Here is a 56,758-nt window from a genome sequence, read left to right on the forward strand (position 1 = left end):
GCTCCAGCTCCAGCTGCAGGGTCTCCAGGCTCATCCCGGCCTTGGTGTTCGAGCCGTCGGTGAAGACCACGACGGTGTTGGAGCGCCCCTCGCGGTAGCCGTCCTGCAGGGAGCGGTAGGCCGCGAGGACCGTGTCGTACAGGCCGCAGACGTCGGTCGGGGCCGCCTTGGCCGCCTTCACCGCCCCGGTCAGCCGGGCGCGCTGCCCCTCGGTGAGCGCCGACACCGGCACCACCTGCTGGTAGTCCTGCCCGCCGGTGAGGCCGGACGCGTACGCCCACAGGCCGAGCTCGCTGTCGTCGGTGAACAGCCCCAGCCCGTCCGTGGCGGTCTTGCGCAGCACCTCCAGCCGCGACGGCCCGCCCTTGGCGATCGGCTTGGTCATCGACGAGGTCACGTCGACCAGCGTGAGCACCCGCGACGGGGCCGTGGTCGCGTTCCAGTAGCCGAGCACGTCGGCGATCCGCTGGGCGGAGAAGGCCTGCTCGCCGGGGGTTCGGAAGCCGAGGCCGGTGAACGTCTCGGGGGTCAGGGCGGCCCGGAACAGCTCGGCCGCGGCCAGGTTCTGCGCGGGCTTCCCGCTGACCACCGCGAACGGATAGTCCAGCGAGACCTGGGGCTCCAGCGGCAGTACGGTCAGTGCTCCCTGAGCCTGCTGCTCGCTCGTCAGCACCACCTGCCCGGCGGCGGCGTTCTTGAGCAGCGCCGCAGTGTCCTGAGCGACCGCCAGAGACCGGTACGCGCGCACCATGTCCACCAGCCGGTCCGGCTTGGTGACCAGCCCGTCGTAGATCAGCCCGGCCCCGGCCAGCGCGGCCGTGCTGCGCCGCGGGTCGACCGCGCCGATCGGCGCCTTGGCCAGCAGCGAAGCCACCTGCCCGGTGCCCACCGAGCGGAAGCCCAGCGAGGCGGCCACCGGCGCCGACGCCGCGAACACCACCGGGCTGCTGGCGATCGAGTCGGCGCGGTCCTCGAAGGCCTCCTGGTCGGCGCCGCGCACCCGGGTCAGCCAGGCGGTCGAGTCGGGGATCCACACCGTGGGCACGTCCGCGTCGGCCGGGGACGGGGTGGCCGCGGCGCCGGTCCGGGCGATCAGGGAGCCGGCCACGTCGGCCGGTTCGACCGCCTTGACCTGGACCTGGACGCAGGTGCCGCGCACCTCGGGATCGGTGGCGGCGAACCGGGTCGCCGCCGACGTCACGGCCGGCGCGATCTCGGGGGCCGCCGCGACCACGACGCGCAGGCAGGAGCGGGATCCGCCGAGCACGGCGCGTACCACGATGAAGGCGCCGGCGATGAGGACCAGCGCGGCGCCGATCGCGATCGACACCCGCAGCGACCGTCGCCGGACATCCACCGTTCACACCCCCTTGACCTGCGGTTCAGCAGGAGAGGAGGAGTGTAGATCAGGCCGTGGCCAGTGGATCATCCAGCCAGTCGGTCGGCAGCGAGGGAAGCGCAATGGCCAGTGCCAGCGCGCGGTAGGTCAGGCGCGCGGCCTCCTCGAGGTACATCGCGCGCTTGTGGGCCAGCTCGACCGAGTCGGCCGCGACGGAGCAGCCGTGCCGGGAGAGGATCACGCAGTTGGTGCCGTCCGCGCACGCGGCGGCGGCCAGGGTCCCGACGTCGGGATGCCCCGGCGGCACGAACGGCGTCGTCGCCACCCGGCGCAGGTAGAACGCATGGTCCGTGGTGGCCAGGCGGATCGGCGCGCCCACGGCGTCGAGCAGCAGGACGGTCTGCGGGTGCAGGTGCACCACCGCGTTCACGTCCGGCCGCGCACGGTAGGTCGCCAGATGGAGGGCAACCTCCGAAGACGGCGCGACCCCGGCAGAGTTGTCAAGGGTCGCGCCGTCGATGATTCGGATCCGAACGAATGAACCACGGTCGAGCCGGTCGAGCCAAGTCCCGGCCGCGGTTACCCAGCATTCGTCGGCGCCTGGCGCCCGGGCGGAAAGGTTGCCACCCGAGCCCACGACGAGTCCGGCCTGCACGACCGCCCGCCCGGCGTGGGCGAGTTGGTCGCGGAGGTCTCCGGTCGGGTAGAGCCCGGAGGCGCTACCCGACGCTGCTAGCGAGGCGCCTTCTTGGTCGCGCGCTTGCGCGGCGGCGTCAGAAGGTCGGCGATGGTGCCGATGGCGGAGGGCACGAGGCGGTAGAACGCCCACACACCCCGCTTCTCGCGCTCCAGCAGACCAGCCTCGGTCAGGATTCGCAGGTGGTGGCTCACCGTCGGCTGCGAGAGCCCGAGCGGGGCCGTCAGGTCACAAACACAGGCCTCGCCGTCCGGGGCCGACTGGATCAGGCTCAGCAGCCGGAGTCGGGCCGGGTCGGCAAGTGCCTTCAGGACGCCGGCGAGACGCTCGGCATCGGCACGGTCAATCGGCTCGCCGGCAAGCGGCGAGATCTGGGGCAGGGTCATCTCAGCCAGCGCAGTTCCCACGTATTCCATCCTTCCACCAACACCATCGACCCGCCTGCATATCCGCAGGTCCGAATCGACAATTTTTCAGCCCTGTCGGCCGAGGTCGGCCAACGAAAATGCTGAGCGATAGCTCAGCCCAGCGGCGCGAACCGCCTTTTCCGCGCCTCTATCGACGATAACGGCGCAACCCACCACATCGGCGCCCGCCTCTCGCAACGCGTCGACCGCAGTGAGCACACTTCCACCTGTAGTGGAGGTGTCCTCGACGGCGAGGACGCGCCGGCCGGCGACGTCGGGCCCCTCAACCCGGCGTTGCAGACCATGAGCCTTGTCACTCTTGCGGACGACGAACGCGTCGAGCGGTCGTCCCCCACGGGCAGCCGCCGCATGCAGCATCGCGGTGGCCACCGGGTCCGCGCCGAGGGTCAGCCCTCCCACGGCGTCGAACTCCCAGTCGTCGACGAGATCGAGGAGCACCCGGCCGACCAACGGTGCACCAGCATGGTGCAGCGTCAAACGACGGAGGTCCACGTACCAGTCGGCAACTTGTCCGGACGACAGCGTGACTCGTCCGTTGACCACGGCGAGGTCACGTACGAGTTTCAGCAGGTCGTCACGGTCGGTCATGTCCGAAGCGTACGCGCTAAACCTGCGCGGTGAATCGATGACCCGCACTCTCGCCGAAATTAATGGCCGTCAAGGGGACAAGGGTGAATACGAAGGTGATCGCAGCGATCACCGCGAGTGACACGAGAGACGCCCGTGACGGCGGATGACGATCCCCCGATGAGCGGACGAGGAACCCGAATCTTGCTCTCATTAGATCGTTGCAATGCTCGATGCACGCCTCTGACCAGCGCGAACACCCGAACGTACGGGGCCCGTCCAACCAGACGCCGCTGGGAGCGCTGCCAATCGGCCCATCAGCCGTTCGTACGTGATCACAATCATGTTCGATACACAGCAAATTCAATGCTTGTCTTCAGGCACATATCGACGCCCGGCGGTGCCGAGATGGGCGTTAGCGCTCTTCATGCCCGATGCGTCCCCGCGCGTCCCGGGCGATGCGGTGCAGCAGCCGGCGCGGCGCGTGGCGCATCCCGAACACGCCGAGCCGGTTCTTCCAGCCCGGCACGCTGAGCATCCGGCCCCGCCGCAGGTCTTTGAGCGCCGCCCGCACCACGGCGCCGGCGTCCATCCAGAGCCAGTCCGGCATGTTCGAGGTGTCGATCCCGGCCGCGTCATGAAACTCGGTCCGGGTGTACCCCGGGCAGAGCGCCAGCACCCGCACGCCCGTCCCGTGCACCAGCTGGGCCTGCGACTCGCTGAAGCTGGTGACCCAGGCCTTGCTCGCCGGGTACGTCGAGCCCGGCATCAGCGCCGCGAAGCCCGCCGCCGACGAGACGTTGACGATGTCGCCCCGGCCCCGCTCGACCATGCCGGGCAGCGCGGCCAGCGTCAGGCGCATGACGGCGTGCACGTTGAGCCGCAGCAGCTCCTCCTCCAGCTCCGGCGTGGAGCGCAGGAAGGAGCGGTTGAGCGACCGCCCGGCGTTGTTCACGAGCAGGTCGATCGGGCGGTCCGCGGCGGACAGCCGGGCCGCGACGGCGTCACAGCCGGCGGCGGTGGCCAGGTCGGCGGCGAGCGGCTCGACCGGCACCGGCAGTTCGGCGGCGAGGGCCCGCAGGCGCTCCTCGCGGCGGCCGACGAGCACGAGCCCGTATCCCTCGGCGGCGAGCTCGCGCGCGAACGCGGCGCCGAGGCCCGCGGTGGCGCCGGTGACAAGAGCGGTCGGTGGCATCGCGGCAGGCTAACCGACGAGGGGACCGGGTCGCCCCGATCCCCTCGCGAACAAGGTCAGCCGTTCGACGGCGGGTACCCGCCGGGGCCGGAGCCCGGGAACGGCGGGTCCTGCGGCGGCGGGTAACCCGGGCCGGCGCCCGGCACCGGGGGCTCCCACTGCTGCTGGGCCTTGCGGAAGTACGGGTGCGAGGAGGGCAGGGCGAGCAGGACGATCGGCAGCGCGATCGCGATCACCAGCAGGATGCCGAGGATCGTGGTCACCGGCTCGTACCAGCCGGGGACGTCCGCGTACACGATCTCCTTGTAGCGGTCCCACGTCGGCAGCGACGAGTTGCTGCTGCGGGCCGCTTCCCACAGCGACGACTGGAACAGCGCCGAGCCGAGGGCGAACACCCCGCAGCACAGCGCCAGACCGCCGACCACCCAGGTCAGCACCCGCGCGACCTGGTTGCCGCGGCCGACGAGATAGCCGAGCAGCACGAGGACCACGATGATGATGAACCCGAAGATGACGGTGATCGTCGAGCCGATCCCGACCGCCGAGGTCGAGCTCATCTGGACGCCGGCCTCTTCGTAGACCCGCTTGGTGCCGTCGGCGATCTTGTTGGCGTAGAGGAGCTGGAGGACAACGCTGATCACTTCCAGCCCGGCGGCCGCGAACAGCAGCGTCGAGGCGAGGCTGACGGTCGAGGGCCGGGCCCGGGCCGCAGGTGGCACTGCGAATGACATCGAACGGATCTCCTCCCAGGAAATGTCTGGAAATCACCGTATCGATGCCGCGCTAATCCCGCAGCCGCTCTTCCGCGTAGCGGGCCACCGTGGTGCTGCCCATGATGCAGCCCTGGAACGTCTTGACCTCGCCGTTCTGCCCGCGCAGCCGCTCCCAGGCCGAGCGGCCGGCGGCCGCGTCGGCGTGGGTGAGTAGCTCGGCGGCGTAGACCTTGCCGGCCGGGGTGGCCTTGTCGAGCAGGGCCTCCAGCCGGGGCCGCAGCTCGTGGCCGTCCCGGCGCAGCGCCTCCTCGACGGCGAAGTACGCCTTCGTGGCCGGCAGGAGGGCGCCGGCGATGCCGACGCCACCGAATGCGAGCGTGTCAGCGGCGGCCAGGAGTTTGAGCTCCTCGTCGTACGCCTGCTTCTTCCACAGCATGTGCGGCACCCTCCCCGAGGTCGGACTAGCCGGCGGTCACCGTGAGCGTCTTCTTGTCGTCGGACAGGTCGACCACCACGCGGTCCCCGTCCCTGATCCCGCCGGCCAGGAGCGCCTTGGCGAGCTGGTCACCGATCGACGTCTGGATCTGGCGGCGCAGCGGGCGGGCGCCGTACACGGAGTCATACCCAAGACTGGCCAGCCAGTCACGTGCCGGGTCCGAGACGTCCAGCGTGAGCCGCCGGTGGGCCAGCCGCCGGCCCAGCGCATCGAGCTGAATCTCCACGATGGCACGCAGGTCGGCCGGGGACAACGCGTTGAACACGACCATGTCGTCGAGCCGGTTGACGAACTCCGGCTTGAAGTGCCCCCGCACGGCGGCGATGACCGCGTCGCGGCGCTGCTCCGGGTTGAGCGTCGGGTCGTCGGCGAGCACCTCCGAGCCGAGGTTCGAGGTCAGGATCAGGATCGCGTTGCGGAAGTCGACCGTGCGGCCCTGCCCGTCGGTGAGCCGGCCGTCGTCGAGCACGGCCAGCAGCACGTCGAACACGTCCGGGTGGGCCTTCTCGACCTCGTCCAGCAGCACGACGGTGTACGGCCGGCGGCGCACCGCCTCGGTGAGCTGGCCGCCCTCCTCGTAGCCGACGTAGCCGGGCGGGGCGCCGACGAGCCGGGCGACGGTGTGCTTCTCGCTGTACTCGCTCATGTCGATGCGCACCATGGCGCGCTCGTCGTCGAAGAGGAACTCGGCCAGGGCCTTGGCCAGCTCGGTCTTGCCGACGCCGGTCGGGCCCAGGAACAGGAAGCTGCCGGTCGGGCGGTCGGGGTCGGCGATGCCGGCCCGGGCGCGGCGCACCGCGTCGGAGACGGCCTGGATCGCCTCGTCCTGCCCGATCACCCGGCTGTGCAGCGACTCCTCCATACGCAGCAGCTTGGCCGTCTCGCCCTCCATGAGCCGGCCGGCCGGGATGCCCGTCCAGGCGGCGACCACGGCGGCGATGTCGTCGGCCGAGACCTCCTCCTTGAGCATCGCGCCCGCCGACTGCAGGGCGGTGAGCTCGCGCTCGGCCTGCTCGAGCTCCTTCTGCAGGCCCGGGATCGCGGCGTAGCGCAGCTCGGAGACCTTCTCCAGGTCGTTGTCGCGCTCGGCCCGCTCGGCCTCGCCGCGCAGCTGCTCCAGCTGCTCCTTGGTGTTGGAGATCTTCTGGATGTGCGCCTTCTCGTTCTGCCAGCGGTCGGTCAGCGCGCTCAGCGACTCGCGCTTGTCGGCGAGCTCGGCGCGCAGCCGGGAGAGCCGCTCGGCCGAGGCCGCGTCCGGCTCCTTGGCCAGCGCCATCTCCTCGATCTCGAGCCGGCGCACGCTGCGCTCGACCTCGTCCACCTCGGTCGGCCGCGAGTCGATCTCCATGCGCAGCCGGGACGCGGCCTCGTCGACGAGGTCGATGGCCTTGTCCGGCAGGAAGCGGTCGGTGATGTACCGGTCCGACAGCGCCGCCGCCGCGACCAGGGCCGCGTCGGTGATCCGGACGCCGTGGTGGACCTCGTAGCGCTCCTTGAGCCCGCGCAGGATGCCGATGGTGTCCTCGGTCGACGGCTCGCCGACCACGACGGGCTGGAAGCGCCGCTCCAGCGCGGGGTCCTTCTCGATGTGTTCGCGGTACTCGTCCAGCGTCGTCGCGCCCACCATGCGCAGCTCGCCGCGGGCCAGCATCGGCTTGAGCATGTTGCCGGCGTCCATCGAGCCCTCGCCCTTGCCGGCCCCGACCACCGTGTGCAGCTCGTCGAGGAACGTGATGACCTGCCCGTTGGAGCCCTTGATCTCCTCCAGCACGGACTTGAGCCGCTCCTCGAACTGGCCGCGGTACTGCGCGCCGGCCACCATCGCGCCGAGGTCCAGGCTCACCAGCCGCTTGTCGCGCAGGGACTCCGGGACGTCGCCGGCCACGATCCGCTGGGCCAGGCCCTCGACGATCGCGGTCTTGCCGACGCCGGGCTCGCCGATGAGCACGGGGTTGTTCTTGGTACGCCGCGACAGCACCTGAATCACGCGCCGGATCTCGGCATCCCGGCCGATCACCGGGTCGATCTTGCCGTCGCGGGCGGACTGGGTCAGGTCGACGCCGTACTTCTCCAGCGCCTGGAAGGTCTGCTCCGGGTCGGCCGTGGTCACCTTGCGGTCGCCCCCGCGGATCTGCGGGAACGCGGCGACCAGGGTCTGCTCGGTGGCCCCGGCGTCCTTCAGCAGCGTGGCGACCGCGCCGCCGACGCGGGCCAGGCCGGCCAGCAGGTGCTCGGTCGAGGTGTACTCGTCGCCGAGGGGCCGGGCGATCTGCTCGGCGGCGGCGATGGCGTTGGCGAACTCGCGGGCGACGTTGGGCTCCACGACGCTCGAACCGCGGGCGCTGGGCAGCCGCTCGACGGCATGCAGGGCGGCGCGGCGCACGTCGGCGGGGTTGGCACCCACGGCGCGCAGCAGCCCGGCGGCGGTCGACCCGCCCGTGTCCAGCAGCGCCAGGAGCAGGTGCCAGGGTTCAACGGTCGCGTGTCCGCGCTGGCTCGCCGCGTCCACGGCGGCCTTGATGACCTCGCGACTCTTGGTGGTCAGGCGTTCGGCGTTCATCGGTTGGCCTCAGACTCCTCGTTCCAGGTGGTCCTTCTTGAGGTACGACACCCACGAGGTTGAGTCTATTCCACTCAAGTCTGAATTGCCGAGCGTCGCGCAACTACCGCGACGACACACCCACGTGCGCCCAGTCACACCCGTCCGCGCCGGCCGAGCAGAGCCAGACGTCGCCGGAGAGCTGTGCGGGGTAACCGAGAATCGTGTCGGCATCCAGGCGCCGCAGCTGGAAGATCAGCCGGGCGCCGGGGTCGCGGACCCGCTGCTGCTCGTCGACGAGCCAGACGCCCTGCCCACTGGCCACGAGCAGCTTGCCGCCGGGCAGCACCTCGGCGTTGAAGACCTGGGAGACCTCCCGCATCGCGGTCGACTCGACCCAGCCGGAGCCCGAGCGGTGCGCCGCGTACTGCGGCCCGACCAGCCACACGTCGGCCCCGTCGGGCGAGACCACGGGCCGGACGGTGGCGCTGGGCTGGGGCGCCGTCGCGCTGCCCTGCGCCTTCCAGGTGCGGCCCCGGTCGCCGCTGCTCCAGACGCTGATCGCGGTGCCGCCGGCGGGCGAGGCGCCGGCCGCGGCGGGCCCGCGGGCGGTCAGCCAGAGCGTGCCGTCGGCGGCCGCGGCCAGGCCGGTCCACTCGTGCTGGCCGGCCGGGCGGGTGGGCAGCGGGGTGCGGTTGCCGTCGTCGCCCACCACCCACGGCTGGGCGTCGGCGCAGGTGTTGGTGCGCGCGTCCTGGCAGCCGACGGAGTACTGCGGGTCGGCCAGGTTGAGCTCGACCGGCGGCGGGTCGAGGGGGCGGCGCTGGAACGTGCGGCCGGTGTCGCGGGAGACGAAGTACCCGTCGGGGGCGGCCTTGATGATCAGCACGTTGCCGCGGCCGAGGCGCATGTCGACGTCGATCGCGTCGTCGAAGGGCAGCTTGCGCTCGACCCAGCTGTAGCCGCCGTCGAGGGTGAGCACCAGCCCGGCCTTGCACGCGCCGCCCGCCACACACGACGTGAACAGGGCGTATCCGGTGCCGCCGTCGGCGAACTCGACCCCGCGGGGCGAGGTGCCCTTCGGGACCGGCACGACGTTCTGCCGGTCGAGCGGGTTGGCGCTGGGGTAGGCGGTGGGCACGTCCTCGTAGGAGACGTCGTCGGCCGGGGGCTTCTCCGGCTCGGCCGTGCTGCTCGGCGCGCATGAGCCCGCGCTCAGCGTCGCGACCAGTGCGGCGGCGAGTGCGACGGCCAGAACCGGGCGCCGTTTCACCAGCGCCAGCGCAAGAACCTGCGTTGGTAGCGGACGCGGACGCTGCTGCTGCGCACCTCGCCGCCGATGCGGAACACGATCCCGGAGCCGGCCGCGGCGTCGTAGGCGGCGGGCACCTTCTGCTTCAGGGAGCTGGAGTGCGGGGCGATGCTGTCGATGTCGGCGGTCGCGCCGCGGGGCAGCACCAGGTCGATGGAGCTGGACCGGGCCTCGAGCCGCACCTCGACGAGCTGGCTGGTGAACTGGGCCTCGGTGAAGTCGAGCTTGACCGAGCCGGCCCGGGTGCTGATGAGCAGCAGCCGGGGCACCGTCCAGCGGCCGACCCGCTTGAGGCTGGATGCGCGGTTGCGGATCTCCAGCTGGTCGGGGGCGGCGATCGGGCCCTTCTGCGGCAGATCCCCGACGTAGGGCTCGATCTCGCCGAACGTGCGGGAGCGAAGCACGCCGTCGACGCGCTCCTCGAACTCCGCCAACGTCAGCCGGCCCTCGGCCACCGCCGAGTTGAGCTGGGCGACCACGAGCTCACGCTCGGCGTCGGAGATGCGCATGTCCGGCCGGTCCGTGCTCACGCCGACACTCTAATCCCCGGCGGCGGCCAAAGACATCCGCGAGTCGTTCAGCTGATCCGGCGGGGCTGGCGGACCAGGCCGCCCTCACACCAGTCGTGGTAGTCGAACAGGTCGGGCCGGGCCAGCAGCATCCGGACGTTGTGCGCCCAGGCGGTGAGCAGCTCGTCGCCCTGGTCCTCGGCCTGCTCGGTGAACTTCTTGAGCCGGCGCTTGGGGTGGGCCCGGAAGTGCGTGCGGATGCCGTCGGCGGCGTAGATGTACAGACAATGCAGCGCGAACCGGCGCGCCGGGCAGGCCGGGTCCATCGCCAGCTCGAACAGGGTGCCGATCAGCCGGTCGCCGGCCACCAGCAGATCCCAGTCGGGGGGCATCGTCGACAGCAGCGATGCGTCGGGGTGATAGGCCCACGCGCGCAGTTCAGCTGCGGTAGGGTCCACGGGGTTCTCGAAACCCCGGAATCCGGCCTGTGTCACGCTCACCGTCAGCTCCCATGGCCCGCCGGGGTCCTGGTTTGGCGACAACTTAGCCCGCCATCAGGCGACATGGGAAGAGCCCGATTGCGCGCTCACCGTCGGTGCACCCCCATATAGATGGATTTGTCAGCCCATGGGGGAGCAAAAACGAGGGGCGCCCCGCAAAATGCGAGACGCCCCTCGAGGTGACCACACCCCTTGCGCAGGACCGCTCCGGTCAGCCTCCGGAACGAGCCGCACCATTCCCTGACGATGTGGTGCCCGCGGTCCGCCGGGTCCAAACGTCGGTCAGGAGTTCTTGACCGGCCGCCATACGACGAGTGCGGTCTGGTGCTGGTTGGACGGGACCAGATCGCGCCGCGGGAAGCCCGCCGCCTCGATCTGGGCCAGCCGGTGCCGCGTCCGGACGAGCTCGGCCTCCAGGTCGGCCACCCGCTGCCGCAGGTCGCCCACCATGCCCTCCAGCTCGATGATCCGCTTGATGCCGGCGAGGTTGACGCCCTCCTCCTGGCTGAGGCGCTGCACCTCGCGCAGCAGGGCGACGTCGCGCTCGCTGTAGCGGCGCCCGCCGCCGGCCGTCCGGCCGGGCTGCACCAGACCCATGCGGTCGTACTGCCGCAGGGTCTGCGGGTGCATCCCGGCCAGGCGGGCCGCGATCGAGATGATCAGGACCTTGGCGTCGGAGACCGCCTCGAAGCTGATGAAGACCGCGTGCTCGGTGGTCTCGTCATCGTTGTTCATAACTGCTGCGCTCCCGTGCGATCGCGTCGAGCCGCTCGCGAGGAGCCGGCGGCGCCGCAGCCGCATAGTCGGACAGAGCCTGCCGCGCCTTCTCGGACAGCTCGGCCGGCACGTGGACGTCGATCGTGACCAGCAGGTCACCGACGTTGCCGTCGCGCCGGGCGACGCCCTTGCCGCGCACCCGCAGCGTCCGCCCGCTCGGCGTGCCCGGGGGCACCCGCAGCGTCACGGTCGAGTCGAGCGTCGGCACGCGCAGGTCGGCCCCGAGAGCCGCCTCCGCGAACGTCACCGGCACCGTCAGCGTCAGGTCGTCGCCGGACCGGCCGAAGACCGGGTCGGGCCGGACCTTGATGAGCACGAACAGGTCGCCGGGCGAACCGCCCCGGCTGCCCGGCTCGCCGCGGCCGGCCAGCCGGATGCGCTGACCGTCGGCCACACCGGCCGGGATGCGCACGTTGATCGTGCGGGTCTTGGTGACCCCGCCGGTCCCGTGGCACTCCGGGCACTTCTCGTCGACGATGGTGCCCACGCCCTGGCACTCGCGGCAGGGCTCGGTGAAGCTGAACGAGCCCTGGTTGCTGCTCACGACCCCCATGCCGCGGCACTTCGGGCACGTCCGCGGGGACGTGCCGGGCGCCGCGCCGTTGCCGTGGCAGGTCTCGCAGGTGCCTGGCGTGCGCAGGGTGATGGGCAGCGTCGCCCCCTGCACCGCGTCGGCGAAGTTGAGCACGACCTCGGTTTCGACATCCCGCCCCCGGCTGCGCCGGCCTGTGGCCGGTTGAGCCCCGCCTCCCGAGAAGATCGAGCTGAACAGGTCCGAGAAACCGGCGCCGCCGAAGCGCCGGTCACCGCCGCCCGGCCCCGCCGGTCCGCCCGCGGCGGTCCCGGCGTTGCCGAACAGGTCGGTGAAGTCGAACCCGGGGCCGCCCGCGCCCGCCGGGCCACCGGCCCGGGCGTTGCGGCGGAACTGGCCCGCGCCGAACAGCGACCGCATCTCGTCGTATTCCTTGCGCCGAGCCGGGTCGGAGAGCACGTCATACGCCTCCGACACCGCCTTGAACCGCTCCTCGGCCGCCGCGTTGTTCGGGTTGCGGTCGGGGTGCAGCTCACGCGCGAGCTTGCGGTACGCCTTCTTGATCTCGTCGGTGGGAGCGGACTTGGTGACGCCCAGAACCGCGTAGAAATCCTTTTCCAACCAGTCCTTCGAACTCATTGCGCCACCTCCTCCAGGCGTTCGTCTACTCCGGGTCGGCGACTGCGACCAGCGCCGGACGCAGTAGCCGCTCGCCGAGGAGGTAGCCCCGCCGCATCACGTCGATGCAGGTCGGCTCGGTCACCTCGGCCGAGGTCAGATGGGCCACCGCCTCGTGGCGGGTCGGGTCGAACGGGTCGCCCTTGGCCCCGAAGACGGTCAGCCCGAACTTGGTCAGCGCGGCGATGAGCTGCTCGGCCACCGTTCCGAACGGCCCGACCAGGTCGCCGTGGTCGCGCGCCCGGTCCAGGTCGTCGAGGATCGGCAGCAGGGCGCCGAGCACGTTGGCGCTGGCCTGCTCGACCACCAGCGCCCGGTCGCGGTCGACCCGCTTGCGGTAGTTGGCGTATTCCGCGGTGACCCGCTGCAGGTCCCGCGTGCGCTCGTCGAGCTCGGTGCGCAGGGCGGCCAGCTCCGCGCCCAGCCCGTGCTGGTGCGCGTCGTCGGTGGTGCCCTGCGCGGCGGCCTGGTTCGGTGCGTCCTCTTCAGCACTGTGCTGTGGAGCGTGCACCGTGAACTCCTCGTCCACGATCTCGCCCTCCACCGGCTTCTCCTCCTCCGGCTCCCCCGCGGCCCCCGCCGTCACGGTCTCGTCGACCGTGACGGCGTCGGCCTCGGGCGCCTCCGGCGCGGCCGGCTCTTTGGCATCCGTCACTTCTTGTTGTCCTCGTCGATGATCTCGGCGTCGACGACGTCCTCGGGGCCGTTGCCGCCGGGCTGGGCGCCGCCCGTGGCACCCGGACCGCCGGTCGCGCCGCCCGTGGCGCCGGCCGCGTCACCCGCGGCCTGCTGGCGCTGCTGCTCGTACAGCGCGCTGCCGGCCTGCTGCGAGACCTGGGCCAGCTTCTCGTGGGCCGCCTTGATCCGCTCGGTGTCGTTGCCGCCGAGCGCGCTGCGCAGGTCGCCGAGGGCCTCGTTCATCTGGTCCTTGGCCTCGGCCGGGATCTTGTCGCCGCTCTCGGCCAGGAACTTCTCGGTCTGCCACTGCAGGGCCTCGGCCAGGTTGCGGGTCTCGGCCTCCTCGCGGCGGCGCTTGTCCTCGTCCGCGTGGTCCTGCGCGTCGCGCATCATCCGCTCGATGTCGTCCTTCGGCAGCGCCGAGCCGCCGGTGATCGTCATCGACTGCTCCTTGCCCGTGCCCAGGTCCTTGGCGGACACGTGCACGATGCCGTTGGCGTCGATGTCGAAGGTGACCTCGATCTGCGGCACGCCGCGCGGCGCCGGCGGGATGCCGGTCAGCTCGAAGGTTCCGAGGCGCTTGTTGTACGCCGCCATCTCCCGCTCGCCCTGGAAGACCTGGATGAGCACGGAGGGCTGGTTGTCATCCGCGGTCGTGTAGACCTCGGAGCGCTTGGTCGGGATGGTCGTGTTGCGCTCGACCAGCTTGTGCATGATGCCGCCCTTGGTCTCGATGCCCAGCGAGAGCGGGGTGACATCGAGCAGCAGGACGTCCTTGACCTCGCCCTTGAGCACGCCGGCCTGCAGGGCGGCGCCGACGGCGACGACCTCGTCCGGGTTCACGCCCTTGTTCGGGTCGCGGCCGGTGAGCTGCTTGACCAGTTCCGTCACGGCCGGCATACGGGTCGAACCGCCGACGAGGATGACGTGGTCGAGCTTGTTGACGTTGATGCCGGCGTCCTTGATCGCCGACTCGAACGGCACCTTGGTCCGGTCGAGCAGGTCCTGCGTCATCCGCTGGAACTCGGCGCGCGACAGCTGGGTGTCCAGGTGCAGCGGGCCGTCGGGGCCGGCGGTGATGTAGGGCAGGTTGATCGACGTCGTGGTGGCCGCGGACAGCTCGATCTTGGCCTTCTCGGCCGCCTCGCGCAGTCGCTGCATGGCCATCTTGTCGGCCGACAGGTCGATGCCGTGCTGGCCCCGGAAGGTCTTGACCAGGTGGTCGATGACCCGCTCGTCCCAGTCGTCGCCGCCGAGGTGGTTGTCGCCGGAGGTCGACTTGACCTCCACGACGCCCTCGGCGAGCTCCAGGACGGAGACGTCGAAGGTGCCGCCGCCGAGGTCGAAGACCAGGACGGTCTGCTCCTTCGGGCCCTTGTCCAGGCCGTAGGCCAGGGCCGCGGCGGTGGGCTCGTTGACGATCCGCAGCACGTTGAACCCGGCGATCTCGCCGGCCTCCTTGGTGGCGGTCCGCTGGGAGTCGTTGAAGTATGCCGGCACGGTGATGACCGCGTCGGTGATCTGCTCGCCCAGGTAGGCCTCGGCGTCGCGCTTGAGCTTCATGAGCACCCGCGCGGAGATCTCCTGCGGGGTGTACTTCTTGCCGTCGATGTCGATGGCCCAGTTGGTGCCCATCTCACGCTTGACGGAGCGGATGGTCCGGTCCGGGTTGGTGACGGCCTGGCGCTTGGCGACCTCACCGACGAGCACCTCGCCGTTGCGGGCGAAGGCGACGATGGAGGGCGTCGTGCGCGCACCTTCGGCGTTGGCGATGACGCTGGGCTCGCCGCCCTCCAGGACACTGACCACCGAGTTGGTGGTTCCTAGGTCGATGCCGACCGCACGTGCCATAGCTGCTTGACCTCCATGCGGCAGTCGACGTGATCCGCCGGCTGCGAAGTTGAGTGACTGTCACTCAATAGTGCCACGCGATGCTCGATCGTCAAGTGGAACCTTGAGTCTGCTAGACGCAACTACGGACGGCTCCGGGTGATTCCCGGAATGTGATTGCGCTTCATGGCATCGATGCGGGCGTCCATTGCATGGCGCTGACGAGCCGCATCATGGACGATTTACCCGTGACCACACAGGGCGAGTCGGTGTCCGCCCGGTCGACGGGCCCGACCCCTTCGTCGGATGACCCATCGTCCGGTCGTCCACCGCGCCCGCGTGACGCAGACGACACCCAAGGCGACTCCCTGCAGGAGCGTCTGGTCGAGCTGCGCGACACCGTGCGCGCGACCAGGTTCGCCCTGCCGCTGCCCAGCGCCGAGCGGGCGGGCACGGTGGCCGCCGGCATGGTCGCCCAGCTCGACGACTACCTGCTGCCGCGGCTGGAGCGGCTCGACGCCCCGCTGCTCGTGGTCGTCGGCGGCTCCACCGGGGCCGGCAAGTCCACGCTGGTCAACAGCCTGGTCCGGACCCCGATCAGCCCGGCCGGGGTGCTGCGCCCGACCACCCGCGCCCCCGTGCTGGTCTGCCACCCGGCCGACATGTCCTGGTTCTCGCGGGCCAACCTGCTGCCGTCGCTCTCCCGTACCAGCGGCCCGAGCGGCGACCCGCGCTCGCTCCAGGTCGTCTCGGCGCAGGCGTTGACCCCCGGCCTGGCCCTGCTGGACGCGCCCGACATCGACTCGGTCGTCGACGCCAACCGCCAGCTCGCCGGCCAGCTGCTGGCCGCGGCCGACCTGTGGCTCTTCGTCACCACGGCGGCCCGCTACGCCGACGCCGTGCCCTGGAACCTGCTGCACACCGCGCGCAACCGGGGCACCGCGGTCGCCCTGGTGCTCGACCGGGTGCCCGGCGGCGGGGCGGCGGGGGAGATCGCCCCGCACCTGACGCAGATGCTGGAGGAGCACAACCTGGGCGGGGTACCGCTCTTCGTGCTCCCCGAGACCCGCCTGGACAGCCAGGGCCTGCTCGGCGAGGCGCAGATCGGCCAGCTGCAGGAGTGGCTGGGCCGGCTGGCCCGCGACGCCGAGGCCCGCGCCGCGGTGGTGCGCCAGACGGTCGGCGGCGCCATCGACGCCCTCACGGTCGACGTGGTGATCCTCGCCGCCGCGGCCGAGGACCAGGTCGCCGCGGCCGGCACGCTGCGCGAGGCGGTGCACGTGGCCTACCGCGCCGCCACCGAGTCGGTCGAGCACGGCATCCACGACGGGGCACTGCTGCGCGGCGAGGTGCTGGCCCGCTGGCAGGAGCTGGTCGGGACCGGCGACATCATGCGCGCCCTGCAGGCCCGCGTGGGCAAGCTGCGCGACCGGGCGATCGCCGCGATCACCGGGCGGCCGGCCCCGGGCGAGCAGTTCCAGGAGGCCCTCGGCTCGGGCCTGGCCGTGCTGCTCAAGGCGGCCGCGACCGACGCCGCCGAGCGGGCCGGGACGGCGTGGAAGGCCCACCCGGCCGGGGCCGCGCTGCTGGAGGCCGCGCCGGGGCTGGTGCGCCCGTCCGAGGACATCGACGAGCGGATCGACCGGCTGGTGCGCGACTGGCAGCGCTCGGTGCTCGACCTGGTGCGCACCGAGGCGGGGGACAAGCGCGTGGTCGCCAAGGCCAGCGCCTACGCCGTGAACGCGACCGGCCTGCTGGTCATGGTGAGCGTCTTCGCCGCGACCGCGTTCATCCCGACCGGGGCCGAGATCGCGGTGGCGGGCGGTACGACCATCGCGGCCCAGAAGGTGCTGGAGGCGATCTTCGGCGACCAGGCCGTGCGCACGCTGGCCGAGCGGGCCCGGCAGAATCTCGGCGAGCGGGTCGCGGACCTGTTCGCGGCCGAGTCCGACCGGTTCCGCAGCGCCCTGACCGGCGCGGGCGTGGACGAGGAACTGTCACCGCGGCTGCGCTCGCTGAGCACCGCCATCCACCACGCCCGGCCGGAGGTCGATCGCACATGAGCCTGGTGGAGCGCGTCAAGCAGATGATTCCGCGGCAGCAGGTGAACGCCGACCGGCTGGTCACGCGGGTCGACGCGCTGCACCGGTTCGTCGCCGCGGCCGAGGGCCACGTGCCCGAGGACCAGCTGGTCAACGCCCGCACGGTGATCGACCGGTCCGGCGAGCGGCTGCGGCTGTCCCGGGCCCACACCGTCGTCGCGCTGGCCGGGGCCACCGGCAGCGGGAAGTCCAGCCTGTTCAACGCGGTCTCCGGGTTCCAGCTGTCCCGGGTCGGGGTGCGCCGGCCGACCACCGGCGTCGCCCACGCCTGCGTGTGGGGGCAGGAAGGGGCCGCCCCGCTGCTCGACTGGCTGGGCGTGCCGCCGAACCGCCGGTTCACCCGCGAGAGCGCGCTCGACGGCGACGACCAGGCCGCGCTGCGCGGGCTGGTGCTGCTCGACCTGCCCGACTTCGACTCGGTCGAGGCCCGCCACCGGCTCGAGGTCGACCGGCTCCTGCGCCTGGTGGACCTGGTGGTCTGGGTGCTCGACCCGCAGAAGTACGCGGACCGGCTGGTGCACCAGCAGTACCTGGCCCAGTTCCAGCGGCACCGCGACGTCACCGTGGTCGTGCTCAACCAGGCCGACCGGCTCAACCGGGCCGACGGCGAGCGGCTGCTGGCCGACCTGCGCCGGCTGCTCGACGAGGACGGCCTGGGCGGGGTACCCGCGTTCGCCACCTCGGCCAAGGGCCAGCCCGGCCTGGGCCAGCTGCGGGTCGCGCTGGAGCGCACGGTCGCCGACCGGCAGGCCGCGCTGCTGCGCCTCAACGGCGACGTCACCGACGCGGTCGCCGCCCTGCAGCCGCTGGTCGTGGCCGGGTCGAAGGTCTCGGCGGGGGTACCGCAGCCGGCCGTCGACCGGCTCTCCGCCGCGCTCGCCGAGGCGGCCGGGGCCCCGATCGTGGCCGCGGCGACCGAGCGCACCTACCGGCACCGGGCCACCGCGTCGCTGGGCTGGCCGCTGCTGCGCTGGGCCCGCCGGCTGCGCCCCGACCCGCTCAAGCGGCTGCACCTGGAGGCCGGCCCGGTCGAGCGGCCCGAGGCCAGCTCGCTACCCGAGTCCAGCGCGGCCCAGAAGGCCGCCGTCACCCTGGCCGCCCGCGAAGTCGCGGCCAAGGCGTCCGAGGGGCTGCCGGAGCCGTGGCCGGGCGCCATCACCGCGGCGTCCCGCTCGCGGGTCGACGACGTGCCCGACGCGCTGGACGTCGCCCTCGCCTCCGCCGACCTCGGCCTGGCCCGCAAGCCGTTCTGGTGGAGCCTGATCGGCGGCCTGCAGTGGCTCGGCGCCGCGGCCGCGCTGGCCGGCCTGGTCTGGCTCGGCGTGCGGGCGGTGTTCGCGCTGCTGGGCCTGCCCAACGTGACCGGCCCGACGGTCGGCTCCGGGATCCCGCTGGCCACCCTGCTGCTCGGCGGCGGCCTGCTCTTCGGGCTGCTGCTCGCGATCGTGGTGCGGCCCTTCGTCGCCCTCGCCGCCCGCCGCGCCCGCGCCCGGGCCGAGCGGCGGCTGCGCAACGCGATCGGCGGGGTCGCGCGGACCCACATCGTGGCGCCGGTGGAGGAGGTGCTGCGCTCGTACGATGACGCGCGTGAAGCCCTCGCCGCCGCTGCCGCGTAAGCTCGCCCGTCCCGTCCGGCGGCTCGGCTTCGCCGCCCTGGCCCTGGTCAACCTGGTCTGGGGCGGGTGGGCGGTCGCCGCCCCGCACCACTTCTTCCGCACCTTCCCCGGCTTCGGGCTGCACTGGACGGCGTCGTACCCTCCGTTCAACCAGCACCTCACCGTCGACCTCGGCGCCACCATGCTCACCCTCGCCGTCCTCTTCGCGGGCGCGGCGATCGCCGACAAGCCCGCCGTCAGCTGGCTGGCCGGGATCGCCACCGCCGTCTTCGGAACGCTGCACTTCGGCTACCACGCTCTGCACGCCGGGCACATGGGCACGGCCGACCGGGTCCTGAGCCTCCTGAGCCTGATCGGCGGAGCCGTACTCCCACCCGCACTCGCCGCGACCCATCTTCTGGAAGAGTCGGACTAGATGGACCTCCAGTACCTCCGCGACCACCCGGCGCAGCTGCCCGTCTTCATCAAGCACCAGCGCATCCGCGAGACGCCGGTGCCGGGCGGCTCGATCTGCACCGCCCAGCGGCTCACCCTCGACGACGGCGGCTCGCTCTTCGCCAAGTCCCTGGCCGACCCGCCGGAGGGCTTCTTCGCCGCCGAGGCCGCGGGCCTGCGCTGGCTGCGCGCGGCCGGGGCGGCACCGGTCCCCGAGATCATCGCCGAGCTGCCCGACCTGCTGGCCCTGGAGTGGATCGACCACGGCGAGCCCACCGTGCGCGGCGCCGAGGAGCTCGGGCGCGGGCTGGCCGGCCTGCACCGGGCGGGCGCGGACGCGTTCGGGGCGCCCTGGCCCGGGTACATCGGCACCCTGCCGCTGCCCAACGAGCCGTCGACGCTGCCGTGGGGCGAGTGGTTCGCGCAGTACCGGCTGCGCCCGTTCCTCGAGGCCTCCACCGAGGCGCTGACCCCCGACGATCTCGCCGACGTCGAGCGGGTCATGGCCGGCATCGCCAACTACGGCGGGGACGAGCCGCCCAGCCGCATCCACGGCGACCTGTGGCCGGGCAACGTGCTCTGGGACGACCAGGGCCGGGGCTGGCTGGTCGACCCGGCCGCGCACGGCGGGCACCGCGAGACCGACCTGGCCCTGCTCGGCCTGTGGGGCGGAGTGCCGCACCTCGAGCGCCTGCTCGCGGCCTACCGGGAGGCCTGGCCCCTCGCCGACGGCTGGCAGGAGCGAATACCACTGCATCGCCTGTACCTCATGCTGGTCCACACCGCGCTCTTCGGGGCCGCCTACCGGGACTCCGTTCGGGCACTGCTTCGCGCGCTGTGAACCGGGTACCGTTCGAACCATGACCCGTTTGGTGCCGCACGAACCCCCGGGGGCCGGTCTGGCCGACCGGTTCGGGCGGGTGGCGACCGATTTGCGGGTCTCGCTGACCGACAAGTGCAACCTGCGCTGCACGTACTGCATGCCCGCCGAGGGCCTCGACTGGCTGCCCAACCCGGCGCTGCTCACCGACGCCGAGGTCGTGCGGCTGATCGACGTCGCCGTGCACCGCCTCGGCGTGACCGACGTGCGCTTCACCGGCGGCGAGCCGCTCCTGCGCCGCGGGCTGACCGAGATCGTGCGCGCCGTCGCCGCGCTGCCCGGCCGCCCCCGCATGATGCTCACCACCAACGGCATCGGCCTGGCCCGGCTGGCCGCGCCCCTCGCCGAGGCCGGGCTCGACCGGGTCAACGTGTCGCTGGACACCACCGACCCGGCCCGGTTCAAGGCCATCACCCGCCGCGACCGGCACGCCGACGTGGTCGCCGGGCTGGCCGCGTCCGCCGACGCCGGCCTCCTGCCGGTGAAGATGAACGCCGTCCTGCTGCGCGGGATCAACGACGACGAGGCCGTGCCGCTGCTCGACTTCGCCCTGACCCACGGGTACGAGCTGCGGTTCATCGAGCAGATGCCGCTCGACGCCGGCCACACCTGGCGCCGCGAGGAAATGATCACCGGCGAGGAGATCCTGGCCGCCCTCCGCACCCGCTACACGCTGGAGCCCGACCCCTCGACCCGCGGCGGCGCGCCGGCCGAGACGTGGGTCGTCGACGGCGGCCCCGTGAAGGTCGGCGTGATCGCCAGCGTGTCGAGCCCGTTCTGCGGCGCCTGCGACCGCACCCGCCTCACCGCCGACGGCGCCGTGCGATCCTGCCTGTTCAGCCAGGACGAGACGGACCTGCGCGGCGCCCTGCGCGCCGGGGCGACCGACGAGGAGCTGGCCGACCTGTGGCGCAAGGCGATGTGGGCCAAGCCGGCCGGCCACGGCATCGACGACCCGAAGTTCCTGCAGCCCGCCCGGCCCATGTCCGCCATCGGAGGATGACCCACTTGCTGCTCGTCCGTTACTTCGCGGGCGCCCGCGCGGCCGCCGGCGTGCCCGAGGAGAAGGTCGAGGCCACCAACCTCGCCGACCTCGTGGCCACCGTCACCGCCGACCGCCCGCGCCTGGCCGGGGTGGTCACCGCCTGCTCCTTCCTGGTCGACGGCACCGCCTGGCGGGACCCGGAGGCCGCGCTCCCCGCGACCGCCACGGTCGACGTGCTGCCCCCGTTCGCGGGCGGCTGAGCCGGGTGATCGCCGTTCTCCTGGTGGTCGTGCTCCTGGTCGTCGGAGCCATCCACTGGTACCTCTGGAAGCGCCTCGTCAAGGACACGACCCACTCCCGCCGGGCCCGGATCGCCGGCTCGGTCGTCGCGGTCCTGCTCGCCCTGGTCATCCCGGTCACGCTGGCCCTCTCGCGGGCCCTGCCCCTGTCGAAGCAGCCGATCGTGGCGTGGCCCGGCTTCCTGTGGCTCGCGCTGATGTTCTACCTGCTGGTCACGCTGCTGATCCTGGAGATTCCGCGGCTCGCGATCCGGCTCTGGCAGCGCCGCTCGACGCCCGCGCCCGCCACACCCGCCCGCGCCGCGGCACCGTCACCCGCCGCCGCCTCCGCGCCGCCCGCCGCCGTCTCCGCGCCGCCCGCTGTCTCCGCGCCGCCCGCCGCCGTCTCCGCGCCGCCCGCTGTCTCCGCGCCGCCCGCTGTCTCCGCGCCGCCCGCCGCCGTCTCCGCGCCGCCCGCCGTCTCCGCGCCGCCCGCCGTCTCCGCGCCGCCCGCCGTCTCCGCGCCGCCCGCCGCCTCTGCCGTGTCTGCTTTGCCGGACTCTGACCTCGCTGACCCAAATGTCTCCGCGAATTCCGCGGACATTTCGGACAACGACGTGAGAGAGGCCGGTCAAACCGGACGAAATGGCGCCGGAGCGGACGGAACGGAAGCCGGCGGAACCGGGTCACGCGCGGTCGAGCCCGGGTTCGATGCGTCGCGGCGGCTGTTGCTGGGGCGGTCGCTCGCCGTCACCGCTGGCGTGTTGTCGGCGGGGGCCGTGGGCATCGGGGTGTACCAGGCGAAGAGCGCCCCCAACCTCAAGTACGTCCCGATCGGCCTGAAGAAGCTGCCCGCCAGCATGAACGGCTTCCGCATCGCGGTGGTGTCCGACATCCACCTCGGGCCGCTGCTCGGGCGCTCGCACACCGAGCGGATCGTGCGGATGATCAACTCGGTGGACGCGGACCTCGTGGCCGTGGTCGGGGACCTCGTCGACGGGAGCGTGGCCGAGCTGGGCAGCGCCGCCGAGCCGCTGCAGGACCTGCGCGGCAAGCACGGGTCGTTCTTCGTGACCGGCAACCACGAGTACTTCTCGGGCTTCCAGGAGTGGGTCGACGAGGTCAACTCGCTGGGGGTGCGCGTGCTGCGCAACGAGCGGGTCGACATCCTCGGGCTCGACCTCGCCGGGGTGAACGACCTCAGCGGCGAGGACGTGGGCGACGGCCCCGACTTCGGCAAGGCGCTGGACGGCCGCGACAGCAGCCGCCCGGTCGTCCTGCTCGCCCACCAGCCCGTGCAGGCCCACGACGCCGCCAAGCACGGCGTCGACCTGCAGCTCTCCGGGCACACCCACGGCGGGCAGATGGTGCCGTTCAACCTGCTCGTCGGGCTCCAGCAGCCGGTCGTGGCCGGACTCGGCAACGTCGACGGGACCCAGGTGTACGTCACGCGCGGCGCCGGCTTCTGGGGCCCGCCCGTCCGCTTCGGGGCGCCGCCGGACATCTCCATCGTCGAGCTGCACGGCGCGTAGCCAGCGACTGGTGGGGCGCCTGTGACAGGATGCAGCGTGCCTTCGAACGTCGCCTCCGACTCGTTCGTCGCGGACCTGCACATCCACTCCAGGTACTCCCGGGCGTGCAGTCGCGACCTCAGCATCGAGACGCTCACCTGGTGGGCGCGGCGCAAGGGCATCGCCCTGCTGGGTACCGGCGACTTCACCCACCCGGCCTGGTTCGACCACCTGCGCGAGGCGCTGGTCCCGGCCGAGCCGGGGCTCTACCGGCTGCACCCCGACCGCGAGGCCGACATCCTGCGCCGGCTGCCCCCGCGCCTGGGCGTGGCCGACTCGGCCGTGCGGTTCATGCTCTCGGTGGAGATTTCGACGATCTACAAGCGCGGCGACCGTACCCGCAAAGTCCACCACCTGATCTATCAGCCCGACTTCGACGCGGTGAGCCGCTTCAACACGGCGCTCGGGCGGATCGGCAACCTCGGCTCCGACGGCCGGCCGATCCTGGGCCTCGACTCCCGCGACCTGCTGGAGATCACGCTGGAGGCGAGCCCGGACGGCTTCCTGGTGCCCGCGCACATCTGGACGCCGTGGTTCTCCGCCCTCGGCTCGAAGTCCGGCTTCGACGCGATCGCCGACTGCTACGCCGACCTGGCCGAGCACATCTTCGCCGTGGAGACCGGCCTCTCCTCGGACCCGGAGATGAACTGGCGGGTGTCGTCGCTGGACAAGTACCGGCTGGTCTCGAACTCCGACGCGCACTCGGCCCCGGCCCTGGCCCGGGAGGCGACGCTGCTGCGCGGGGAGCTGTCCTACACCGGCGTGCGCGACATGCTGCGCACCGGCGACGGCCTGGCCGGCACGCTCGAGTTCTTCCCGGAGGAGGGCAAGTACCACGCCGACGGGCACCGCGCCTGCGACGTGAACTGGGCCCCGGCCCGCACCCGCGAGGCCCAGGGCCGCTGCCCGGTCTGCGGCAAGCCGCTCACCGTCGGCGTGCTGCACCGCGTCGAGGAGCTGGCCGACCGGCCCGAGGGGTACTCCCCGGCCGGCGCCCCCGACGTCACCCACCTGATCCAGCTGCACGAGATCCTCGGCGAGATCAACGGCGTCGGCCCGAAGTCCAAGACCGTCGACGACAAGCTGTCCGCGCTGGTCGCGGAGCTCGGCTCGGAGCTGTCGATCCTGCGCTCGGTGCCGGTCGAGGACATCGCCCGGGCCGGCGGCGAGCTGCTCGGCGAGGGCATCGCGCGGCTGCGGCGGGGCGACGTGCGGCGGACCCCGGGCTTCGACGGCGAGTACGGCGTCATCAAGCTGTTCGACCCGGCCGAGCTGCGGACGGGCGCGCAGGAGGACGTCCTGTTCGACGTACCGATGCCGGCTCTTCCAAAGCAGCGCAAGGCCGAGCCCGCGGCGAAGGCCCAGCCTCGCAAGCGGCGCACCGTGCCCGTGGAGGCCGCGCCGCCCCCGCCCATCTCCGCGCCGCCGTCCCCGCACGAGCCGCTCGAACCGATGCTCGCCGGCATGGAGGAGGTCGGCACGGGCCTGCTCGACCGGCTCGACGCGCTGCAGCGGGTGGCGGCGTCGGCGCCCGGCGGCCCGCTGCTGATCGTGGCCGGCCCCGGCACCGGCAAGACGCGCACGCTGACGCACCGGGTCGCGTACCTCTGCGCCGAGCTGGGCGTCTACCCGGAGGAGTGCCTGGCCATCACGTTCACCCGGCGGGCCGCCGAGGAGCTGCGCGAGCGGCTGGAGGTGCTGCTCGGGCCGGTCACCGAGGCGGTCACGGTCTCCACGTTCCACGCCCTGGGCCTGGCCATCCTGCGCGAGAACGCGGCCGCGGTCGGGCTCACCCCGCAGTTCCGCATCGCCGAGGAGTCCGACCTGCTCGCGGCGCTCGACCCGCTGTCCGAGCGGGAGGCCCGCAAGGCGCTCGCGGCGATGGAGGACGTCACCCGCGAGACGCTGGCCAAGGCGCTGCGGGCCCGCGACCTGGTCTCGCTGGACGAGCTGCTCACGCTCACGGTCGACCTGCTGCGCGAGACGCCGGCCCTGGTCGAGCGGCTCCGCGCGCGCTGGCAGTGGATCTTCGTGGACGAGTACCAGGACGTCGACCCGGTGCAGTACGAGCTGCTGGGCCTGCTCTGCCCGCCCGGCGGCAACCTGTGCGCGATCGGCGACCCCGACCAGGCGATCTACTCGTTCCGCGGCGCCGAGGTCTCGTTCTTCCTGCGCTTCGCGGCCGACTTCTCCACGCCCGACGTGGACGCCCGGGTGGTCCGGCTGACCCGCAACTACCGCTCGTCGGCGCCGATCCTGGCCGCCGCCGTGCAGGCCATCGCCCCGACGACGCTCGTGCCCGGCCGCCGGCTGGACCCGGCCCGGCTGGACCTCGAGGCGCCGATGGTCGGCCTGTACCCGGCCGGCTCGGTCGCCGACGAGGCCGATTTCGTCGTCCGTACCGTCGACGAGCTGGTCGGCGGCCTCTCGCACCGCTCGCACGACGGCCGGGTCGACTCCCGGTCCGCCGTCGGCGCGATGTCCTTCTCCGACATCGCCGTGCTGTACCGCACCGACGCCCAGGCCGCACCGATCGTCGACGCACTCAGCCGGGCCGGCGTACCGGTGCAGAAGCGCTCGCACGACCGCCTGCTCGACCGCCCCGGCGTGGCCGCGCTCGCCCGCGAGCTGCGCTTCGCCGACGGGCTCGGGGGCTCGATCGCGGCCCGGGTCCGGCTGGCCGGCCAGGTCGTGGCGAGCCGGTGCGGCACGCTGGACACCGACCTGATGGCGCTGTCCGAGGCCGACGTGTGGACCGCCGTCGAGCTGATGACGCCGCTCGCGCTGCGGGCCGGCGCCGACCTCGACGAGTTCCTGGGCGCGCTGGCCACCGGGGCCGAGGTGGACGGCTGGGATCCGCGGGCCGATCGGGTGAACCTGCTGACCCTGCACGCCTCGAAGGGGCTGGAGTTCCCGGTCGTCTTCCTGGTCGGGGCGGAGGACGGCCTGCTGCCGCTGCGCCCGTTCGCCGGAGCCCAGCAGACCGACGACGACGTGGCCGAGGAGCGCCGGCTGTTCTTCGTCGGGCTCACCCGCGCCCAGGACCGGCTCTTCGTGTCGCACAGCCGCACGCGTTTTCGCTTCGGTTCCGAGCGCGAGATGGCGGTGTCGCCGTTTCTGGCCGCGATCGACCCGGGCCTGCTGGAACGCCGTGGTCCCGCCGCCCCGCGGAAGCCGAAAGATCGCCAGCTTCGCCTGATCTGAACGGTTTTTGGCGCGGATCCGTGAGGTGAGAGGGGGAGTGGTTGGCGCTACCGTTGCTGCATTGACGCCGATAGGCTCACCAAGCCGACCACCGGCCGCAGGACCAGGAGGAGACATCATGTCGGGTTACGGACCGCCGGGCGGACCGTACCAGGGTCAACCTCAGGACCCTTGGGGCCAGGGACAGGGCCAGGGGGGCGGTAACCAGGACCCCTATGGCGACCAGGGCTACGGCCAGGGCGGCCAGCAGCCCTCGTGGGGCCAGCCGGACCCGTACCCGGGCCAGGGCGGCCAGGGCGGCGGGCGCGGCGGCGGTGGCTACGGCGGCCAGGGCGGTGGCGGCGGTGACCGCGGCTACGGCCAGGGCGGCGGCTATGGCCAAGGTGGCGGCGGCGGTGGCTACGGCGACCGCGGCTACGGCGGCCCGAACGGCCCCAACACCGGCTATGGCAACCAAGGTGGATACGGCAACCAGGGCGGCTACCCCGACCAGGGCTACGACGACCGGCGCGGCGGGTACGACGACCGCACCTACCAGCAGCCGGGCGGCGGCTACCAGCCCTACGGCAACGAGCCGGGCTACGACGACCCGAACCCGCAGTGGGGCCCGCCCGCGGAGCCGGAGAAGAAGAAGCGCTCCGGCGGCACGATCGCGCTGGTCGTCTTCCTCGCGCTGCTGCTCTGCGGCGGCGGTGGCGTCGGCGTGTACTACTACGTCCTGAAGGACAAGAAGACCGACTCCAATGCGCCCGCGGCCCAGTCCTCGACGAAGGCCGACCCGTCGGCCAACCCGGGCGGCGGCGGCGGTCAGTCGACGGCCCCGAGCGCGGCCGCGTCGCCCACCAAGGGCGGGGTGTCGGCCGGCGATGCGGCCTCGGTCCAGGTCGGCGAGTGCCTCAAGAACGTCGGCACGAGCAACGACAAGCCGCAGATGCAGAAGATCCAGTGCGGGCCGGGCGCCTACGAGGTGCTCAAGCGCATCCCCGGGACGACCGACAAGAACAAGTGCGAGGGCACTCCCGGGTACTCGCACAACTACTTCTTCGACAGCCCGGTCGACTCCAACGACTTCGTGCTGTGCCTCAAGCTGCGCAGCTGACCAGCGGTTTTGCGGGTGGCCCGGGCTCTTGCCCGGGCCATCGGCGTTTTCGGGCCCCCTTGCTACAAGCCCCCAAAGGGGTGTAGTACATTAGTTCGAGCCCGCCATCGAACAGCTGTTCGGTAGTCTGACGATGGTGCCTTATAAGGCTGTCTTGCGCCTGCGCTAGAGAGCCGTAGATGTTCCACGACGACACGCCGTAGAGGTTCCTCTACGCGGTTCTAGCCTGCGCGCTAGAAAGCCCGATACTCTCCGATTCGTGGACCCGGTTCGCAATCCTTACGCGCCCGGCGCCGGTCAGCGCCCTCCTGAGCTGGCCGGACGCGACCGTGAGCTGCACGCCTTCGAGGTCGTGCTGGAGCGTGTGGCCCGCGGGCGGCCCGAGCGGTCGCTCATGCTCACCGGCCTGCGCGGCGTCGGCAAGACGGTGCTGCTGAACACCCTGCGCTCGGAGGCCATCTCGCACCTGTGGGGCACGGGCAAGATCGAGGCGCGGCCGGACCAGTCGCTGCGCCGCCCGGTCTCGGCCGCCCTGCACATGGCCATCCGGGAGCTGGCGCCGCAGCACCGCGCGCCCGACCGGATCGACGAGTTCCTCGGCGTGCTCAAGGCCTTCGCGCTGCGCGAGGACCCGCGCAAGCCACCTTCCAAGCTGCGCGACCGCTGGCAGCCCGGGATCGACGTGCCCGCGGCGACCGGGCGGGCCGACTCCGGGGACATCGAGATCGACCTCGTCGAGCTGTTCACGGATGCGGCGAGTGTGGCCAGCGATGTGGGTACCGGCGTCGCGCTCTTCATCGACGAGCTCCAGGACCTCTCGGTGGACGACGTCTCGGCCCTGTGCGCCGCGTGCCACGAGCTGTCGCAGACCGGGGCGCCGCTGATCGTGGTCGGGGCCGGGCTGCCGCACGTGCCGGCGCTGCTCTCGGCCTCCAAGTCGTACTCCGAGCGGCTCTTCCGGTATCAGCGCATCGATCGCCTGGACCGGATCGCGGCCGACCTGGCCCTGACCGCGCCGGCCGAGCGCGAGGAGGTCGAGTACGAGGCGAAGGCGCTCGACGCGCTGTACGAGGCGTCCGGCGGCTACCCGTACTTCGTGCAGGCCTACGGCAAGGCGACCTGGGACCACGCGCCGCGCTCCCCGATCACGGCGGCCGACGTGCGGGTGGCCGCGCCCGAGGCGGAGGCGGAGCTGGCGGTGGGGTTCTTCGGGTCGCGGTACGAGCGGGCCACCCCGGCCGAGCGCGAGTACATGCGCACCATGGCGACGCTGCTGCCGGCCGTCGACGTGTCGGAGGCGGTGCCGACCGCGGAGATCGCGCGCACCCTGGGCCGCAAGCCGGCCAGCCTGTCGCCGGCCCGGGACGCCTTGATCAAGAAGGGGCTGATCTACTCGGGGGAGCGGGGGACCGTGGCGTTCACCGTCCCCCACTTCGCGCGCTACCTGCGAACTCAGCCCGCTGAGTGACGAGCCGCGGGCCTTCGGACTCAGCCGGCTGAGTGACGTTCGATGAAGGCCCGCAGGTCGCGCCGCTCGATCGCGGCCGCCATGAGCTCCGGGAACACGTCCGGGGTGCAGGCGAACGCGGGCACGCCGAGCGCGGCCAGCGCCGCCGCGTTCTCGCGGTCGTAGTCCGGCGCGCCCTCGTCGGACAGCGCCAGCAACGTGATGACCTGCACGCCGGCCGCCGTCATGGCCGCGACCCGGCGCAGCATCTCCTCGCGCACGCCGCCCTCGTACAGGTCGCTGATCAGCACGAAGATCGTGTCCCGGGGGCGGGTGATGAGCTGCTGCCCGTACGCGATGGCCCGGTTGATGTCCGTCCCCCCGCCCAACTGCGTGCCGAACAGCACGTCGACCGGGTCGCTGAGCCGATCGGTGAGGTCGACGACGGCGGTGTCGAACACGACGAGCGACGTCTTGAGCGAGCGCATCGAGGCGAGCACCGCCGCGAACACCCCCGAGTAGACGACCGAGGCCGCCATGGACCCGGACTGGTCCACGCAGAGCACGATGTCGCGCTGCACGGCCTGGGCCCGCCGCCCGTACCCGATGAGCCGCTCCGGCACGATGGTCCGCTGCGCGACCTGGTAGTGCCGGAGGTTCGCCCGGATCGTGCGGTTCCAGTCGATGTCGTGGTGGCGGGGCCGGTTGATCCGCGCGGCCCGGTTCAGCGCTCCGCTCAGCGCGGTGCGCGTCGGCTGGGCGACCCGCCGCTCCAGCTCGGCCACGACCTTGGCCACCACCTTGCGGGCGGCGCGCTTGCTCTTGTCGGGCATGACCCGGTTGAGCGAGAGCAGCGTGCCGACGAGGTGCACGTCGGGCTCGACGGCGTCGAGCATCTCGGGCTCCAGCAGCAGGCGGGTCAGGTTGAGCCGCTCGATCGCGTCGGCCTGCATGACCTGCACGACCGTCGACGGGAAGTATTGCCGGATGTCCCCGAGCCAGCGCGCCACCCTGGGCGCCGAGGCTCCGAGGCCGGCCCCGCGCTGGTTGGGCGCGCCGTCGCCGCCGTGGTCGTAGAGCGCGCCGAGCGCCGCATCGACCGCCGCGTCCGTGCCGGTCAGCCCGAACCCGGTGCCCTCGGCGCCGGGCGCGCCGCCCAGGGCCAGCCGCCAGCGCCGCAGCCGCTCGTCGCCCTGGTCCTCATCCATGCAGTTCCCTCCCGAGCAGTTGCGCCGCGACCGGGAGCAGCAACGCCCCGCGGGCCGCGTCCACCTCGTCCTCGTCCCCGGCCCCCGGGCGCGCCGACCCGATGTGCGCCGCCCGCTCGCCGATCATCCGCCGCTGCGGCGCCGGATAGCCGCTGAAGGTGCGCCGCAGCAGGGGCAGCACCTCGACGAACGCCTCGGCCGGAATGCCCGTGAGCCAGGCGTCGACAAGAGCCAGCAGCCGTTCATCGTGTACCAGCAGCAGCCCGTCCCCCGCCAGAAAGCCCTCGATCCACGCGGCGGTGCGCGCCACCGGCACGCCGACGGTCAGGACCAGCGCCATCCGGTTGCCGATCTCGTCCGAGTCGACCGCGCCCGCGTCCAGGAGCAGCCGGTTCATCCGCCCGGTCAACAGCCCGTGCAGGTCGTCCCGGGTGGACAGCCCGGCCAGCACTCCCTGCCACCGCTCCTGCGCCTCGCCGTCGTCGACCAGTGCCAGCGCCGCCTGCACCCCGTCGATCCGATCCCGCATGACCGCCGCCGCCGTGTCGTCCAGCCCGCCGACGGCCGCCGGCAGCCCCACACAGATCCGCGTGATCATGCCCAGCGTCACCTCGCGCAGCGCGGACAGGTCGGTGCCCCGCACGTCCCCGTACCGCAGCGTCCGCGCCAACGCCGGCAGCGCATCCATCAGGTGCGCCACGTCCGCGTCGAGCGCCATCCGCTCGTCGAGCGCGTCGAGCACGCCGGGCAGCGCGTCCGGCAGGTCGGCGAGCAGGCACCGCTCCACCAACGCCGTCACATCGGCCAGCGTCGCCGCCGACGCCGCCTGCTCGGCGACCCGGGCGGTGGCGGCCTCGAGCACCGTCGTCCCGTACGCCCCGGCCTCCACGAGATCCACCGCAAACTCGGGCTGCCAGGCGATCTCCCACTCCTCGCGGAAGGTCCCCTTCCCCTTGGCCGCGGCGAGCACCTTGCCCCACTCGACCCCGAGCAGCCGCAGCCGATGCAGCAACCGGCTCCGCTCCAAGTCGAACGGTTGCCGCAGATCGAGCTTGAGCTCCCGCCGCTCGACCCGCGGCGGCAGCCGGAGCCGCCGCTGGCTTCCGGCCACGTCCCGCGCGATCGGCACGCCCGGCGTCTGATCCGGCACCCGCCCCAGCCGATCCCCGACCACGAGCCGCCGATTGATCAGCGCCAGCCGCAGGTCGTCCCCGTCGCAGAGCACCGCATGCGCCGCATCGGTCACCTCGGCCAACCCGGCGAGCGGCCGCCCGCGCATGGTCGCCAACGCCTGCGCGAGCCGGGTCGCCTCGATCACGTGCGCACTGGACACCGGAACGCCGTCCTTGCGCAGCACCCCGGCCGCGCGCACGAGCCACCGCTCGATCACATGCTCATCAACCGACGTGAACAGGTGGTGGTACCACCCGGGCGACCGAACCCCCGCCCCGTACCCCTGCCACGACGCCAACCGCGCGTGCGTCCACGGCACCCACGTCATCGCCACCTTGACCTTGCCCAGTCCCCGCACGACCGCCGCATCGGCCGACGCACTGGGCAGCGGCGCCGTCAGCGCGGGCACGTGCCAGGCCCCGCAGACGACGGCCACGCGCTCGAACTCCTTGAGCGCGCCCCGCAGCCCGATCCGCATGTACGCCTCGCGCCGCTCCTCCTCGACCCGCTCCGCCTCGCCGGGCACCGGCGCGTGCGCCCGCACCACGGTCATGGCCTCGGCAATGGCCCCGAACGGCGCCACCGCCGCCGCAAGCTCCCGCTCCGCCGCCGCCAACTCCTCCTCGCCGGCACCCCGGTCCCCGCCACCGTCGTGGTCGCCGGCGCCGTCCGCGAGACGGCCCTCCGTGGGGTGGTCGAATCGGTGCTCGACCACGTCTTCCCACCAGCGCTCGGGATCGTCGTACCCGGCCGCCTCGGCCAGCGCCCCGATCGGATCGAGCCGCACCGCATCGTCGCCCGAACCACCGTTCCCCGGCGGGTTCGATTGGGCGGCCAGCCGTACCGCCGCGGGCATGTCGATGAAGCGCACCGGCACCTCGCGCGCCACCGCCCAGCGGATCGCCTGCCACTCCGGCGAGAACTCGGCGAGCGGCCAGAACGAGGCCCGCAGCTTCGGATCGGGGTTGTCCGCCGGATATCCGAGCAACGCGACCGGCGCCCGCATGTCCTCGTACCCGGCGAACGGCACCAGCGCATCGGCCTCGGGCGGCCCCTCGATCAGGACCACCTCGGGCTGGTACGCGGCCAACGCCCGCCGCACCGCCCGAGCCGACCCCGGACCGTGATGGCGCACCCCGAGCAGCAGCGGCCCGTCGAACGCGGGCAACACCGGCCCGTCGTCGATCCCGGGCAACGTCCGCGCCCCGGCCATCTCACTCCCCACGGCGGGCCGCTCGGTAGAAGTCGCGCCAGCCCTCGCGCTCGCGGACCACGGTTTCCAGGTACTCCTGCCACACGACCTGGTCCGAGACCGGGTCCTTGACCACGGCGCCGAGGATGCCGGCGGCCACGTCGCCGGCGCGCAGTACGCCGTCGCCGAAGTGGGCCGCCAGCGCCATGCCGTTGGTGACGACCGAGATCGCCTCGGCCGTGGACAGGGTGCCGCTCGGGGACTTGAGCTTGGTCCGCCCGTCCTCGGTCACGCCGTTGCGCAGCTCGCGGAAGACCGTGACCACGCGGCGGATCTCGTCGGCGGCCGGGGGCAGCTCGGGCAGTTCCAGCGCCTTGCCGAGCGCCGCCACCCGCCGCGCCACGATGTCGACTTCTTCCTCGACGCCGGCGGGCACGGGGAGTACCACCGTGTTGAAGCGCCGCCGCAGCGCGGAGGACAGCTCGTTCACCCCGCGGTCCCGGTCGTTCGCGGTGGCGATCACGTTGAAGCCCTTGCGCGCCTGGACTTCCTGCCCGAGCTCCGGCACCGGCAGCGTCTTCTCCGACAGGATCGTGATCAGGGTGTCCTGCACGTCGGACGGCACCCGGGTCAGCTCCTCGATCCGCGCGATCCGCCCGTCGGCCATGGCGCGCAGCACCGGGCTGGGCACCAGCGCGGCGCGGGAGGGCCCCTCGGCGAGGAGGCGGGCATAGTTCCAGCCGTACCGGATGGCCTCCTCCGGCGTCCCCGCCGTCCCCTGCACCAGCAGCGTCGAGTCCCCGCTGATCGCCGCCGCGAGGTGCTCGGAAACCCAGGTCTTCGCGGTGCCGGGCACCCCCAGCAGCAGCAGCGCCCGATCGGTGGCCAGCGTGGCGACGGCGACCTCCATGAGCCGCCGCGGCCCGACGTACTTCGGGGTGATCGCCGTCCCGTCCCCCGCCTCCCCGCCCAGCAGATAGGTCACCACGGCCGAGGGCGAGAGCCGCCACCCCGGCGGCCGCGGCCGCTCGTCGCTGCCCGCGAGCGCGACCAGCTCGGCCGCGAACTCGTCCTCGGCATGCCGCCGCTGCACGGCGTCGGCAACGGGCGCCCCATCAACATGCGCGGCGGCGACATCGACACTGCTGGTCACGCGGACTCCAAGAGGTAGGAACCAAACCGGGGAAGGGTCATGACGAAAGCTCCGCGAGCATGTCGTGGCGGAAGCGCAGGGTGTCCGCGAAGCGGCCGACGATCGAGGACATCGGGTCGTCCGAGGGCAGCGCCGCCGCCATCGCCGTGGCGCGGGTCGCGGTGTCGGCCGGCAGGCGCAGGGCGGCCAGCTCGCACAGGCCGGCCAGGCGCCAGCCCGCGGACCGCCGCCCGCCGAGGTCGTCCAGGGCGCCGAAGACCGCCTCGACCAGGGCCGGCGGCCACGGGCGGGGGCAGAGTTCCAGCACGTGCTCGACACCGACGGCCGCCGCGCCCGCGAGGCCGCGCCGCAGGACGCCGACGGCCAGGGCGGCCAGGGCGTCGGAGGGCAGCGCGTCGTACAGGGCCTCGAGCAGCAGCCGATCGTCCGGGCGCCCACCGATCGCGACCTCCTCGGTGAGGCGGCCGGTCAGCGCCGTGGCCCAGCGGGAGTCGCGCTGCCCGGCCGCCGCCCGCGCGAGCCCGCGCCGCAGCACGGCGGCCCACTCGTCGGTCACCGGCAGCGTGAGGAAGTCCTCGGGCTCGCCCCACACCGACAGCGACGTGCGGGTCAGCAGCCCCTCCAGCCACCACGCCCGCTCGCCCACCCCGGCGGGCGGCCGGGGCACGATGCCGTCGCGGCGCATGGCCTTGTCGCACGCGGCCGGCGGCACCACCTGGATGCGCCCGCCCACCACCCGCACACAGGCCGTCGAGCGCTCGGTCATCCGCCGCGCGTAGTCGCTCTCGGGCAGCATCGCCAGCAGATCGAGCGCGACGAGCCGCACCTCCTTGCGCCGGTCGTCCAGCGCGCCCTCCAGCACCGGCTCGTCGGCGGGGGACAACCCGGTCGCGAACGTCCCCAGCAGCGCGGCCCGATCGTCCGGCGTCTCGGTCGGCCAGACGTCGGCCAGCATGTCCCGCCCGCGCTGTTCGCCGGCGACCCCGCCCCGCCGTACCGCGGTGAGGATGCCGACCCGCCGCCCGATGGTCCCGAGCTCCCAGCCCTGCGGATCGTCCGCCGGCGCCTCGACCACGGCGGCGTCGAAGAACCCCCACTCGGGCCGCTGCCGGGCCAGCCACCCCGCCCGCGGCCCGCCCGCCGCCGCCACGAGGGGCCGCAGCGCTCGATGCCGCCGGGCAATCTCCAGCAGCGCCGGCAGCAGCTCCCCGGGCACCCGCCGGTCGCGCACGCCCCCCAGCCACTCGGCGAGCAGCTCGATCCGCCCGTCGGCATCGCGGACCGGGACCGCGTTGCTCGTGCCATACCCGGCCGCGTCGACCGCGAGCAGGTCCGCCGCCCGGGCCGCCGCCGCCCACGTCACGAGCGGAATCCCGGAGTCATCGGGCGCCGCCTCCGGCACCGTGAGCCCGCGCCGCGCCCGGAACCCGCCCCGCCGGTACAGCGTCAGCGCCCCGGCCACATCCAGCAACTCGTCCGCCGGGTCCGCGCCGGCCCGCCCGACCCCGGCCGGCAGCGTCCGCCGCTGCGTCCCGACCAGCGCCGTGGCCAGCACATCGCCCCAGTCCGGCAGCTCGCTCACAACCGCACCAACCAATCGCCCGCCGACCAACCCGAATTCACAGCCGCACCAGCCGGTCGTCGGCCCACACGCCCAGCGGCCGCAGCCCGGCCGCCGACCACTCCCCGGTCACCGTCGCCGCCCGCCCCGCCGTGACGGCAACGAGCCGCCACGGTTCCCCCGCAGCCGGATCGAGCGGCAGCCCCGCCCCGTCCGCGTCCGCCAGCGCCCAGCCCGAGGAGCCGTCGCGCACCGGGCACACGTCCGCAAGCACCATCGGCCAGTAGTCCAGCCAAGGGTCGGTGGCCAGCGCCAAGGCGTGCGCCCGCAGGCTGTCCTCGATTCCCAGGGCGCCCGCCACGAAGTGCATCCGCTCCGGTGGCGCGTGACGCTTCGCGATCAGGGCCCGGGCCGGCTGCCCGCCCGGATACAGGCAGACGTCCGCGTCGAACTCGGTGCCCGGCAGGAGGTCGATCGGCAGGGTCTGGCCCGCGACGGCGAACGACAGCACGATCAGCGGCTCGGCGGAGGCGGCCCCGCGCAGCCAGGCCCGGCGTACCGTCAGCTGGTCCTCGATCTCGTCGCGCACCCCGTGGACCTGCCAGCGGTCGCGCACCGGCGGGGAGGCGAGGACGGTCTCCGTGGCGATGGGTACCCCCACCCGCATTCGCACACTCGCCGCCAGTTCCTCCGGCAGGTCGTCCAGCCGCCGGTAGCCGCCGACCAGCAGGTGCAGCTTGGCCAGCTCGCCGAGCAGGCGCTCCGGCGAGCCGAGGACCGCGGTCGTGCGGCGCAGGATGCCGGCCGCGCTGGCCGCCTGGGCGTCGACCAGGCGGGCGATCATGTTGTCCCAGGCCGGGCCGCCCTTGCCGGTGCCGGCGAGGCCGGAGCGCATCTGGTCGGCCAGCCAGCGGTCCAGCTCGTCGAGGCCGGCGGAGATGCGGTCGGCCCGGCGGGCCTGGGCTTTCTCGCTGACGGGGGCCCTGCCCGCAGTACCGTTGCCGCCGCTGTTGCCTCTGGGTTCTTCCGACGCGGGGCCGGAGTTGCCGCGATGTGCCCGCGCGGCCCGGGCGGCCTGCCACGCGGCGGCCCAGGACGGGGCGACGGCGGCCGGCACCGACCCCGCCGACCAGCGCAGCAGCAGGGCGAGGGCGTGCTTGCAGGGGAACTTGCGGCTCGGGCACGTGCACTTGAAGGCGGGCTCGGTCAGGTCGACCACGGTCTGGTAGGGCGTGCTCCCGCTGCCCTGGCACAGCCCCCACAGCGTGGGGTCGATGTCGTCGGCGGTGCTCAGCCCGGTCTCCAGCCAGGCGCGGTCGCCGGCCAGCCCGCGCGCCGCCCGTTGCGCGGACGAGTCGGGGGCCAGCGCCATCACCTGGTCGGTCGTCCAGACCGTGGTGACCGTCGTTGTTTCCGCCATGCTGCTAACCGTAGTGAGGGGGTACGACATTTCGCCGGTGGGTATGTTTCCGTCATGAGACCCGTACGTACCGCAGCCCGTTCCATGCTCGCGGCGATCTTCGTGGTGCAGGGCTGGTCCGCGTTCACCAACCCCGGGCGGCTCGCGGGCAAGGCGAGCAAGGTCACCGGGCAGCTCGAGCCGACCATCAAGGCGATCCACCCCAAGCTGCCGACCGACGCCGAGACGCTCGTGCGGGTCAACGGCGCGGCCCAGGTGGCGGGCGGCCTGCTGCTCGCGACCGGGCACGCCACGCGGCCGGCGGCGCTGTTGCTGGCCGGCTCGCTCGTGCCCACGACCCTGGCCGGGCACGCGTTCTGGGAGATCGAGGACCCGGCCCAGCGCACCCAGCAGCGGATCAACTTCCTGAAGAACATGGGCCTGTTCGGCGGTCTGGTACTGGCCGCCCTCGACAAGGAGGGCCGGCCCGACCTGCGATGGCGGGCGGGCAGAACTTACAAGCGCGCGAAGAAGCACCTCAGGGACAGTTCACCCATTCCTCTTCACCATCGCTGAACACCTGCCGCTTCCACACCGGCAGCCGCGCCTTGACCTCGTCGACCAGCCGGGCGCAGAGCGCGAACGCGTCCGCCCGGTGCGCGGTCGACACGGCCGCGGCCAGGGCCACGTCGCCGATCTCCAACCGGCCGACGCGGTGCGACACGGCCAGGGAGCGCACCGCGGGGTCGGCGGCGATCTCCGCCGCCACCTCGCGCAGCACGTCGCCGGCGCTGGGATGCCCCTCGTACTCGAGCTCGACCACGCCCCGCCCGCCGTCGTGATCGCGCACGACCCCGGCGAACGACACGACCGCCCCGGCGGCCCGATCGGCGACGGCCCGCTCGTGCTCGGCGACGTCGAGCGGCGCGGTGGTCACCTCGCTGCGGATCACGGGCGATCACCATCCGGCAGCGGTACCAGCTGCGCCACCGTCCCCGCCCGCCCCTGCTCCCCGGGCGGGATCACCGCGAAGCCGGCCGAGTTGGCCAGTCCCCGCAGCATCGACGAGCCGACGTGCGCGACCGGATGCGCCCGCCCGTCCACCAGCGACACGAGCGCCAGGTGCGTGAAGTCGCCGCGGCCGGGCACATCGGCGCCGAGGGTCACGGTGGACAACGCGGGCAACGGGGCGGCGGTGAATCCGGCGAGCAGTGGCAGTACCAGCGAAACGAGCGCGACGAACGTCGACTGTGGATTCCCCGGAAGGCCCGCCACGAACTGGCCGCCGGGCAGCTGCGCGACGAGCATCGGGAAGCCGGGCCGGACCGCCACGGTGTTGACGACGTAGCGCGCGCCCAGCTCGGCCAGCGCCGGGTGCAGGTGGTCGACCGGCCCGTGCATGGTGCCGCCGGTGGTGCAGATGACCTGCGCGCCCGCGTCGACGGCGGCCCGCAGCGCGGCCACGTGGTCCTCCAGCGTGTCGGCGACCGGCCCGCGCGAGTGCACCACGGTCGTCCCGGCGCGGCGCAGCCAGGCGGGCAGCGACGGGCCGAGCGCGTCGCGCACCCGTCCCGCGCCGGGCGCACCCGCGGTGAGCAGCTCGTCGCCGAAGACAAGCACGGCGGTCTTGGGAGAAGGACGACAAACCAGGGTGTCGTACCCGCACGACGCCGCCAATCCGATGACCCCCGGCGTCACCGGCGTCCCGGCGGGCAGGAGCTCCTCGCCGGCGGCCGCCTCCTCGCCCTGGCGGCGCCAGTCGGGAAGGGCCCGCGGCTCGCCCGTGACCAGGCCCTCGGCGTCGGTCTTGGACTCCTCGACGCGCACGACCGCAGTGGTGCCGTCCGGGACCATGCCGCCGGTGGCGATCTCGACGCAGGTGCCGTCCTCGGCCAGCGGCGCCGCGGTGTCCCCGGCCAGCACCCGCCCCACGACCCGCCAGGGGGCCGGTCCGCGGGCCGCCCAGCCGTCGATGCTCGACGTGGCGAACGCGGGCAGGTCGGTCAGGGTCACCAGCGGCTCGGCGAGCGTGCGGCCGTCGGCCTCGGCCAGCGGCAGCGCCACCGGACCCGGAGCGACCGCCCAGCCCGCCGCGTGCACCGCATCCCGCGCCGCCGTCCAGGCGATCGGTAACGTCACGCCGAAAGCCTAGCCCTGCCGGTGATCGCCGCCCCCGAGCTGGTCCACCGCGTGCTGCAGCACCGGCCCCAGCACGGTCAAACCATCCTTGGCGCCACCCCGGGAGCCGGGCAGGTTGACCACGAGGGTGCGCCCGGCGACGCCGGCCAGCCCGCGGGACAGGATCGCGGCAGGCACCTTGGCCGCCCCGGCCGCGCGGATCGCCTCGGCGATGCCGGGCACCTCGTAGTCCAGGACCCGGCGGGTCATCTCGGGCGTGGCGTCGGTCGGCGTGATGCCGGTGCCGCCGCTCGTGAGCACCACGTCTGCCCCGCCGGCCACGGCCTCGCGCAGGGCCGCCTCGACCGGTTCGCCGTCGGGCACGACGACCGGGTCGGACGTGTCGAACCCGAGCGCCCGCAATCCCTCCACGAGCAGTGGCCCGCTCGTGTCCTCGTAGATCCCGGCCGCCGCCCGATTGGACGCGACCACGACGACCGCTTTCACGCGCGCTCCCAGAGTCCGGTCTTGCCGCCTTCTTTCCGCAGTACCCGCACGTGCTCGATCGACGCCGCCGGGTCCACGGCCTTGATCATGTCGATCAGCGCCAGCCCCGCGGTGGCCACGGCGGTGAGCGCCTCCATCTCGACCCCGGTGCGGTCGGCGGTGCGCGCGACCACCTCGATCTCGATGGCGTCGTCACGCAACGTCAACTCGACCGTCACCCCGTGCAGGGCGATCGGATGGCACAGCGGCACCAGGTCGGGCGTGCGCTTCGCTCCCATGATCCCGGCGACCCGCGCGACCGCGAGGGCGTCACCCTTCGGAAGGGAACCGTCACGCAAGAGTGCGATGACTTCGTTGGTGGTGCGGACGAATCCCGCCGCGACGGCTCGACGCGCGGTCACTTCCTTGCCTGCGACATCGACCATCCGGGCCGCCCCGGAGGCGTCCACGTGGGTCAGCTCATTTGGCACCCAAAGAGCTTAATCACCGGAGGCGGAACCGCGGTTGATCATGCACGCTAAGGGCTAGCTGCGTCGAATTTGCTATACGGAGCGTCACGTTCGCGTCGCCAAATCGTGACAAAGACCGTTATAGTTCGCAAACTATGATTCGACGGACAATTCGCTTAGGGCATCTTGCGTTCTGCACCCTAAGCTGCGTTCAGCGCTTCGGAAGTCGATGACCTTCGATATCCGGTGCTGACGGGGGTCGAATCCGCGAACGACTTTTTAGGAGCGAAAATGCGCAGAGATCACGACTGGGGCTAAACCCCGTTCGTCGGGTTGACAACCCCGCAGAGACATCGGCCACGATGACAACGGGCCATGCAGAGAACACCGCGAACCGACGACGCGACCAACCAGCGCCTCTGGCGTCTCGTTGGTCCCGTCGTCGTCGGCGGGGCCCTCGCCGCCCTCTGGGCGCTGTGGAGCATCGCCAGCCGTCCGACGGAGCTCGCCGGCCTGGCCGCACTCACATTGGTGCTGGTCGGCCGGAGCTTCGTGACCGTCGAGGTCCGCATCCGGTCAGTGTCGGACGTGATCACTCCGACCACCGCGGTGATCACTCTCGCGGCGGTCTTCCTGCCGGCCCCCGAGATGATTCTCGGCACGGCGTGCGGCACGTTCCTGTCCCACATGGTGCGCCGCGCGACCGATCCGATGAAGGTCGGGTTCAATGTCGGAAAAGACACTATTGGCGCGACTGCGGCGATTGCCGCGGCCACGGCCGTCGGCACGCAACCCATCCTGCTGAATCCGACATTCACTATTTTTGATGCAATACCCGGACTTTTCGCCGCGTTTGCCGCCTACATGTTCGTCGACGAGATCGTCGCCCACGGACTGTTCTCGATCATCACGCACAAGCCGTTCCGGCAGCTGCTGCTGACCCATTTCGACGTCCGGCTCGTCACCCGGCTCGGGCTGCTGGGCGTGGCGCTGGCGACCGTCGCGGCGTACCGGGTCAGCGAGTGGCTCGTCCTGGTCCTCCCGCCGCTGGCCGTCGCCATCCACCTGGCCTTCGCCAACAAGACGCGCACCCGCGCCGGCAACGAGGCGTGGCAGCGGCTGGCCGAGGCGACCGACGAGTTCAACTCCGTCGACCAGACCGCGGTGCTCTACGCCGCCGTGCGCCGCGCGACCGACATCTTCTCCACCGACCAGGCCGAGGTCGAGATCGACCCGCCCGGCGGCCGGCCGCGCCTGGTGCGCAGCAACGGCACCGAGATCCTGTACGACGGCCCGCCCGGCGACGCGCCCGCGGCCGAGGGGTACCTGATCCCGGTCCCGCTGGAGAGCTACCGCGGCGACGCCGACCTCGGTGAGCTCCGGCTCCGGTTCCGGGGTTCCGAGGCGGTGCGGTTCACCGAGCGGGAGCAGTACACGCTGCGCACCTTCACCGCCGCGCTCTGCACCGCCATCCGCAACGCCGCGACCTTCGCCGAGACCCAGCGCCTGGCCGACAGCCACGCGCGGGCGGCGGCCCAGGATCCGCTGACCAGGCTGGCCAATCGGCGGCGGCTGCAGCAGTACGGCAACCAGATCCTGGCCGGGCAGGCCGGTGTGGTCGGCGTCCTGCTGATCGACCTCAACCACTTCAAAGAGGTCAACGACACGCTCGGGCACGCCGAGGGCGACCGGGTGCTGCAGGCCGTGGCCGACCGGCTCACGGCGGCGACCCGCCCCGACGACCTGGTGGCCCGCTTCGGCGGCGACGAGTTCGCGATCCTGCTGGCCGGGCTGAGCGCGCCGGCCATCGCCGAGCTGCGGGCCAACGCCATCCTGGACGCGCTGGCGCCCCCCATCGAGCTCGACGACATGCGGATCAGCGTCGAGGCCACCTGCGGCGTGACCACCGGCACCGGCGGCAGCGTGGGTGAGCTGCTGCGGCGGGCGGACATCGCGTTGTACCAGGCGAAGCAGGACGGCCAGCGCGTCGTCGTCTACGCGCAGGCCCGCGACACCGCCGACGTCGGCAGCCTGACCCTCGGCGGCGACCTGGTGCGCGCCCTCGCCGAGCACGAGTTCATGGTCCACTTCCAGCCCATCGTGGACCTCGCCAGCGGCCGGGTGATCGCGGCCGAGGCGCTGACCCGCTGGCAGCACCCGGACCGCGGCCCGCTGTCCCCGGACCGGTTCCTCGGCGCGATCGAGCGCTCCGGGCAACTCGCGGCCTTCGCCGACGCGGTACTCGACCAGGCCCTCAGCGCCGCCACCGACTGGGCCGACGCGGGCTTCCAGATCCCCGTCGCGGTCAACGTGTCCCCGCGCAGCCTGCTCGACCCCTCCTTCCCGGACGCGGTGGCGCGGCGGTTGAGCGCACGCGGGGTACCGTCGTCGGCCCTCGTCATCGAGCTGACCGAGTCCGTGACCCTCAGCAAGCTCGAGGTGGTCGACGAGGTCCTCGCCGCCCTGCGCGACCAGGGCATCCGGCTCGCCCTCGACGACTTCGGCACGGGCTTCTCGTCACTGGCCACGCTCGCACGGGTACCGGTGGACGAACTCAAGATCGACCGCAGCTTCGTGGCCGCGATGAACGCCTCCGCCCCCGGCGCCGTGGTCCGCTCGACCATCGACCTGGGCCGCAGCCTCGACCTGCTCGTGGTGGCCGAGGGCGTGGAGCGCGAGGACCAGCGCCAGCAGCTGTGGGAGCTCGGCTGCCCGGCCGGCCAGGGCCACCTGTTCGCCCGCGCCATGCCGGCCGACCGCCTGCTCGCCCACCTCAACCGCGGCGAGGGCCACCTGGCCGACCCGCTGCACGACACCGGCGCCGTGATCCGCATGTCGCGCAGCCGCCGGGCGCGCAAGCCGAACCTCGGCCCCGAGAGCCAGGGCCGCGAGCGCTCCACCTGATAATTGGTCGCATCAACCCTCGACTGCTCGACGCCGCCTTCTACGCGCTGTGCGCCGCCTTCGCCGGCCTCACAGCGCTGACGTCGACCCTGCTGCCGCACCGCGGGTGGGGTCAGATCGCCTGGATCGGGTACGCCGCCGGCGCCCTCCTGGTCCTCCGGCTCGCCCGCTGGTGGCTGATCCCGTTCCTCTTCGCCGCGACCGCCCTCCTGCCGCTGCTGGTCGAGGCGGTGCAACGCGCCTCGGGCCGGTCCGGTCGCGCGCAGGAGGAGGTGCTGGTCGTCGAGCAGATGGGCGAGCGGCTGGTACGCACCGGGACGCCGTACCTCTCGCACGACGCGATCGCCGCGCTTCCGGATCGCTTGATGGGCTACGCGCCGTACCAGCCGGGCATGGCGGTCTTCGGCCTGCCGCGCGCGACCTTCGGCTCGCATTGGTGGACCGACGCCCGGGTGTGGTTCGCGCTGGCCACGATCGCGGGCCTGACCTGGGCCTGGCGGCTCCTGCGCTCGACCGACCCCCTTCGGCTGGCCCAGGCCGTGGCGGTCCTCCCGCTCTGCACCCTGACCCTGGCCACCGGCGGCGACGACATTCCGGTGCTGGCCCTCTGCGTGCTGTCGCTGGCCCTGGCCTCGCGCGACCGTTTCCTCGCCGCCGGGGTGGTGGTCGGGCTCGCGGGCGCCCTGAAGCTCTTCGCGCTTCCCGTTGCCTTGGTTGTACTGATCCTGGCCTGGTCGACCGGCCGCTGGTCGTTCTCCTGGCGGTTCGCGGTACCGGCATTCGGCATCCCGGTCCTCGCCCTGGTCCCGGCTCTCGCGGTCGACCCCGACGCGTTCGTGGAGAACGCCATCCGCTTCCCGAGCGGCCACGGCCTGGTCACGAGCCCCGCCCAGTCCCCGCTGCCCGGCCACCTGATCGCCACGGCGCTCCCGGCCGGCCGCACGGTCGCGCTCGTCCTGCTCCTGCTGGCCGGCGCGGTCATCGCCTGGTACTTGTTCCGCCGCCCCCCGACCACCGCGGCTTCGGCATCGGCGTACATCGCGGCCGGCCTGACCGCGGCCATCATGCTCACGCCGACCACGCGGTTCGGGTATTTGCTGTATCCGGTGGCGTTCCTGGCCTTCTGGTGGTCGCTGCGCGCGGGCGCGCGTAGACAGGAGGCATGGCCTTCCGTAACCGGCCGGAGGCCGGCGCAGCCCTAGCGTCGCTGCTGGCCACCTGGACCGACCACGCGGACGCGGTCGTCCTGGGCCTGGTCCGCGGCGGGGTACCGGTCGCCTTCGAGGTCGCCTCCCGCCTCCGCCTGCCGCTGGACGTCCTGGTGATCCGCAAGCTCGGCGTGCCGTGGGCCCCGGAGGTCGCCTTCGGCGCCGTCGGCCCGGGCGGCGTCCAGGTCCTCAACCGCGAGATCGCCATGCGCCTGGACGAGGACGAGATGGCCGAAGTCATCCAGTACGAGTCAGCCGAACTCCGCCGCCGCGAGCTCCTCTTCCGCCAGGGCCGCCCCCCGCTCGACCTGACCGGCCGGACAGCCCTGCTCATCGACGACGGCCTGGCCACCGGCGCCACGGCCGGCGCGGCGGTGGCCGTGGCCCGCAAGCTCAGCGCCACCCACGTCGTCCTGGCCGCTCCCGTCGGCGCGACGGCCGCGGTGACCCGCCTGCAGCGCCGAGCCGACCAGGTCGTCTGCCCCCTGGCGGAGACCGACTTCGGCGCCGTGAGCCGCTTCTACGAAGACTTCCACCAACTGACCGACACCGACGTCACCGACCTCCTGGCCCGACCGGTTCCACCCGCCACGTGACGCCGCAACCCGGAGCCCGCAGCCACCGGTCACCGCGACTCCACGTCCACCGCGTAACGCACGCCCGCCTCTTCGCCGCCGCGCCACTTCGGCCTGTGCGTGGACCCCTCGACCTGGGCGGGCGGGCTCGCTCGACCTGGGCGTGGACCCCTCGACCTGGGCGGGCGGGCTCGCTCGACCTGGGCGGGCGGGGCCCCGTGGTCTGGGCGGGCCCCATCGGCCTGAGCCGCCGCCGGCAAGTCGCTAAATGGCCATGTCCACGAACCGCGACAGGTGCAGCTGCGCGGCCACCGTCACCGTGTCGGTCGGGCCGTTTCGGTGCTTGGCCACGATGAAGTCCGCCTCGCCCGCGCGCGGCGACTCCTTGTCGTAGTAGTCGTCGCGGTGCAGCAGGATCACGACGTCGGCGTCCTGCTCGATCGAGCCCGACTCACGCAGGTCGGACAGCTGCGGCCGCTTGTCGGTGCGCTGCTCGGGACCACGGTTCAGCTGACTCACCGCGACCACCGGGCACTCGACCTCCTTGGCCAGCAGCTTCAACCCACGCGACAGGTCCGCGACCTCCTGCTGCCGGCTCTCGGTCCGCTTCGGGCTGGTCATGAGCTGCAGGTAGTCGACCACGATGAGCTTGAGATCGTGCCGCTGCTTGAGCCGCCGCGCCTTCGCCCGGATCTCCATCAGGTTCATGTTCGGCGTATCGTCCACGAACAGCGGCGCCTCGCTGATCTCCCCCATCCGCCGCGCCAGCTTCGTCCAGTCATCGTCGGACAACTGCCCGGACCGCAACACGTGCAGCGGCACCCGAGCCTCCGCCGACAACAGCCGCATGACGATCTCGACCTTCGACATTTCCAGGCTGAAGATCGCCGACGCCATGTTGTGCTTCACCGAAGCCGCCCGACTGAAGTCCATGGCGGCCGTTGACTTCCCTAGCCCAGGTCGGCCGGCAACAATGATCAACTGGCCCGCGTGCAGGCCGTTCAGGAGGCGGTCCAGGTCGCTGAAGCCGGTCGGTACGCCGGTCATCATGCCGCCCTGCGCGCCCACGGCCTCGATCTCGTCGAGGGTGGGCTGCAGCATCTCGGCCAGGACGGCGAAGTCCTCGCTGACGCGCTTCTCGGTCACGTCGTAGATGGCCTGCTGGGCGAGGTCCACCACGTCGTCGACGTCGCGGCCGCCCTGGCCGCCCGAGCCGAAGCCGAGCTGCACGATGCGGGTGCCGGCCTCGATGACCCGGCGCAGCACGGCCCGCTCGGCCACGATGCGCGCGTAGTAGCTGGCGTTGGCCGCGGTCGGCACCGTGGTCATCAGCGTGTGCAGGTACGGCGCGCCGCCGATCTTCGCGATGTTGCCGCTGTCGGCCAGGGTGGCGGCGACCGTCACGGCGTCGGCGGGCTCGCCGCGGCCGTACAGGTCGAGGATCGCGTCGAAGATGACGCTGTGCGCCGGCTTGTAGAAGTCGTTCGTCTTGAGGATCTCGACGACGTCGGCGACCGCGTCCTTGCTCAGCAGCATGCCCCCCAGCACGCTCTGCTCGGCCGCGACGTCCTGCGGCGGGGTGCGCTCGAAGGGCTCGGACGACCGGCGCTCGGAGGAGCCACCGCGGCCGCCACCGTCACGACCGCCACCGTCACCGCCGCCACCACCGTGCTCCGGCGGCGGTTCCTCGTCCCAGTGCTCGCTGCGCTTGTCCTCGGTGATCGACACTTCACTCGCCCCCCAACGCCACACCTGCCAGGCCTAGTAGACCTCGGGGGTATGACAAAAACTCGCCGGCGCGACGACGCGCGCCCGCGCAACGGTATGGGGCGACTGGCGTTCGATGAAAGTTAGCCGGTGGACAAGCCTCTGGACAACCTGTGGACGCAGGCCCCAGACCTTGGGAAAGCTTGTGCACAGACCTGTGGACAACCGGGTGAACGGGCGGCTGAAATGGGCGCTGACCAGGCAGTACAGCATCCACAGCCTGTGTGCTTGAAAAAGAGCGCGACGAATTTCCGTCTGGACGACCGATTGCGGAAAGGTCACGAAAGGGTGACGCTCTGGGTGTGGGTTATCCGGATTGGGATCGGCCGCGTGGCGGCCGCGAGCGGCAGACGCCGGAGACGGGCCGCTGGGATCCGCGACAGGAGCGGTGGATCCCCCAGCAGCGCGGGCCGGAAGGGGACGATTACGGCATCGAGCCGTTCCCCGCGCGCTCGGACCCCAGCCGCCGCCCCGGCCAGGGCCGCGTCATCGATCACGACGACTGGGCCCGGCGCCCCCGCCGGCGGGTCCCGCTTCCCCCGGCCCCGCCCAACGAGCGGGACGAGGTGGACGAGCCCGAGGAAGACGATGACGACGAGGACGAGCCGGACCAGCGCAGCATCTACATCGGGTCGTTCATCTCGACGGCCCTGTGGTACCTCGTTCCCTTCGCCGCGTACGTCGGCTTCTCGCTGACCCTGCCCGACGACCCGCGCCCGGGCTGCACCAACGCGTTCGGGCTGCCGTGCCCCTCGCAGCACGACGAGGCGATCTCGAACATCACGAACCTGGTGCCGCAACTCGCCGTCTCGCTGGCGCTGAGCATCGTGGTCGCGATGATCCTGGGCAAGATCACGACGGGCTGGCGGCCGTTCGCGATCGGATTCGCCAGCGCCGTGCTGGGCGCGGGCGTGGCAACGGTCGGTTTTGCGGTACTAGCGACGCAAAATCTGGGCCTTTGACAACTCGCTGATCTCCGTTCGGTCACCGTCGGGTCACGCCGGGAGCCGTTCGCCGCATGCCGCCGTCAGACCGGCCAAAGACCTTGAAGGAGGATTTCGATGGCCGGTCGGCATTCGCTACGACGCCTGCGCCTCGCCGCCGTGATGGCCCTCGCCACCACGCTGCTCGCGGCGTGCGGCGCGGACAGCAACCAGAGCAGCAACAGCGACAGCGGCGGGAAACAGGCGGCGCCCCAGTACGGCGGGGCCACCGGCACGCCCGAGGGCCTGGCCCAGGGCGACGCGACCCCGGACAAGACCGACGGCACCGATGACCGCGCGGCGGCCGGCGAGACCAACACGGCCGACCGGCCCGTGTCGACGTTTGCGGTGGACGTCGACACGGCCTCGTACAGCTTCGCCAAGCGCACCCTCGAATCCGGCCAGCGCCCCGCGAGGGACACGATCCGCCCGGAGGAGTTCGTGAACTCCTTCGACCAGCGGTACCGCGAGCCCGAAGGCAACGGCTTCGCCATCAACACCGACGGCACCCGGCTGCCGTCCACCCACCGCGGCGCCGACGACCGCGCCCGGCTCCTGCGCGTCGGCCTGCAGACCAGCACCGAGGCCGGCGGCGAACGCCCCGACGCCGCGCTCACCTTCGTCGTCGACGTCTCCGGCTCCATGTCCGAGCCCGGCAAACTCGACCTCGTCCAGCGTGGCCTGCACACCCTCGTCGGCCAGTTGCGCCCGACCGATTCGGTGGCCATCGTGTCGTACTCCGACAAGGCCCAACTCCTCCGCCCGATGACCGCGGTCCGCGAGCGCGAGTCGCTGGACCAGTCGATCGACCGCCTCAAGGTCTCGGGCAGCACGAACCTCGAGGCCGGCCTGCGGATGGGCTACGACACCGCCCGAAAAGGCTTCCGCAACTCGGCCACGAACCGCGTCATCCTGCTCTCGGACGGCCTGCCCAACGTCGGCACCACGGACTCGTCCGCCCTGGTCAAAGAGATCCAGGAGGCGGCGTCCAAGCAGATCACCCTGCTGGGCGTGGGCGTCGGCAGCGACTACGGCGACCGCTTCATGGAACAACTCGCCGACAAGGGCGACGGCTACGTGGTCTACGTGAGCGACCAGACCGAGGCCGACCGCGTCTTCGTGCAACAGCTCCCCGCGACTGTCGCCCTGCGCGCCCTGGACGCCAAGGCACAGGTCGAGTTCGATGCCAAAACCGTCCTCTCGTACCGCCTGATCGGCTACGACAACCGCGCGCTCTCGGCCTCCCAGTTCCGCAACGACCGAGTCGACGGCGGCGAGGTTGGCCCAGGCCATGCGGTGACGGCGCTCTACGCCCTGCATCTGCGTCCCGGCGCCGAGGGCCACCTGGCCGACGTACGAGTCCGCTGGCAAGACCCCAAGACCCGCGAGCCGAGCGAACTCTCCCAGCCGATCACGGTCAGCACCCTGGACCGCGACTTCGCCGAGTCCCCGTCTCCGCTGCGAGTCTCGTACGTGGCCGCGTACCTGGCCGAGGTCCTGCGGTCGAGCCGCTACGCCGAGGAGGTCCGCCTCAACGACCTGCGCACCATCGCCCAGGACTGCGGCGACACCGCCCAGGTCCGCGACCTGACCGCCATGATCACCGACGCCATCTCGCTCTACAACTGACGCCCCTGACCACGACCGACCACCACCTGACCCACGACGCACCTGACCAACGACGCACCTGACCACCCGAAACGACGCGCCCGAGCGGTACGCGCCGCGGCCATCAAGCCGCGCCGCCCCTCCGCCGGGCGCGTCGCCGTTGACCACCGAACGAGCCGCGCCCACTCACCACCGAGCCGCGAGTCGCACGACCTGACCGAGCCGCACAAAACGGCATTCCGCGACGCAGAACGACAACGACGCAACGGCCACGTGCGACCCAAGCGACGACGCGGCCCGAGACGGAACACGGCCCAAGACGAGCCAAGAAACGACCCGCCATCAAAGCGCGGCCCCGAGGTGAAGCGCGGCCCGACCCGACGTGCGGGCCCGACGCGCGGCCCGACCCGACGTGCAGCGCGGCCCGACGCGACATGCGGCCCGACGCGACATGCGGCCCGACGCGACATGCGGCCCGACCCGACGTGCAGCGCGGCCCGACCCGACGTGCGGGCCCGACGTGCGGCCCGACCCGACGTGCAGCGCGGCCCGACCCGACGTGCGGGCCCGACGTGCGGCCCGACCCGACGTGCAGCGCGGCCCGACGCGACATGCGGCCCGACCCGACGTGCAGCGCGGCCCGGCGCGGCTAAGAGGTTGCGGACGCCAAGAGGCCCCGGAGAAGTGGACTTCTCCGGGGCCCCTGGTGAAGCAGCGCCCTTACTTGGCCGCCGTGACCTTCAGCGTGAAGGTGGCCGCGACCTCCGGGTGCAGCTTGATCTGCACCTTGTAGTCGCCGACCGACTTCACGTGGCCCGGCAGTTCGAGGCGGCGGCGGTCGAGCTCGGGCCCGCCCGCCTTCTGGACGGCCTCGACGACCTCGGCCGGCGTGACCGAGCCGTAGAGGCGACCCTCGCGGCCGGCGCGGACGGCCATCTGGACCTTGAGGCCCTCGAGCTGGGCCTTGACCTCGTTGGCGTGCCCCAGGTCGCGGATCTCACGGGCCCCGCGGGCCCGCTTGATCGTCACGATCTGCTTCTCGGCACCCTTGGACCACAGGATCGCGTAGCCCTGCGGGAGCAGGTAGTTGCGTCCGTAGCCGTCCTTCACCTCGGCGATGTCGCCGGGCGAACCGAGGCCGCTGACCTCCTGGGTGAGGATGATCTTCATGTTGCCGCCCCCTTACCGCGTGGTCGCGGTGTAGGGGAGCAGCGCCATCTCGCGCGCGTTCTTGACGGCGCGCGCGATCTGGCGCTGCTGCTGGGCGGTCACACCGGTCACCCGCCGAGCGCGGATCTTGCCGCGGTCGGAGATGAACTTCCGCAGCAGCGCGGTGTCCTTGTAGTCGATGTAGGCGATGCCCTCCTTGTCGAGAGGGTTCACCTTCTTCTTCGGTTTGCGCAGGGCCGCAGCCTTCGCCATTGCTCTTGCTCCTGATGCCATTAGAACGGGGGCTCGTCGTCGAAGGAAGAGTTCGACCTGCTGCCGCCACCGCCGCCACCGCCGGCCGGGGTCGCGTTGGCCCACGGGTCGTCGTTGTACCCGCCGCCGCCGCCACCGCCCCCGCCGCCGTTGCCGCCGGAGCCGAAGCCGCCACCACCACCGCCGCCGGAGCTGCGCGACATCTTCTGCACCTTGGCAGTCGCGTAGCGCAGCGAGGGGCCGATCTCGTCGACCTCCAGCTCGATGACGGTGCGCTTCTCGCCCTCGCGCGTCTCGTAGGACCGCTGCCTGAGCCGTCCGGAGACGATGACTCGCGACCCGCGGGTCAGCGACTCGGCGACGTTCTCGGCCGCCTGCCGCCACACCGTGCAGGACAGGAAGAGCGGATCGCCGTCCTTCCACTCGTTGGTCTGGCGGTCCATCGTCCGGGGGGTCGAGGCCACCCGGAACTTGGCCACCGCCGCTCCCGACGGAGTGAAACGCAACTCAGGGTCATCGGTCAGATTGCCGATGACCGTGATCGTGGTGTCTCCCGCTGCCATATTTGAGTCAACTCCTCGCGCGCTGGTGTATGGCCACCATGTCACAGGGGTACGACAGTTTCCCGTCTCGCCGAGTGACCAGCGGCCGGGCGAAGCAGATCGATCTCGCCCGAATCCGCTTAGCGGACCTCGGGCCGGATGACCTTGGTGCGCAGCACGGACTCGTTGAGTCGCAGCTGACGGTCCAGCTCGGCCACGGACTCCGGCGAGGCCTGGAGGTCGATGACGGCGTAGATACCCTCGGTCTTCTTGTTGATCTCGTACGAGAGGCGCCGGCGGCCCCACACGTCGAGCTTCTCCACCGAGCCACCCGACGTCCGAATCACATTCAGATACTGATCGAGCGACGGGGCGACGGTGCGCTCCTCGAGACTTCCGTCGAGGATCACCATGATCTCGTAATGACGCAAGACGTTCTCACCTCCTACGGGCTAAGCGGCCGCGGTCCATCCGCGGCAGGAGGTCATGCGTCGTCCAGCAACAACAGAGCTGCGGGACCGAACCAGAGTACACGCTGAGGTGTCAAGACAGAAAAAGACCGCGGGGCGCGTCATCCGCTTCTTTGGGTGGGACCTGGGGAGGAACGACCACACCGGTGCGTTGGATGACTGCGCCCCGCGGAGCTTTGGGGAAATCGTACCTTAAGCGAAGCTAGCCCGTGATGCCCGCTGTGCAATGATAGCCCGAATTGCGGCGATTCCGACGCCCACCACGCAGACCGTCGCGACCAATGCGAGCAGTCCGACCGGCCCGTTGCTCGCCGGCCCGCTCGCGGCCACCGGCTCCTCGACGGTGACGCGGTCGTCCGCGGGAGCGCTCGGGTCGACGCCCATGCCGAGGCCGGGGGCCGCCGACGAGTTCGGGTCCAGCAGCGACGGGTCGACGGGCTCGGTACCCATCTCGTCCGCGGCAGTTTCATCCGGCGTCGCCGCGGTCGTGGGCGCCTTCGTCTTCTGCGCCGCGCCGCCGCCGTGGTTGGAGATCACGCCGTTGGCCGCGCCCGCGGCGGCACCCGCGGGACCGCTCGCCGGCGTGGTCTTGGTCGCGCCCGGGGCGGCCTTGGCCTGGGGCTGCGCGGCCTGACCGGTCGCGGCGGGCGCGGGCGGCGGGGCGGTCACGCCGACGGAGACCGGCTTGAACTGCTGCACGACGCCGACGCCGCAGTCGAAGGTCATCGCGACCTCGACCGGGCCCTTCTTGAAGGTCACGGGGACCTGCTGATTCGGCTGTACCGTCGCCACGGACTTCCCGTCCACCTTGAGCGCCGCGTTCTGGCCCAGGCGGTTGACGAAGTTGACCCGCGTGTCGGACGGGACCGACAGGTCGCCGAGGTTCGGTTCCGACTTGCAGACGAGCAGGCTCAGCACGCTGCCGCCGGAGAACTCGACGGTCGGCGACTCGGGAGCGGCACTCACCGGGCTGGCGCCCACGGTCAGGGCCGCGGCGGCGAGCGCCGCGGCGGTAGCCGCCAGGCGAACGGCCGTTCGGTGTCCAGACAAGGTAGCCATCCAGTAGCCATCCAGGGTTGGGGGATTCGATCGGGGGACCGTTCCATCGAGCCATGCGAGCACCGGCGCGATCACGAGCGGCTACGTGCGTAACGAGGCGATCGGCGGGACGGTGACGGAGACCGGCATACCGGACGCTTCGGTCGCCGGTCGGGTGGCTCGGACAAACCGCCGGAGAGACGGGCCGCGCGAAGTGTCACACCCACGTCGTAGGCTCTCCGGCATGCGAATCGGTGCTCACGTCGACCCCGCTGAGCCGCTGGCTGAGGCCGCCGCGCGCGGCGCGGACCTCATCCAGTTCTTCCTGACCGACCCGCAGGCGTGGAAGGACCCCGAAGACCGCGCTGACCAGGCGGAGATAGTCGCCTCGGACGTGGACATCTACATCCACGCGCCGTATCGGATCAACGTCGCCTCGTCCAACAACCGCATCCGCATACCGAGCCGCAAGCTGCTGCTCAGCCACGCGGCCGGCGCGGCGAAGGTCGGCGCCAAGGGCATCGTCGTCCACGGCGGCTACGTCGAGGCGTCCGACGGCCTGGCCGCCGGCTTCGACAACTGGCGCAAGGCCTTCGCCTACGCGGCGGACAACGGCGGCTTCGCCACGCCGGTGCTGATCGAGAACACCGCCGGCGGCGACGACGGGGTCGCCAAGTCCACCTCGTCGACGAAGATGCCCTGCGCCCGCCGCTTCGACAACCTGGCCCGGCTGTGGGACGCCATCGGGGAGTACGAGGTCGGCTTCTGCCTCGACACCTGCCACGCCTTCGCCGGCGGGGAGGAGCTCCTCGGGATCGTGGACCGGGTCAAGGCGATCACCGGCCGCATCGACCTCATCCACGCGAACAACTCGCGCGACACGTTCGACTCGGGCCGGGACCGGCACGACAACATGACCTCCGGCGAGATCGACCCGGAGCTGATCGTCGCGGTCATCCGCGCGGCCGGCGCCCCGGCACTCGTCGAGACTCCAGGCGGCGTCGAGGGCCAGGGCGCCGACATCACCTACCTGCGGGAGCGGCTGGCGTGAGCAACCTGTCGTCGGAGCCGACACTGTCCGAGGAGCCCCCCGCGGAGGACTCCCCGGATTCGGTACTCCCCGTGCCCAACAGCCCCGCCCCCACCGCCCCGGACGGCCACCACCCGCCCGACGGCACCGACGCCACGCCGCGGGCACCCGAGGCGCGCAGGGAGAACTCCACCGGTTCGGGTGACAAATCGGACACACCCGCCAAGCCGGATAAGCGGCGGCGGCGCGGGAAGACCGTCGCGACAACGGCCGAGCCGGGGGAGAAGAACGACACCCGCGTGGAAAAGAACGACGACGAAACCGTGGCCGACGCAGCAACGCAAGACGAGGCAGCGCAGGACGAGGCCAAGAACGACACGGCCGGCGAAGGCGACACCAAGACCGAGGGCGACAAAGAGCCCGACGACCCGTTCACCGCGTTCGCGCCGGAGCCCGAGTTCGTCCCCGGCCGCGCCGGCCGGATCACCCGCAAGAGCGGCTCCGCCCTCAGCAGGTTCTTCGCGCACGAGTGGACCCTCGCCGCCATCGGCTCGGTCCTGCTCGCGATCGTCATGACCTGGCCCGCCGCCCGGCACCCCGCGACGACCATCCCGCAGGACATCTGGGACCCGACCCTGCAGGCCTGGCAGATGTCCTGGGCCGGGCACATCCTCACGACCAACCCGCTGCAGCTGTGGCACGCCAACGCGTTCTACCCGGACCAGTACAGCTACGCCTTCTCCGACACCCTGCTCGGCTACGCCCCGGCGGGCATGATCGGCGAGGGTCCGGTGGCCGCGATCGTGCGGTACAACATGGTCTTCATCTTCATCTTCGCCTTCGCGTTCTTCGGGGCCTATGCGCTGGTCCGCCAGCTCGGGGCCGGCGCGACGGGCGCGGCGGTGGCGGGTGCGGCGTTCGCGTATGCGCCGTGGCGGCTCGGGCAGGCGGGGCACCTGCACGTGCTGTCCATCGGCGGCATCGCGCTCTCGCTGGCCATGCTCGCGCGCGGCCACGGGTTCTCGCTCAAGAACGGGTACGAGCCGGAGAAGCGGCGCTGGGGCTGGGTCCTCGGCGGCTGGCTGGTCGCGGCCTGGCAGATCAGCCTGGGCTTCGGCATCGGCATCCCGTTCGCCTACGCGCTGCTGATCGCCGTGCTGGTCACCGCGATCACGTGGGGCTACCGGCAGGCGTTCCGGTGGGCGGTCCGGCGCCCGTTCGGCTGGAGGCTGTTCTTCGCCAACCTGGGCGGCGGCCTGATCTTCGCGGGCGTGAGCGCGATGATGGCGTACCCGTACCTGCAGGTGCTGAAGGACCACAAGGAGGCCAAGCGCAGCGCGGAGATCATCAGCCTGTTCTCGCCGCCGCTGAAGGGGTTCTTCATCTCGCCGCCCGAGTCGTGGCTGTGGGGCGACGCGTACGCCAACGCGCGCTCGACGCTGGGCTGGGCGCCGGAGATGGCGCTGCTGCCGGGCTTCTTCCTGTACGGGCTCGCGTTCGCCGGCCTGTTCGTGTCGGTCTGGAAGCTGCAGCACCGCATCCTGCTCGGCGTCGGCGTGGTGATCACGGCGATGCTCGCGATGGGCAGCAACGGCCCCGCGAAGGGCGACCTCGGCTACATGGCGCTGTACCGCGTGCTCCCCGGCTTCGAGGGCATCCGCACCTCGGGCCGCCTGATGGTCTGGGTGACGCTGTTCCTGGCGCTGCTCGCCGCCGGGGCGGTGAGCGCGTTCGCGGATCGCGCGGTCGAGCTCTTCGCCGATCAGACCCAGTCCGACGTGGGCCGACGGGCCGGCGCCTGGCGCCTGATCACGCTGATCCCGCTCGTGCTCGTGCTGTCCGAGGGCGTGCACAAGTGGGGGCCGAATCCGGAGGTGCCGCCGGCACCGGTTGCCATGAGCACCCTCGAGGCGCCGCTCATCGTGCTGCCCACCAGCGAGCTCTTCGACATGAACGTCATGCTCTGGAGCACCGACGGCCTGCCCAAGATGGTCAACGGCGGCAGCGGCTTCACCCCGGACGACCAGCAGGTCATGCGGCTGAACATGCAGCAGTTCCCGGATCAGGCCACGGTCGACCAGCTGCGCGAGCTGAAGATCCACACGGTGGTCGTGCTGCGCGACCGCGCGGCCGGCACGGAGTACGCGAAGGCCATCGACGCACCGATCGACGGCCTCGGCATCACCAGGACCGAACAGGGTGACGTCATCCTGTACAAGATCGACGGTTAGAAACTAAAAGCCCGAGCGCAACAGCGCGAAGGCCGTGTCGGCATTGGCGACCGCGGCGGGATAGACCTCGTCCGCGGTCTCGCCGGCCAGCAGCCGATTGGTGTTCTCCATGATCAGGGCGTGCCGCACCCCGACGATCATGGCCGCGGCGGCCCGGCTGCGAAAGTCCGGGCCCAGCTCCGCCGCCAGCGCGTCCGTCGTCGCGTTCATCACCGACAGGGCGCGCTGGGTCAGCGCCGGCGTCGAGAAGACCAGCCGCAGCACCGCGAGCACGTTCGGCCTGTCGCACATCCCGGCGTTCGGATCGCGCGCGGCGAGCGCCGACAGGAAGTGCCGGTGCAGCGCGTCCACCGGCGACTCGTCCGCCCGCCGCGACCGCACGACCAGCGCCGGCTCGCCCACGTGCTCCGACATCGGCCCGACGACCAGGTCTTCCTTGCTCGGGTAGTAGTTGAAGAAGGTCATCTTCGAGACCTCCGCCGCCGCCGCGATCTGCGCCACCGAGACGTTGTCGAAGCCGTGCTCGACGAACAGCTCGATCGCCGCGTTCCACAGCGCCGACCGCGTCTGCGCCTTCTTCCGCTCGCGAAGCGTCTCCGTCGCCATGGGCACAACTATACCAGGATCAAACTTGTACTCGGTCTAAACTTGTGCTTAGTCTAAGCCCATGAAGAAGTTGGGCGTTCTGCTCTGCATGTTCACGATCGTGCTGGCGATCCTCGATCAGAACATCGTGTCGTCCGCGGTCGTCCCGATCGTGCGCGACCTCGACCCGGCGCATGGCGTCGAGCACGTGGCCTGGCTGGTCGCGGCGTTCGCGCTGGCCTCGACCGTCGTCCTGCCGCTGTACGGCCGGCTCACCGACTCCTTCGGCGCCAAGCCGGTCTGGCTGTCAGCGGTCGCGGTGTTCCTGCTCGGCTCGGCCCTCTGCGGCGCGGCGCAGAGCATGGGCCAGCTCATCGCGTTCCGCGCCGTGCAGGGCATCGGGGCCGGCGGCCTGATGAGCGTGACCATGGTCGTCCTGGCCAACCTGGCCGAGCCGGGCCAGGACCGCGGCAAGGGCGCCGGCATGGGCGGCCTGTTCGCCGGCGTCGGCATGGCGATCGGCCCGTTCATCGGCGGCCTCTTCGCCGACCACGGCAACTGGCGCGGGATCTTCTACATCAACATCCCGCTCGGCCTGATCGTGATCGCCGGCGGCCTGTTCGCGATCCGCATCCCCCGCACCACCCGCCGAACCGACCTGGACCTGCCCGGGGCCGCGCTGGCCGGGGCGTTCGCGGCCGCCCTGCTGCTGATCTGCGAGTGGGGCGGGCAGCGATACCCCTGGACGTCCCCCGCCATCCTCGCGCTCGTCGCCGCCGCCGTCGCGAGCCTGGTGCTCTTCGTGTGGCGCGAGTCCGTCGCCGCGCACCCCGTGCTGCCACTCACCCTGCTGCGCAACCGCACCATCCGCGACAGCTACGCGATCCAGCTGCTCATCGGGGCGGCGATGGTCGGCGCGATGGTCCATTTGATGCTGTACCTCCAGGTCGTGCGCGGCGTGAGCGCGTCCGACTCCGGCCTGTACCTCGCGTTCATGGCCCTGGGCCTCACCGCCTCGGGCATGGCGGGCGCCCGCATCCGCCTCGCCACCCGGACGGCCCTGCTCATCGGCACGTCGGCCGCGGCCGTGGCCCTGGCCGCGATCGTGCTCTTCGTCCACCTCGGCGCCTCGCTCTGGACCATCCGCGGCGCCCTGGTGCTGCTCGGCATCGGCTTCGGCCAGCTCCTCGGCCTGCTGATCATGGCCGTGCAGGACGCCGCACCCCGC

Annotated in this window: 50 protein-coding genes and 1 pseudogene (2 of these 51 only partly in view); 20 read left to right on the top strand and 31 right to left on the bottom strand. The window is 72.2% G+C overall.

The genetic code is table 11. The annotated features are described in order from the left end of the window. The 4 genes in view from ACQPZ4_RS50730 to pyrE are tightly spaced (at most 57 nt apart) and all read right to left on the bottom strand, a layout consistent with a single transcriptional unit that may run on beyond the window. On the bottom strand, positions 1–1,357 hold the 5' portion of the coding sequence (locus tag ACQPZ4_RS50730) for a VWA domain-containing protein (RefSeq protein WP_433053966.1). 173 nt of this gene lie to the left of the window's left edge; only the first 1,357 of its 1,530 coding nucleotides appear in the window; the start codon lies at positions 1,355–1,357; its stop codon lies off the left edge, out of view. A 49-nt stretch (positions 1,358–1,406) separates the two neighbouring features. After that, a complete protein-coding gene (locus ACQPZ4_RS50735; RefSeq protein WP_433053969.1) occupies positions 1,407–2,168 on the bottom strand; it encodes a class II aldolase/adducin family protein in 762 nt (253 codons plus the stop codon). After that, positions 2,072–2,452, bottom strand: a complete 381-nt coding sequence (locus tag ACQPZ4_RS50740) for an ArsR/SmtB family transcription factor (protein ID WP_033359976.1) — start codon at positions 2,450–2,452, stop codon at positions 2,072–2,074. The genes ACQPZ4_RS50735 and ACQPZ4_RS50740 overlap by 97 nt, the downstream gene beginning before the upstream one ends. A gap of 57 nt (positions 2,453–2,509) precedes the next feature. After that, complete coding sequence (gene pyrE, locus ACQPZ4_RS50745) at positions 2,510–3,052, bottom strand: orotate phosphoribosyltransferase (RefSeq protein ID WP_433053974.1); 543 nt, start codon at positions 3,050–3,052, stop codon at positions 2,510–2,512. Here pyrE and ACQPZ4_RS50750 point away from each other — a divergent pair. Beyond that, positions 3,051–3,173, top strand: coding sequence for a hypothetical protein (locus tag ACQPZ4_RS50750; RefSeq protein ID WP_433053977.1), 123 nt, complete (start codon positions 3,051–3,053; stop codon positions 3,171–3,173). The two genes, pyrE and ACQPZ4_RS50750, sit on opposite strands and share 2 nt — an antisense overlap. A gap of 273 nt (positions 3,174–3,446) precedes the next feature. On the opposite strand, the gene ACQPZ4_RS50755 is transcribed toward ACQPZ4_RS50750, so the two are convergent. The 11 genes from ACQPZ4_RS50755 to dnaK all read right to left on the bottom strand — a co-directional run bounded on the left by ACQPZ4_RS50755 (position 3,447) and on the right by dnaK (position 14,811). Continuing rightward, complete coding sequence (locus ACQPZ4_RS50755; protein ID WP_433053980.1) at positions 3,447–4,226, bottom strand: SDR family NAD(P)-dependent oxidoreductase; 780 nt, start codon at positions 4,224–4,226, stop codon at positions 3,447–3,449. 56 nt (positions 4,227–4,282) lie between these two features. Further along, a complete protein-coding gene (locus ACQPZ4_RS50760; RefSeq protein WP_433053983.1) occupies positions 4,283–4,957 on the bottom strand; it encodes a hypothetical protein in 675 nt (224 codons plus the stop codon). Positions 4,958–5,009: 52 nt separating this feature from the next. Then, on the bottom strand, positions 5,010–5,375 hold the full coding sequence (locus ACQPZ4_RS50765; RefSeq protein WP_433053986.1) for a hypothetical protein: 366 nt from the start codon (positions 5,373–5,375) through the stop codon (positions 5,010–5,012). Positions 5,376–5,400: 25 nt separating this feature from the next. Continuing rightward, complete coding sequence (clpB, locus tag ACQPZ4_RS50770) at positions 5,401–7,995, bottom strand: ATP-dependent chaperone ClpB (RefSeq protein WP_433053989.1); 2,595 nt, start codon at positions 7,993–7,995, stop codon at positions 5,401–5,403. 103 nt (positions 7,996–8,098) lie between these two features. Continuing rightward, on the bottom strand, positions 8,099–9,247 hold the full coding sequence (locus ACQPZ4_RS50775; protein WP_433053992.1) for a hypothetical protein: 1,149 nt from the start codon (positions 9,245–9,247) through the stop codon (positions 8,099–8,101). After that, positions 9,244–9,816 (bottom strand): DUF1707 SHOCT-like domain-containing protein, encoded by a 573-nt coding sequence (locus tag ACQPZ4_RS50780; RefSeq protein ID WP_433053995.1) that lies wholly within the window; start codon positions 9,814–9,816, stop codon positions 9,244–9,246. The genes ACQPZ4_RS50775 and ACQPZ4_RS50780 overlap by 4 nt, the downstream gene beginning before the upstream one ends. A gap of 47 nt (positions 9,817–9,863) precedes the next feature. After that, on the bottom strand, positions 9,864–10,295 hold the full coding sequence (locus ACQPZ4_RS50785; RefSeq protein ID WP_433053998.1) for a hypothetical protein: 432 nt from the start codon (positions 10,293–10,295) through the stop codon (positions 9,864–9,866). Between the two features lie 282 nt (positions 10,296–10,577). Continuing rightward, positions 10,578–11,030, bottom strand: coding sequence for a heat shock protein transcriptional repressor HspR (locus ACQPZ4_RS50790; protein ID WP_433054001.1), 453 nt, complete (start codon positions 11,028–11,030; stop codon positions 10,578–10,580). Beyond that, a complete protein-coding gene (gene dnaJ, locus ACQPZ4_RS50795) occupies positions 11,017–12,243 on the bottom strand; it encodes a molecular chaperone DnaJ (RefSeq protein WP_433054004.1) in 1,227 nt (408 codons plus the stop codon). Before dnaJ ends, ACQPZ4_RS50790 begins: the two co-directional genes overlap by 14 nt. Positions 12,244–12,268: 25 nt before the next feature. Further along, positions 12,269–12,937: a nucleotide exchange factor GrpE gene (gene grpE / locus ACQPZ4_RS50800; RefSeq protein WP_433054007.1), complete on the bottom strand. Its 669-nt coding sequence runs from the start codon at positions 12,935–12,937 to the stop codon at positions 12,269–12,271. Next, positions 12,934–14,811: a molecular chaperone DnaK gene (dnaK, locus tag ACQPZ4_RS50805; protein ID WP_433054011.1), complete on the bottom strand. Its 1,878-nt coding sequence runs from the start codon at positions 14,809–14,811 to the stop codon at positions 12,934–12,936. The genes grpE and dnaK overlap by 4 nt, the downstream gene beginning before the upstream one ends. A 212-nt stretch (positions 14,812–15,023) precedes the next feature. Here dnaK and ACQPZ4_RS50810 point away from each other — a divergent pair, with 212 nt between their 5' ends. The 10 genes from ACQPZ4_RS50810 (at position 15,024) to ACQPZ4_RS50855 (ending at position 28,428) form a co-directional block, all read left to right on the top strand. Further along, on the top strand, positions 15,024–16,853 hold the full coding sequence (locus ACQPZ4_RS50810) for an ABC transporter (RefSeq protein ID WP_433054014.1): 1,830 nt from the start codon (positions 15,024–15,026) through the stop codon (positions 16,851–16,853). Continuing rightward, positions 16,850–18,508, top strand: coding sequence for a GTPase (locus tag ACQPZ4_RS50815; protein ID WP_433054017.1), 1,659 nt, complete (start codon positions 16,850–16,852; stop codon positions 18,506–18,508). Before ACQPZ4_RS50810 ends, ACQPZ4_RS50815 begins: the two co-directional genes overlap by 4 nt. Then, positions 18,480–18,923 (top strand): hypothetical protein, encoded by a 444-nt coding sequence (locus ACQPZ4_RS50820; protein WP_433054020.1) that lies wholly within the window; start codon positions 18,480–18,482, stop codon positions 18,921–18,923. Before ACQPZ4_RS50815 ends, ACQPZ4_RS50820 begins: the two co-directional genes overlap by 29 nt. Next, positions 18,924–19,784, top strand: a complete 861-nt coding sequence (locus tag ACQPZ4_RS50825; protein ID WP_433054023.1) for a fructosamine kinase family protein — start codon at positions 18,924–18,926, stop codon at positions 19,782–19,784. A gap of 19 nt (positions 19,785–19,803) precedes the next feature. After that, positions 19,804–20,826, top strand: a complete 1,023-nt coding sequence (gene moaA, locus ACQPZ4_RS50830; RefSeq protein WP_433054026.1) for a GTP 3',8-cyclase MoaA — start codon at positions 19,804–19,806, stop codon at positions 20,824–20,826. Continuing rightward, positions 20,823–21,068: a MoaD/ThiS family protein gene (locus ACQPZ4_RS50835; RefSeq protein ID WP_433054029.1), complete on the top strand. Its 246-nt coding sequence runs from the start codon at positions 20,823–20,825 to the stop codon at positions 21,066–21,068. Before moaA ends, ACQPZ4_RS50835 begins: the two co-directional genes overlap by 4 nt. 5 nt (positions 21,069–21,073) lie before the next feature. Next, positions 21,074–22,618 carry a metallophosphoesterase gene (locus ACQPZ4_RS50840; RefSeq protein WP_433054032.1) on the top strand — a complete coding sequence of 515 codons (1,545 nt, stop codon included), beginning with the start codon at positions 21,074–21,076 and terminating at the stop codon, positions 22,616–22,618. Between the two features lie 36 nt (positions 22,619–22,654). Further along, on the top strand, positions 22,655–25,861 hold the full coding sequence (locus ACQPZ4_RS50845) for a UvrD-helicase domain-containing protein (protein WP_433054035.1): 3,207 nt from the start codon (positions 22,655–22,657) through the stop codon (positions 25,859–25,861). Positions 25,862–25,979: 118 nt separating this feature from the next. Beyond that, a complete protein-coding gene (locus ACQPZ4_RS50850; protein WP_433054038.1) occupies positions 25,980–26,960 on the top strand; it encodes an LppU/SCO3897 family protein in 981 nt (326 codons plus the stop codon). Between the two features lie 259 nt (positions 26,961–27,219). After that, on the top strand, positions 27,220–28,428 hold the full coding sequence (locus ACQPZ4_RS50855) for an ATP-binding protein (RefSeq protein WP_433054041.1): 1,209 nt from the start codon (positions 27,220–27,222) through the stop codon (positions 28,426–28,428). 20 nt (positions 28,429–28,448) lie between these two features. Here the strand turns inward: ACQPZ4_RS50855 and ACQPZ4_RS50860 are convergent, their stop codons facing one another. From ACQPZ4_RS50860 to ACQPZ4_RS50880, 5 genes are read right to left on the bottom strand one after another with little or no spacing between them, the layout of a single operon-like run. Beyond that, positions 28,449–29,615 (bottom strand): VWA domain-containing protein, encoded by a 1,167-nt coding sequence (locus ACQPZ4_RS50860; RefSeq protein ID WP_433054044.1) that lies wholly within the window; start codon positions 29,613–29,615, stop codon positions 28,449–28,451. After that, positions 29,608–32,013 carry a DUF5682 family protein gene (locus ACQPZ4_RS50865; RefSeq protein ID WP_433054047.1) on the bottom strand — a complete coding sequence of 802 codons (2,406 nt, stop codon included), beginning with the start codon at positions 32,011–32,013 and terminating at the stop codon, positions 29,608–29,610. Before ACQPZ4_RS50865 ends, ACQPZ4_RS50860 begins: the two co-directional genes overlap by 8 nt. Next, positions 32,003–33,133 carry an ATP-binding protein gene (locus ACQPZ4_RS50870; RefSeq protein ID WP_433054050.1) on the bottom strand — a complete coding sequence of 377 codons (1,131 nt, stop codon included), beginning with the start codon at positions 33,131–33,133 and terminating at the stop codon, positions 32,003–32,005. The genes ACQPZ4_RS50865 and ACQPZ4_RS50870 overlap by 11 nt, the downstream gene beginning before the upstream one ends. Positions 33,134–33,170: 37 nt before the next feature. After that, positions 33,171–34,715 carry a DUF5691 domain-containing protein gene (locus ACQPZ4_RS50875; protein WP_433054053.1) on the bottom strand — a complete coding sequence of 515 codons (1,545 nt, stop codon included), beginning with the start codon at positions 34,713–34,715 and terminating at the stop codon, positions 33,171–33,173. Positions 34,716–34,752: 37 nt separating this feature from the next. Next, on the bottom strand, positions 34,753–36,114 hold the full coding sequence (locus ACQPZ4_RS50880; RefSeq protein ID WP_433054056.1) for an SWIM zinc finger family protein: 1,362 nt from the start codon (positions 36,112–36,114) through the stop codon (positions 34,753–34,755). Between the two features lie 54 nt (positions 36,115–36,168). Between ACQPZ4_RS50880 and ACQPZ4_RS50885 the strand changes: the two genes are divergently transcribed. Next, positions 36,169–36,669 carry a DoxX family protein gene (locus ACQPZ4_RS50885; protein ID WP_433054059.1) on the top strand — a complete coding sequence of 167 codons (501 nt, stop codon included), beginning with the start codon at positions 36,169–36,171 and terminating at the stop codon, positions 36,667–36,669. Here ACQPZ4_RS50885 and ACQPZ4_RS50890 read toward each other — a convergent pair. From ACQPZ4_RS50890 to moaC, 4 genes are read right to left on the bottom strand one after another with little or no spacing between them, the layout of a single operon-like run. Further along, a complete protein-coding gene (locus ACQPZ4_RS50890; RefSeq protein ID WP_433054062.1) occupies positions 36,632–37,045 on the bottom strand; it encodes a molybdenum cofactor biosynthesis protein MoaE in 414 nt (137 codons plus the stop codon). The two genes, ACQPZ4_RS50885 and ACQPZ4_RS50890, sit on opposite strands and share 38 nt — an antisense overlap. Continuing rightward, entirely contained in the window at positions 37,042–38,232 is a 1,191-nt protein-coding gene (locus ACQPZ4_RS50895) for a molybdopterin molybdotransferase MoeA (RefSeq protein WP_433054065.1), read from the bottom strand. Before ACQPZ4_RS50895 ends, ACQPZ4_RS50890 begins: the two co-directional genes overlap by 4 nt. Positions 38,233–38,241: 9 nt before the next feature. Beyond that, entirely contained in the window at positions 38,242–38,718 is a 477-nt protein-coding gene (locus ACQPZ4_RS50900) for a MogA/MoaB family molybdenum cofactor biosynthesis protein (protein WP_433054068.1), read from the bottom strand. Beyond that, positions 38,715–39,143, bottom strand: coding sequence for a cyclic pyranopterin monophosphate synthase MoaC (gene moaC, locus ACQPZ4_RS50905; RefSeq protein WP_433067107.1), 429 nt, complete (start codon positions 39,141–39,143; stop codon positions 38,715–38,717). The genes ACQPZ4_RS50900 and moaC overlap by 4 nt, the downstream gene beginning before the upstream one ends. Positions 39,144–39,542: 399 nt before the next feature. Here moaC and ACQPZ4_RS50910 point away from each other — a divergent pair, with 399 nt between their 5' ends. The 3 genes from ACQPZ4_RS50910 to ACQPZ4_RS50920 are packed head-to-tail and all read left to right on the top strand — an operon-like array spanning position 39,543 to position 43,875. Then, positions 39,543–42,071: a putative bifunctional diguanylate cyclase/phosphodiesterase gene (locus ACQPZ4_RS50910; RefSeq protein ID WP_433054073.1), complete on the top strand. Its 2,529-nt coding sequence runs from the start codon at positions 39,543–39,545 to the stop codon at positions 42,069–42,071. Then, a complete protein-coding gene (locus tag ACQPZ4_RS50915) occupies positions 42,068–43,273 on the top strand; it encodes a glycosyltransferase 87 family protein (RefSeq protein WP_433067110.1) in 1,206 nt (401 codons plus the stop codon). Before ACQPZ4_RS50910 ends, ACQPZ4_RS50915 begins: the two co-directional genes overlap by 4 nt. Beyond that, positions 43,234–43,875: a phosphoribosyltransferase gene (locus tag ACQPZ4_RS50920; protein WP_433054076.1), complete on the top strand. Its 642-nt coding sequence runs from the start codon at positions 43,234–43,236 to the stop codon at positions 43,873–43,875. Before ACQPZ4_RS50915 ends, ACQPZ4_RS50920 begins: the two co-directional genes overlap by 40 nt. Positions 43,876–44,118: 243 nt before the next feature. On the opposite strand, the pseudogene dnaB reads toward ACQPZ4_RS50920, so the two are convergent. Next, positions 44,119–45,444, bottom strand: a pseudogene (gene dnaB, locus ACQPZ4_RS50925) (replicative DNA helicase); the annotation flags it as partial. A 401-nt stretch (positions 45,445–45,845) separates the two neighbouring features. Between dnaB and ACQPZ4_RS50930 the strand changes: the two are divergent. Then, a complete protein-coding gene (locus tag ACQPZ4_RS50930; RefSeq protein WP_433054079.1) occupies positions 45,846–46,583 on the top strand; it encodes a hypothetical protein in 738 nt (245 codons plus the stop codon). 99 nt (positions 46,584–46,682) lie between these two features. Further along, positions 46,683–48,233, top strand: a complete 1,551-nt coding sequence (locus tag ACQPZ4_RS50935) for a YfbK domain-containing protein (RefSeq protein ID WP_433054082.1) — start codon at positions 46,683–46,685, stop codon at positions 48,231–48,233. 699 nt (positions 48,234–48,932) lie between these two features. Here ACQPZ4_RS50935 and rplI read toward each other — a convergent pair. The 5 genes from rplI to ACQPZ4_RS50960 form a co-directional block, all read right to left on the bottom strand. Next, complete coding sequence (gene rplI, locus ACQPZ4_RS50940) at positions 48,933–49,382, bottom strand: 50S ribosomal protein L9 (RefSeq protein ID WP_433054085.1); 450 nt, start codon at positions 49,380–49,382, stop codon at positions 48,933–48,935. A gap of 12 nt (positions 49,383–49,394) precedes the next feature. Beyond that, positions 49,395–49,634 carry a 30S ribosomal protein S18 gene (gene rpsR, locus ACQPZ4_RS50945; RefSeq protein ID WP_223100246.1) on the bottom strand — a complete coding sequence of 80 codons (240 nt, stop codon included), beginning with the start codon at positions 49,632–49,634 and terminating at the stop codon, positions 49,395–49,397. 20 nt (positions 49,635–49,654) lie between these two features. Further along, a complete protein-coding gene (locus ACQPZ4_RS50950) occupies positions 49,655–50,197 on the bottom strand; it encodes a single-stranded DNA-binding protein (RefSeq protein ID WP_433054088.1) in 543 nt (180 codons plus the stop codon). Positions 50,198–50,316: 119 nt separating this feature from the next. Continuing rightward, positions 50,317–50,607 carry a 30S ribosomal protein S6 gene (rpsF, locus tag ACQPZ4_RS50955; RefSeq protein ID WP_223100250.1) on the bottom strand — a complete coding sequence of 97 codons (291 nt, stop codon included), beginning with the start codon at positions 50,605–50,607 and terminating at the stop codon, positions 50,317–50,319. A gap of 231 nt (positions 50,608–50,838) precedes the next feature. Next, complete coding sequence (locus ACQPZ4_RS50960) at positions 50,839–51,696, bottom strand: hypothetical protein (RefSeq protein WP_433054092.1); 858 nt, start codon at positions 51,694–51,696, stop codon at positions 50,839–50,841. 232 nt (positions 51,697–51,928) lie between these two features. Between ACQPZ4_RS50960 and ACQPZ4_RS50965 the strand changes: the two genes are divergently transcribed. Both ACQPZ4_RS50965 and ACQPZ4_RS50970 read left to right on the top strand, forming a co-directional pair. Then, positions 51,929–52,735 carry a deoxyribonuclease IV gene (locus ACQPZ4_RS50965; protein ID WP_433054095.1) on the top strand — a complete coding sequence of 269 codons (807 nt, stop codon included), beginning with the start codon at positions 51,929–51,931 and terminating at the stop codon, positions 52,733–52,735. A 278-nt stretch (positions 52,736–53,013) separates the two neighbouring features. Next, positions 53,014–54,945: a hypothetical protein gene (locus ACQPZ4_RS50970; RefSeq protein ID WP_433054098.1), complete on the top strand. Its 1,932-nt coding sequence runs from the start codon at positions 53,014–53,016 to the stop codon at positions 54,943–54,945. A gap of 3 nt (positions 54,946–54,948) precedes the next feature. Here ACQPZ4_RS50970 and ACQPZ4_RS50975 read toward each other — a convergent pair whose 3' ends face one another. Next, positions 54,949–55,551, bottom strand: coding sequence for a TetR/AcrR family transcriptional regulator (locus tag ACQPZ4_RS50975; protein WP_433054101.1), 603 nt, complete (start codon positions 55,549–55,551; stop codon positions 54,949–54,951). 61 nt (positions 55,552–55,612) lie between these two features. Here ACQPZ4_RS50975 and ACQPZ4_RS50980 point away from each other — a divergent pair, with 61 nt between their 5' ends. Beyond that, positions 55,613–56,758: the 5' portion of an MFS transporter gene (locus ACQPZ4_RS50980; protein ID WP_433054104.1), read on the top strand. The gene runs 243 nt beyond the window's last position; 1,146 of the gene's 1,389 nt are visible here — the first part of the coding sequence; the start codon lies at positions 55,613–55,615; its stop codon lies off the right edge, out of view.

The organism is Dactylosporangium sp. CS-033363, assembly GCF_050942475.1.
In the GTDB taxonomy this organism is placed as follows: Bacteria; Actinomycetota; Actinomycetes; order Mycobacteriales; family Micromonosporaceae; genus Dactylosporangium.

Excerpts from the sequence above, each read along its gene's own strand:
- ACQPZ4_RS50825 (WP_433054023.1), top strand. The coding sequence starts at position 18,924 with ATGGACCTCCAGTACCTCCGCGACCACCCGGCGCAGCTGCCCGTCTTC.
- ACQPZ4_RS50790 (WP_433054001.1), bottom strand. The coding sequence starts at position 11,030 with ATGAACAACGATGACGAGACCACCGAGCACGCGGTCTTCATCAGCTTC.
- ACQPZ4_RS50950 (WP_433054088.1), bottom strand. The coding sequence starts at position 50,197 with ATGGCAGCGGGAGACACCACGATCACGGTCATCGGCAATCTGACCGAT.
- moaA (WP_433054026.1), top strand. The coding sequence starts at position 19,804 with ATGACCCGTTTGGTGCCGCACGAACCCCCGGGGGCCGGTCTGGCCGAC.
- ACQPZ4_RS50815 (WP_433054017.1), top strand. The coding sequence starts at position 16,850 with ATGAGCCTGGTGGAGCGCGTCAAGCAGATGATTCCGCGGCAGCAGGTG.
- dnaJ (WP_433054004.1), bottom strand. The coding sequence starts at position 12,243 with ATGAGTTCGAAGGACTGGTTGGAAAAGGATTTCTACGCGGTTCTGGGC.
- ACQPZ4_RS50910 (WP_433054073.1), top strand. The coding sequence starts at position 39,543 with ATGCAGAGAACACCGCGAACCGACGACGCGACCAACCAGCGCCTCTGG.
- dnaK (WP_433054011.1), bottom strand. The coding sequence starts at position 14,811 with ATGGCACGTGCGGTCGGCATCGACCTAGGAACCACCAACTCGGTGGTC.
- ACQPZ4_RS50755 (WP_433053980.1), bottom strand. The coding sequence starts at position 4,226 with ATGCCACCGACCGCTCTTGTCACCGGCGCCACCGCGGGCCTCGGCGCC.
- rpsR (WP_223100246.1), bottom strand. The coding sequence starts at position 49,634 with ATGGCGAAGGCTGCGGCCCTGCGCAAACCGAAGAAGAAGGTGAACCCT.
- ACQPZ4_RS50935 (WP_433054082.1), top strand. The coding sequence starts at position 46,683 with ATGGCCGGTCGGCATTCGCTACGACGCCTGCGCCTCGCCGCCGTGATG.
- ACQPZ4_RS50740 (WP_033359976.1), bottom strand. The coding sequence starts at position 2,452 with ATGGAATACGTGGGAACTGCGCTGGCTGAGATGACCCTGCCCCAGATC.
- ACQPZ4_RS50765 (WP_433053986.1), bottom strand. The coding sequence starts at position 5,375 with ATGCTGTGGAAGAAGCAGGCGTACGACGAGGAGCTCAAACTCCTGGCC.
- rplI (WP_433054085.1), bottom strand. The coding sequence starts at position 49,382 with ATGAAGATCATCCTCACCCAGGAGGTCAGCGGCCTCGGTTCGCCCGGC.
- ACQPZ4_RS50880 (WP_433054056.1), bottom strand. The coding sequence starts at position 36,114 with ATGGCGGAAACAACGACGGTCACCACGGTCTGGACGACCGACCAGGTG.
- ACQPZ4_RS50810 (WP_433054014.1), top strand. The coding sequence starts at position 15,024 with ATGGACGATTTACCCGTGACCACACAGGGCGAGTCGGTGTCCGCCCGG.
- ACQPZ4_RS50835 (WP_433054029.1), top strand. The coding sequence starts at position 20,823 with ATGACCCACTTGCTGCTCGTCCGTTACTTCGCGGGCGCCCGCGCGGCC.
- ACQPZ4_RS50920 (WP_433054076.1), top strand. The coding sequence starts at position 43,234 with ATGGCCTTCCGTAACCGGCCGGAGGCCGGCGCAGCCCTAGCGTCGCTG.
- ACQPZ4_RS50860 (WP_433054044.1), bottom strand. The coding sequence starts at position 29,615 with ATGGATGAGGACCAGGGCGACGAGCGGCTGCGGCGCTGGCGGCTGGCC.
- ACQPZ4_RS50850 (WP_433054038.1), top strand. The coding sequence starts at position 25,980 with ATGTCGGGTTACGGACCGCCGGGCGGACCGTACCAGGGTCAACCTCAG.
- clpB (WP_433053989.1), bottom strand. The coding sequence starts at position 7,995 with ATGAACGCCGAACGCCTGACCACCAAGAGTCGCGAGGTCATCAAGGCC.
- ACQPZ4_RS50885 (WP_433054059.1), top strand. The coding sequence starts at position 36,169 with ATGAGACCCGTACGTACCGCAGCCCGTTCCATGCTCGCGGCGATCTTC.
- ACQPZ4_RS50760 (WP_433053983.1), bottom strand. The coding sequence starts at position 4,957 with ATGTCATTCGCAGTGCCACCTGCGGCCCGGGCCCGGCCCTCGACCGTC.
- ACQPZ4_RS50965 (WP_433054095.1), top strand. The coding sequence starts at position 51,929 with ATGCGAATCGGTGCTCACGTCGACCCCGCTGAGCCGCTGGCTGAGGCC.
- pyrE (WP_433053974.1), bottom strand. The coding sequence starts at position 3,052 with ATGACCGACCGTGACGACCTGCTGAAACTCGTACGTGACCTCGCCGTG.
- ACQPZ4_RS50750 (WP_433053977.1), top strand. The coding sequence starts at position 3,051 with ATGTCCGAAGCGTACGCGCTAAACCTGCGCGGTGAATCGATGACCCGC.
- ACQPZ4_RS50975 (WP_433054101.1), bottom strand. The coding sequence starts at position 55,551 with ATGGCGACGGAGACGCTTCGCGAGCGGAAGAAGGCGCAGACGCGGTCG.
- moaC (WP_433067107.1), bottom strand. The coding sequence starts at position 39,143 with ATGGTCGATGTCGCAGGCAAGGAAGTGACCGCGCGTCGAGCCGTCGCG.